General features: G+C 67.0%; 58 protein-coding genes (2 of these 58 only partly in view). 32 read left to right on the plus strand and 26 right to left on the minus strand.

The genetic code is table 11. The features are described from left to right. Positions 1–385 carry the 5' portion of an Rv1352/Rv1906c domain-containing protein gene (locus AC4ELH_RS26860; protein WP_064879764.1) on the minus strand. 188 nt of this gene lie to the left of the window's left edge, so only the first 385 of its 573 coding nucleotides appear in the window; the start codon lies at positions 383–385; its stop codon lies beyond the left edge, outside the window. A gap of 100 nt (positions 386–485) precedes the next feature. On the opposite strand from AC4ELH_RS26860, the gene AC4ELH_RS26865 reads away from it, so the two are divergent. From AC4ELH_RS26865 to AC4ELH_RS26885, 5 genes are all read left to right on the plus strand, one after another. Continuing rightward, on the plus strand, positions 486–1643 hold the full coding sequence (locus tag AC4ELH_RS26865) for an alkaline phosphatase family protein (RefSeq protein ID WP_498887819.1): 1158 nt from the start codon (positions 486–488) through the stop codon (positions 1641–1643). Positions 1644–1690: 47 nt separating this feature from the next. Next, positions 1691–2017 carry a DUF732 domain-containing protein gene (locus tag AC4ELH_RS26870; protein WP_055114354.1) on the plus strand — a complete coding sequence of 109 codons (327 nt, stop codon included), beginning with the start codon at positions 1691–1693 and terminating at the stop codon, positions 2015–2017. 29 nt (positions 2018–2046) lie between these two features. Next, positions 2047–2511, plus strand: coding sequence for a DUF5078 domain-containing protein (locus tag AC4ELH_RS26875; protein ID WP_448449203.1), 465 nt, complete (start codon positions 2047–2049; stop codon positions 2509–2511). 402 nt (positions 2512–2913) lie between these two features. Next, the gene (locus AC4ELH_RS26880) at positions 2914–3387 is read left to right on the plus strand and encodes an MmpS family transport accessory protein (protein WP_082963616.1); all 474 of its coding nucleotides are present in this window, start codon (positions 2914–2916) and stop codon (positions 3385–3387) included. Beyond that, the gene (locus AC4ELH_RS26885) at positions 3384–6281 is read left to right on the plus strand and encodes an MMPL/RND family transporter (protein WP_463806346.1); all 2898 of its coding nucleotides are present in this window, start codon (positions 3384–3386) and stop codon (positions 6279–6281) included. Before AC4ELH_RS26880 ends, AC4ELH_RS26885 begins: the two co-directional genes overlap by 4 nt. On the opposite strand, the gene AC4ELH_RS26890 is transcribed toward AC4ELH_RS26885, so the two are convergent. Beyond that, positions 6278–7051: an ArsR/SmtB family transcription factor gene (locus tag AC4ELH_RS26890; RefSeq protein ID WP_498887821.1), complete on the minus strand. Its 774-nt coding sequence runs from the start codon at positions 7049–7051 to the stop codon at positions 6278–6280. The genes AC4ELH_RS26885 and AC4ELH_RS26890 overlap by 4 nt on opposite strands. Positions 7052–7600: 549 nt before the next feature. On the opposite strand from AC4ELH_RS26890, the gene AC4ELH_RS26895 reads away from it, so the two are divergent. Both AC4ELH_RS26895 and yaaA read left to right on the plus strand, forming a co-directional pair. Next, positions 7601–8248 (plus strand): C40 family peptidase, encoded by a 648-nt coding sequence (locus AC4ELH_RS26895; RefSeq protein WP_498887749.1) that lies wholly within the window; start codon positions 7601–7603, stop codon positions 8246–8248. 53 nt (positions 8249–8301) lie between these two features. Continuing rightward, positions 8302–9048: a peroxide stress protein YaaA gene (gene yaaA, locus AC4ELH_RS26900; protein ID WP_498887750.1), complete on the plus strand. Its 747-nt coding sequence runs from the start codon at positions 8302–8304 to the stop codon at positions 9046–9048. 3 nt (positions 9049–9051) lie between these two features. Here yaaA and AC4ELH_RS26905 read toward each other — a convergent pair whose 3' ends face one another. The 5 genes from AC4ELH_RS26905 to AC4ELH_RS26925 are packed head-to-tail and all read right to left on the minus strand — an operon-like array spanning position 9052 to position 13599. Continuing rightward, positions 9052–9969: a TauD/TfdA dioxygenase family protein gene (locus AC4ELH_RS26905; RefSeq protein ID WP_418007462.1), complete on the minus strand. Its 918-nt coding sequence runs from the start codon at positions 9967–9969 to the stop codon at positions 9052–9054. A 30-nt stretch (positions 9970–9999) separates the two neighbouring features. Then, positions 10000–11070, minus strand: a complete 1071-nt coding sequence (locus AC4ELH_RS26910; RefSeq protein ID WP_082941549.1) for a PhnD/SsuA/transferrin family substrate-binding protein — start codon at positions 11068–11070, stop codon at positions 10000–10002. Then, positions 11060–11818: an ABC transporter ATP-binding protein gene (locus AC4ELH_RS26915; protein ID WP_498887752.1), complete on the minus strand. Its 759-nt coding sequence runs from the start codon at positions 11816–11818 to the stop codon at positions 11060–11062. The genes AC4ELH_RS26910 and AC4ELH_RS26915 overlap by 11 nt, the downstream gene beginning before the upstream one ends. Beyond that, positions 11805–12668: an ABC transporter permease gene (locus tag AC4ELH_RS26920; RefSeq protein ID WP_064879983.1), complete on the minus strand. Its 864-nt coding sequence runs from the start codon at positions 12666–12668 to the stop codon at positions 11805–11807. The genes AC4ELH_RS26915 and AC4ELH_RS26920 overlap by 14 nt, the downstream gene beginning before the upstream one ends. 1 nt (position 12669) lies before the next feature. Then, the gene (locus AC4ELH_RS26925; RefSeq protein WP_498887754.1) at positions 12670–13599 is read right to left on the minus strand and encodes a TauD/TfdA dioxygenase family protein; all 930 of its coding nucleotides are present in this window, start codon (positions 13597–13599) and stop codon (positions 12670–12672) included. A 399-nt stretch (positions 13600–13998) separates the two neighbouring features. Here AC4ELH_RS26925 and AC4ELH_RS26930 point away from each other — a divergent pair, with 399 nt between their 5' ends. The 7 genes from AC4ELH_RS26930 (at position 13999) to AC4ELH_RS26960 (ending at position 20580) form a co-directional block, all read left to right on the plus strand. After that, a complete protein-coding gene (locus AC4ELH_RS26930) occupies positions 13999–14631 on the plus strand; it encodes a hypothetical protein (protein WP_236734661.1) in 633 nt (210 codons plus the stop codon). Positions 14632–14674: 43 nt separating this feature from the next. Beyond that, on the plus strand, positions 14675–14896 hold the full coding sequence (locus AC4ELH_RS26935; RefSeq protein ID WP_055114366.1) for a hypothetical protein: 222 nt from the start codon (positions 14675–14677) through the stop codon (positions 14894–14896). Between the two features lie 6 nt (positions 14897–14902). Then, complete coding sequence (locus tag AC4ELH_RS26940) at positions 14903–16393, plus strand: amidase (protein WP_498887756.1); 1491 nt, start codon at positions 14903–14905, stop codon at positions 16391–16393. 81 nt (positions 16394–16474) lie between these two features. Further along, the gene (locus AC4ELH_RS26945; RefSeq protein ID WP_498887758.1) at positions 16475–17368 is read left to right on the plus strand and encodes a fructose bisphosphate aldolase; all 894 of its coding nucleotides are present in this window, start codon (positions 16475–16477) and stop codon (positions 17366–17368) included. Positions 17369–17392: 24 nt separating this feature from the next. Continuing rightward, positions 17393–18307: an alpha/beta fold hydrolase gene (locus tag AC4ELH_RS26950; RefSeq protein ID WP_498887760.1), complete on the plus strand. Its 915-nt coding sequence runs from the start codon at positions 17393–17395 to the stop codon at positions 18305–18307. A gap of 50 nt (positions 18308–18357) precedes the next feature. Then, positions 18358–19005: an MBL fold metallo-hydrolase gene (locus AC4ELH_RS26955; RefSeq protein WP_448447230.1), complete on the plus strand. Its 648-nt coding sequence runs from the start codon at positions 18358–18360 to the stop codon at positions 19003–19005. Positions 19006–19095: 90 nt separating this feature from the next. Further along, the gene (locus tag AC4ELH_RS26960; protein WP_498887762.1) at positions 19096–20580 is read left to right on the plus strand and encodes an FAD-dependent oxidoreductase; all 1485 of its coding nucleotides are present in this window, start codon (positions 19096–19098) and stop codon (positions 20578–20580) included. Here AC4ELH_RS26960 and AC4ELH_RS26965 read toward each other — a convergent pair. The 5 genes from AC4ELH_RS26965 to AC4ELH_RS26985 form a co-directional block, all read right to left on the minus strand. After that, on the minus strand, positions 20491–21759 hold the full coding sequence (locus AC4ELH_RS26965) for a competence/damage-inducible protein A (protein ID WP_498887765.1): 1269 nt from the start codon (positions 21757–21759) through the stop codon (positions 20491–20493). The genes AC4ELH_RS26960 and AC4ELH_RS26965 overlap by 90 nt on opposite strands. Before the next feature lie 35 nt (positions 21760–21794). Continuing rightward, on the minus strand, positions 21795–23045 hold the full coding sequence (locus tag AC4ELH_RS26970) for an enhanced intracellular survival protein Eis (protein WP_498887767.1): 1251 nt from the start codon (positions 23043–23045) through the stop codon (positions 21795–21797). A gap of 57 nt (positions 23046–23102) precedes the next feature. Then, complete coding sequence (locus AC4ELH_RS26975) at positions 23103–23327, minus strand: hypothetical protein (RefSeq protein ID WP_055114375.1); 225 nt, start codon at positions 23325–23327, stop codon at positions 23103–23105. Positions 23328–23336: 9 nt separating this feature from the next. Next, positions 23337–26078 (minus strand): glycoside hydrolase family 2 protein, encoded by a 2742-nt coding sequence (locus AC4ELH_RS26980; protein ID WP_498887769.1) that lies wholly within the window; start codon positions 26076–26078, stop codon positions 23337–23339. 164 nt (positions 26079–26242) lie between these two features. Beyond that, a complete protein-coding gene (locus tag AC4ELH_RS26985; RefSeq protein ID WP_055114376.1) occupies positions 26243–26980 on the minus strand; it encodes a glucose 1-dehydrogenase in 738 nt (245 codons plus the stop codon). 101 nt (positions 26981–27081) lie between these two features. On the opposite strand from AC4ELH_RS26985, the gene AC4ELH_RS26990 reads away from it, so the two are divergent. Then, entirely contained in the window at positions 27082–28158 is a 1077-nt protein-coding gene (locus AC4ELH_RS26990; protein ID WP_448447223.1) for an NAD(P)H-dependent amine dehydrogenase family protein, read from the plus strand. Here the strand turns inward: AC4ELH_RS26990 and AC4ELH_RS26995 are convergent. After that, positions 28155–28919: an HAD family hydrolase gene (locus AC4ELH_RS26995; protein ID WP_064879969.1), complete on the minus strand. Its 765-nt coding sequence runs from the start codon at positions 28917–28919 to the stop codon at positions 28155–28157. The two genes, AC4ELH_RS26990 and AC4ELH_RS26995, sit on opposite strands and share 4 nt — an antisense overlap. Positions 28920–28987: 68 nt before the next feature. Here AC4ELH_RS26995 and AC4ELH_RS27000 point away from each other — a divergent pair, with 68 nt between their 5' ends. From AC4ELH_RS27000 to AC4ELH_RS27020, 5 genes are all read left to right on the plus strand, one after another. Next, positions 28988–29353 (plus strand): VOC family protein, encoded by a 366-nt coding sequence (locus AC4ELH_RS27000; protein ID WP_064879967.1) that lies wholly within the window; start codon positions 28988–28990, stop codon positions 29351–29353. Between the two features lie 132 nt (positions 29354–29485). Beyond that, a complete protein-coding gene (locus AC4ELH_RS27005) occupies positions 29486–30616 on the plus strand; it encodes a nitronate monooxygenase (RefSeq protein WP_064879965.1) in 1131 nt (376 codons plus the stop codon). Further along, positions 30613–31062 (plus strand): hypothetical protein, encoded by a 450-nt coding sequence (locus tag AC4ELH_RS27010; RefSeq protein WP_463806353.1) that lies wholly within the window; start codon positions 30613–30615, stop codon positions 31060–31062. The genes AC4ELH_RS27005 and AC4ELH_RS27010 overlap by 4 nt, the downstream gene beginning before the upstream one ends. A 132-nt stretch (positions 31063–31194) precedes the next feature. Further along, positions 31195–31764 (plus strand): TetR/AcrR family transcriptional regulator, encoded by a 570-nt coding sequence (locus AC4ELH_RS27015; protein WP_498887773.1) that lies wholly within the window; start codon positions 31195–31197, stop codon positions 31762–31764. After that, on the plus strand, positions 31761–34007 hold the full coding sequence (locus AC4ELH_RS27020) for a molybdopterin-dependent oxidoreductase (RefSeq protein WP_498887775.1): 2247 nt from the start codon (positions 31761–31763) through the stop codon (positions 34005–34007). Before AC4ELH_RS27015 ends, AC4ELH_RS27020 begins: the two co-directional genes overlap by 4 nt. A 15-nt stretch (positions 34008–34022) precedes the next feature. On the opposite strand, the gene AC4ELH_RS27025 is transcribed toward AC4ELH_RS27020, so the two are convergent. Beyond that, a complete protein-coding gene (locus tag AC4ELH_RS27025; RefSeq protein ID WP_082941547.1) occupies positions 34023–34613 on the minus strand; it encodes a hypothetical protein in 591 nt (196 codons plus the stop codon). Between the two features lie 209 nt (positions 34614–34822). Between AC4ELH_RS27025 and AC4ELH_RS27030 the strand changes: the two genes are divergently transcribed. After that, positions 34823–36070: a cytochrome P450 gene (locus AC4ELH_RS27030; protein ID WP_064879959.1), complete on the plus strand. Its 1248-nt coding sequence runs from the start codon at positions 34823–34825 to the stop codon at positions 36068–36070. Here AC4ELH_RS27030 and AC4ELH_RS27035 read toward each other — a convergent pair. Further along, positions 36024–36293 carry a hypothetical protein gene (locus AC4ELH_RS27035; protein WP_064880009.1) on the minus strand — a complete coding sequence of 90 codons (270 nt, stop codon included), beginning with the start codon at positions 36291–36293 and terminating at the stop codon, positions 36024–36026. The two genes, AC4ELH_RS27030 and AC4ELH_RS27035, sit on opposite strands and share 47 nt — an antisense overlap. A gap of 160 nt (positions 36294–36453) precedes the next feature. Here AC4ELH_RS27035 and AC4ELH_RS27040 point away from each other — a divergent pair, with 160 nt between their 5' ends. From AC4ELH_RS27040 to AC4ELH_RS27050, 3 genes are read left to right on the plus strand one after another with little or no spacing between them, the layout of a single operon-like run. Continuing rightward, the gene (locus tag AC4ELH_RS27040) at positions 36454–37230 is read left to right on the plus strand and encodes a helix-turn-helix domain-containing protein (RefSeq protein ID WP_498887777.1); all 777 of its coding nucleotides are present in this window, start codon (positions 36454–36456) and stop codon (positions 37228–37230) included. Between the two features lie 56 nt (positions 37231–37286). Next, positions 37287–38009: a FadR/GntR family transcriptional regulator gene (locus AC4ELH_RS27045; protein ID WP_498887779.1), complete on the plus strand. Its 723-nt coding sequence runs from the start codon at positions 37287–37289 to the stop codon at positions 38007–38009. Next, positions 38006–38662, plus strand: a complete 657-nt coding sequence (locus AC4ELH_RS27050; protein WP_498887781.1) for a sterol desaturase family protein — start codon at positions 38006–38008, stop codon at positions 38660–38662. Before AC4ELH_RS27045 ends, AC4ELH_RS27050 begins: the two co-directional genes overlap by 4 nt. On the opposite strand, the gene AC4ELH_RS27055 is transcribed toward AC4ELH_RS27050, so the two are convergent. Next, positions 38643–39422, minus strand: coding sequence for a L,D-transpeptidase (locus AC4ELH_RS27055; RefSeq protein WP_064879952.1), 780 nt, complete (start codon positions 39420–39422; stop codon positions 38643–38645). The genes AC4ELH_RS27050 and AC4ELH_RS27055 overlap by 20 nt on opposite strands. 176 nt (positions 39423–39598) lie before the next feature. Further along, positions 39599–41035: a DUF7159 family protein gene (locus tag AC4ELH_RS27060; protein WP_498887783.1), complete on the minus strand. Its 1437-nt coding sequence runs from the start codon at positions 41033–41035 to the stop codon at positions 39599–39601. A 211-nt stretch (positions 41036–41246) separates the two neighbouring features. On the opposite strand from AC4ELH_RS27060, the gene AC4ELH_RS27065 reads away from it, so the two are divergent. After that, positions 41247–42704: a peptide MFS transporter gene (locus AC4ELH_RS27065; protein ID WP_498887785.1), complete on the plus strand. Its 1458-nt coding sequence runs from the start codon at positions 41247–41249 to the stop codon at positions 42702–42704. Here the strand turns inward: AC4ELH_RS27065 and AC4ELH_RS27070 are convergent. Further along, the gene (locus AC4ELH_RS27070) at positions 42698–43651 is read right to left on the minus strand and encodes a threonine ammonia-lyase (RefSeq protein ID WP_498887787.1); all 954 of its coding nucleotides are present in this window, start codon (positions 43649–43651) and stop codon (positions 42698–42700) included. The genes AC4ELH_RS27065 and AC4ELH_RS27070 overlap by 7 nt on opposite strands. A gap of 38 nt (positions 43652–43689) precedes the next feature. Between AC4ELH_RS27070 and AC4ELH_RS27075 the strand changes: the two genes are divergently transcribed. Genes AC4ELH_RS27075 through AC4ELH_RS27085 form a run of 3 tightly spaced genes read left to right on the plus strand, consistent with a single transcriptional unit; the run spans position 43690 to position 44725 of the window. Beyond that, positions 43690–44112 carry an acyl-CoA thioesterase gene (locus tag AC4ELH_RS27075; RefSeq protein WP_498887789.1) on the plus strand — a complete coding sequence of 141 codons (423 nt, stop codon included), beginning with the start codon at positions 43690–43692 and terminating at the stop codon, positions 44110–44112. Between the two features lie 49 nt (positions 44113–44161). Then, positions 44162–44374: an Rv3202a family protein gene (locus AC4ELH_RS27080; RefSeq protein ID WP_064879944.1), complete on the plus strand. Its 213-nt coding sequence runs from the start codon at positions 44162–44164 to the stop codon at positions 44372–44374. An 18-nt stretch (positions 44375–44392) separates the two neighbouring features. Beyond that, entirely contained in the window at positions 44393–44725 is a 333-nt protein-coding gene (locus tag AC4ELH_RS27085; protein ID WP_448447201.1) for a hypothetical protein, read from the plus strand. On the opposite strand, the gene AC4ELH_RS27090 is transcribed toward AC4ELH_RS27085, so the two are convergent. The 3 genes from AC4ELH_RS27090 to AC4ELH_RS27100 all read right to left on the minus strand — a co-directional run bounded on the left by AC4ELH_RS27090 (position 44667) and on the right by AC4ELH_RS27100 (position 47080). Further along, entirely contained in the window at positions 44667–45569 is a 903-nt protein-coding gene (locus AC4ELH_RS27090) for a cytochrome c biogenesis CcdA family protein (protein WP_498887792.1), read from the minus strand. The genes AC4ELH_RS27085 and AC4ELH_RS27090 overlap by 59 nt on opposite strands. Before the next feature lie 9 nt (positions 45570–45578). After that, positions 45579–46025, minus strand: a complete 447-nt coding sequence (locus tag AC4ELH_RS27095) for a protein disulfide oxidoreductase (protein ID WP_498887823.1) — start codon at positions 46023–46025, stop codon at positions 45579–45581. A gap of 173 nt (positions 46026–46198) precedes the next feature. After that, positions 46199–47080, minus strand: coding sequence for a TIGR03854 family LLM class F420-dependent oxidoreductase (locus tag AC4ELH_RS27100; protein ID WP_498887794.1), 882 nt, complete (start codon positions 47078–47080; stop codon positions 46199–46201). Between the two features lie 86 nt (positions 47081–47166). Here AC4ELH_RS27100 and AC4ELH_RS27105 point away from each other — a divergent pair, with 86 nt between their 5' ends. Beyond that, complete coding sequence (locus AC4ELH_RS27105; RefSeq protein ID WP_064879936.1) at positions 47167–47607, plus strand: DUF6188 family protein; 441 nt, start codon at positions 47167–47169, stop codon at positions 47605–47607. Positions 47608–47624: 17 nt separating this feature from the next. On the opposite strand, the gene AC4ELH_RS27110 is transcribed toward AC4ELH_RS27105, so the two are convergent. Further along, positions 47625–48098, minus strand: a complete 474-nt coding sequence (locus AC4ELH_RS27110; protein ID WP_064879934.1) for a hypothetical protein — start codon at positions 48096–48098, stop codon at positions 47625–47627. Positions 48099–48276: 178 nt separating this feature from the next. Between AC4ELH_RS27110 and AC4ELH_RS27115 the strand changes: the two genes are divergently transcribed. Continuing rightward, on the plus strand, positions 48277–49569 hold the full coding sequence (locus AC4ELH_RS27115; RefSeq protein ID WP_448447193.1) for a cytochrome P450: 1293 nt from the start codon (positions 48277–48279) through the stop codon (positions 49567–49569). On the opposite strand, the gene AC4ELH_RS27120 is transcribed toward AC4ELH_RS27115, so the two are convergent. The 4 genes from AC4ELH_RS27120 to AC4ELH_RS27135 all read right to left on the minus strand — a co-directional run bounded on the left by AC4ELH_RS27120 (position 49562) and on the right by AC4ELH_RS27135 (position 53636). Continuing rightward, positions 49562–49948, minus strand: coding sequence for a cupredoxin domain-containing protein (locus AC4ELH_RS27120; protein ID WP_498887797.1), 387 nt, complete (start codon positions 49946–49948; stop codon positions 49562–49564). The genes AC4ELH_RS27115 and AC4ELH_RS27120 overlap by 8 nt on opposite strands. A gap of 71 nt (positions 49949–50019) precedes the next feature. Further along, positions 50020–51438 (minus strand): APC family permease, encoded by a 1419-nt coding sequence (locus AC4ELH_RS27125; protein WP_448447189.1) that lies wholly within the window; start codon positions 51436–51438, stop codon positions 50020–50022. Positions 51439–51543: 105 nt separating this feature from the next. Beyond that, entirely contained in the window at positions 51544–52650 is a 1107-nt protein-coding gene (locus AC4ELH_RS27130; RefSeq protein ID WP_064879928.1) for a glycosyltransferase, read from the minus strand. 83 nt (positions 52651–52733) lie between these two features. Continuing rightward, positions 52734–53636 (minus strand): dienelactone hydrolase family protein, encoded by a 903-nt coding sequence (locus AC4ELH_RS27135; RefSeq protein WP_448447188.1) that lies wholly within the window; start codon positions 53634–53636, stop codon positions 52734–52736. A 67-nt stretch (positions 53637–53703) separates the two neighbouring features. Here AC4ELH_RS27135 and AC4ELH_RS27140 point away from each other — a divergent pair, with 67 nt between their 5' ends. After that, positions 53704–54630 carry an SDR family oxidoreductase gene (locus AC4ELH_RS27140; protein ID WP_064879924.1) on the plus strand — a complete coding sequence of 309 codons (927 nt, stop codon included), beginning with the start codon at positions 53704–53706 and terminating at the stop codon, positions 54628–54630. Between the two features lie 100 nt (positions 54631–54730). Then, on the plus strand, positions 54731–56335 hold the 5' portion of the coding sequence (locus AC4ELH_RS27145; protein WP_498887800.1) for an N-acyl-D-amino-acid deacylase family protein. It continues 186 nt past the right edge of the window; 1605 of the gene's 1791 nt are visible here — the first part of the coding sequence; its start codon is at positions 54731–54733; its stop codon lies beyond the right edge, outside the window.

Consider the following 56335-nt stretch of genomic DNA (forward strand, 5'->3'; position numbering starts at 1 on the left):
TCGTGATGACCTGTGGCTTCTTCGTGAACGCGTTGTCGATGATGTCGCCGCCGTGCAGATCCGCCATGCGCTTCCAATAGCAGGTGCCACCCTCGACCGGCCCGGCCGAGGCGTAGTTGCCCGGCTGAATATCGGTACCGACCATGAACAGGCCGTCGTGGTCGATCGCTTTTCCGCCCGCCGCGGCCGCGGGGGCCGCTGGGGGGGCCGCGGGATCTGCCGGCGCCGCGTCGACGGGACCGGGGGGCGGGCCCGGCGCGGGCACGGGCCCCGGCGCGGGACCTGGAGCCGGAACGACCGGATCGGCACTGGCGATGCCAGTGAACGCCCCGCCTGCAGATACCACCAGGGCGGCAGCGAGGATCACGGCTTTCATCGGCTTCATGAAAACCCAGGGTACCGGGTACGGCGCGGTGGTCTGGCGCCCTTGGGCCGAGGTCTGCGTCGACAAATCCCGCCGGCGTGATCTGTGGCACGCTCGCGGTGTGGAGCCTGCAAGTCCCGATCCCGATGCACCCCACCTGGCCGACGTGGTCCCGTCCGTGCTCGCTGCGATGGGCATACCCGGGTTCGATGCGCGGATCGCCTGGCCCGGTCCGATCCGCGGAGCATGCGTTCTGTTGATCGACGGACTCGGCGCCGAATTGCTCGCCGCCCACGCCGCCGACGCACCCGTACTCACCTCCATGTCGGATGCCGCCCACCGGACCCTGCACGTCGGGTTCCCGTCCACCACGGCAGCGGGGCTGGCGGCGATCGGCACCGGGTGCCGCTCGGGTGAGCACGGATTTGTCGGCTACTCCTTCCGGGTCCCAGAGGCCGGTCCGGAATTCGATGTGATGAACGCGCTGAGGTGGCGCCCCCATCCGTGGGGGCCCGACCTTCGCGACCGCGTGGTGCCCGAACAGATCCAACCGCTGCCCACCACGTTCGAACGGGCCGCGGCGGCCGGATTCGAGGTCTCGATCGTCTCGGGCGCCGAGCACGCCGGATCCGGTTTGACCCGGGCGCTGCTGCGCGGCGGACGCTATGTCGGCGTGCACGCTCTCGGCGATCTCGCCGCCGAGAGCATCGCGGCCGTCGCAGGCGGCGGCTTCTGTTACGGCTACCACGCCGACCTCGACCTGGTGGGCCACCTACACGGGCCCGGGTCGCCGGCCTGGCGGATGCAGTTGCGCCAGGTCGACCGCCTGGTGGAGTCGGTGCTGGAAGCTCTGCCGTCGGAATGCCTGCTGACAGTGGTGGCCGACCACGGAATGGTCGCCGTGGACCCAGCGGCGGCGATCGACGTCGACGAGTGCGAACCACTTCGCAACGGGGTGGTCGCGGTCGGTGGTGAAGCCCGCGCCCGGCACGTCTACACCGCCGCGGGCGCGGCCGACGACGTCCTCACCGCATGGCGGACCACCCTGGCGGATTCGGCGTGGGTGATGTCGCGGGACGAGGCCATCGGAGCGGGCTGGTTCGGCCCTCGGGTACGTGACGACGTCCGTTCCCGCATCGGCGATGTGGTCGCCGCCGCGCGCAGCTCAGCGGCGTTGCTGAGACGCCGAGTCGAACCCCTGGAGTCGGCATTGGTCGGCCATCACGGTTCGCTGACGAGCGCCGAGCAATATGTCCCGCTGCTGTCGGCGATCGGCTGAACCGACCGCGCACCCGAAACAGGCTTAGATGGGCTAAGATTCACCGCATGAAGCTTGCAGGGCTGGCAGTGATCGGTGCCGCGGCGGCAATCGCCTTCGCCGCTCCCGCACATGCCGAGATTGATACTGATTTCGCCAATGAGCTGCACACCTTCGGTATCTACGGGCAGCGGGACTACAACGCCTGGATCGCCAAGATCATGTGCAAGCGGCTGCACAACGGCGTCGACCACACCGCCCAGGACTCGGTCGGTTTCGTGAAGAAGCAACTGGCCAAGGACAGCACCGACGCCCAGTCCTGGCAGTTCACCGGCACCGCCATCAACTACTACTGCCCCGATCAGCGCGGAGTCTACGAGCAGGCCGCGCACTGATCCGCCTGATCAACACCTTTGGGAGCGACATGTTGAACCGCACGAGCGTCAAGAACCTGATCCGCACCGGCGTGGCCACCTGCGCCGTCGCAGGCAGCCTGGCCGGCGCCGGCATCGCAAATGCCGACGCCACCGACGACTACCCGATCCCCAACCGGATCCTGCGCACCCCCTGCACCGCCGAACAGATCATGGCCGCCGCCCGCGACGTCGAACCGGTCTACTACGAGCGCTACATGATCGACTACAACAACAAGCCGGTCGCCGACCAGCAAGGCGCCCAGGAGCGCATCCACTGGTTCTTCTCCATGGACTACGCCGGCCGCCGCCAGTACTCCGAGAACATGGCCACCAACGCCTTCTTCGAGAACATGTCCTGGCGCTGGCCGAACTGGGCCAAGCTGTTCTTCAACAACAAGGGCGTCGCGGCCAACACCACCGACGTCTGCCAGAACTACCCACCCAACGACATGTCGGTCTGGGACTGGCACTGATCCGAGGATTTCCAACGGGCTGGGTCCGGCCGCCGACACGGCAGCGGGCCCAGCCCGATTCCGTTAGCTCCATCACAATCAGCATTCCGATGCCTCGGCATCTTCCGGCCTGACGGCCCCGTAAATGCATCCTGACCTGCGGCTACGCGCCGGGTCGCGACGGTGGCCGGGCAGCACCCTGGGCGCACGATCACAGCTGTGTCACCGTTTTGCCACTCATTTAAATAGGCTAATATCTCGCTAAGTTTTTAGTTAGCCATTCGGCTAGACAGCGAGGCGTAACGAGGTGAACATGGTGCACGGGTGCTCCCCCATCGGCTGCCATGCCACAAGCATGGCGATGTCGCCTCGCCGCCCCAATGCCCACTTTGCCCACAACCGACGGACCGGTGCCATTTCACGATGACCAACGCGACGAAAAGCTCTCGCCGGAAACAGTTTTCGATTTCTGGCCTAGCCAAGAAGTTCTGGATCCCCCTGATCATCGTCGTGGTGGTGTTGGTAGGTGGGTTCACGGTGATGCGGGTGCGCACGTTCTTCGGCGCAGGCAATGGCTCGGGGATCTCCAGCGCGAAGGTCGATGACACCAAGCCGTTCGACCCCAAGGTCGTGGTCTACGAGATCTACGGCGTGCCCGGTGCGACGGCGGACGTGAACTACCTCGATCTCGACGCCCAGCCTCAGCGCATCGACGGGGTGACCCTGCCGTGGACGCTGCGTCTGGAGTCCACCGCTCCGTCGGTGTTTCCCAACATCGTCGCGCAGGGCAACGGCGACTCCATCAGCTGCCGCATCACCGTCGATGACGAGCTCAAGGACGAGAGAACCTCCAACGGCGTCAATGCCCAGACCTTCTGCTTGGTGAAATCTGCATGAGCACCCCTGACGCCCCGACCGACGCCTTCGGAGTCACCGAACCGAAAAAGGCCCACCACGGCGGGATCGCCAAGTGGATCCGGCGCCTGGCCGTGCCGATCATCATCGGCTGGGTCGTTCTCATCGGCATCCTGAACACCGTTGTGCCCCAGCTCGAAGAGGTGGGCAAGATGCGGTCGGTCTCGATGAGCCCCGACCAGGCTCCATCGATGATCGCCATGAAGCGTGTCGGCGAGGTGTTCCAGGAGTTCAAGTCCAACAGCTCGGTCATGGTGGTGCTCGAGGGCGACGAGCCGCTCGACATCAAAGCGCACGATTACTACGACGAGGTCGTCGCCAAGCTCGAGGCCGACAAGGAGCATGTCGAGCACGTCCAGGATTTCTGGGGCGACCCGCTGACCGCGTCAGGCGCGCAGAGCTCCGACGGCAAGGCCTCTTACGTGCAGGTCTACACCGCCGGTAACCAGGGCGAGGCGCTGGCCAACGAATCGGTCGAGGCGGTCCAGAAGATCGTCGAGAGCGTCACTCCGCCGCCGGGCGTCAAGGCATACGTGACCGGCCCGGCCGCGTTGGCCGCCGACCAGCACATTGCCGGTGACCGCAGTGTGAAGATCATCGAGGCGTTGACCTTCACGGTCATCATCATCATGCTGCTGCTGGTCTACCGCTCCATCATCACGGTGATCCTGACCCTGGTCATGGTGGTGCTCTCGCTGTCGGCAGCGCGCGGTGTCGTCGCTGCCCTGGGCTACTACGACATCATCGGGCTCTCGACGTTCGCCACCAACCTGTTGGTGACGCTGGCCATCGCCGCCTCCACCGATTACGCGATCTTCCTGATAGGCCGATATCAAGAGGCCCGAAGTGTCGGTGAGGATCGCGAACAGTCGTACTACACGATGTTCCACGGCACCGCGCACGTGGTGCTGGGTTCGGGCCTGACCATCGCCGGCGCCACGCTGTGTCTGCACTTCACCAACCTTCCCTACTTCCGATCGCTGGGCATCCCGTTGGCCATCGGCATGGTCACCGGCGTCGTCGCCGCCCTCACGCTGGGACCGGCGATCATCTCGGTGGCCAGTAGATTCGGTAAGACGCTGGAACCCAAGCGGGCCATGCGCACCCGCGGGTGGCGCAAGATCGGTGCCGCGGTCGTGCGTTGGCCGGGACCGATCCTGATCGCCACCATCGCGCTGTCGCTGATCGGTCTGCTGACCCTGCCCGGGTACAAGACCAACTACAACGACCGCAAGTACCTCCCGGCGGATCTACCCGCCAACACCGGCTACGCCGCATCCGACCGGCACTTCTCGCAGGCCCGGATGAACCCCGAGCTGCTGCTGATCGAGAGCGATCACGACCTGCGCAACTCCGCGGACTTCCTGGTCGTCGACCGCATCGCCAAGCGAATCTTCCAGGTGCCCGGCATTTCTCGGGTCCAGGCCATCACGCGCCCGCAGGGAACGCCGATCGAGCACACCTCGATCCCGTTCCAGATCAGCATGCAGGGCACGACGCAGATGATGAACATGAAGTACATGCAGGACCGCATGAAGGACATGCTGGTCCAGGCCGACGAGATGCAAAAAACGGTCGACACGATGGAGAAGATGCTCGGGTTGACCAAGGAAATGTCGGACACCACCCACAGCATGGTGGGCAAGATGCACGGCATGGTCGTCGATGTCGCCGAAATGCGGGACCACATCGCCGATTTCGACGACTTCTTCCGTCCGATCCGTAACTACCTGTACTGGGAACCGCACTGCTTCGACATCCCGATGTGCTGGTCGATGCGTTCGATCTTCGACACCCTTGACGGCATCGACACCATGACCGACGACATCCAGAAGTTGATGCCGGACATGGATCGTCTCGATGCGCTCATGCCGCAGCTGGTCACGATCATGCCGCCGATGATCCAGACCATGAAGAACATGAAGAACATGATGCTGACCATGCAGGCCACGATGGGCGGTCTGCAGGATCAGATGGAAGCGATGATGGAGAACCAGACGGCCATGGGCCAGGCGTTCGACGCTTCCAAGAACGACGACTCGTTCTATCTGCCACCGGAGACCTTCGACAATCCGGACTTCAAGCGCGGCATGAAGATGTTCCTGTCCCCGGACGGGCATGCGGTGCGGTTCATCATCAGCCACGAGGGCGACCCGATGAGCCCCGAGGGAATTTCCCACATCGATGCGATCAAGAACGCCGCCAAGGAGGCCATCAAGGGCACCCCGCTGGAGGGCTCGAAGATCTACCTCGGTGGCACCGCGGCCACCTTCAAGGACATGCAGGAGGGCGCCAACTACGACCTGATGATCGCCGGAATCGCCGCGCTGTGCCTGATCTTCATCATCATGTTGATCCTCACGCGCAGTGTGGTGGCCGCCGCGGTGATCGTCGGCACCGTGGTGCTGTCCCTGGGCGCCTCCTTCGGTCTGTCGGTGCTCATCTGGCAGCACCTGATCGGCCTGGAATTGCACTGGATGGTGCTCGCGATGGCGGTCATCGTGCTGTTGGCGGTGGGTGCGGACTACAACCTGCTACTGGTCTCCCGATTCAAAGAGGAGATCCACGCAGGTTTGAACACCGGCATCATCCGCGCCATGGGCGGCACCGGGTCGGTGGTCACCTCGGCAGGACTGGTGTTCGCGTTCACCATGATGTCGATGGCAGTCAGCGAGCTCGCCGTGATCGGCCAGGTGGGCACCACCATCGGTTTGGGTCTGTTGTTCGACACCCTGGTCATCCGTTCCTTCATGACCCCGTCGATCGCAGCCCTGATGGGCAAGTGGTTCTGGTGGCCGCAACGGGTGCGTCAGCGTCCTCTGCCGGCGCCGTGGCCCACTCCCGTCCAGCGCGACCCGCAGGACTCGCTGGTCTAATCGGCCTGCTCCAGTCCCGACTTCAAGCCGGACAGTTTGACCGGCCAGCCGTGCGAGATCATCTCTCGCACGGGGCCGGCCGGGTCGAAACCGTCGTGGACCACGGTGAGCTTCACCTGGTCCCCGACCGGTTCGATGTCGAACGACACCCGTGACCGGGGTTCGGCCGCCGCCTCGGCAAGAGTCTCCTCGCTGAGATCGGAGGCGACCTGTGTCAGTTCGGGCGTGAAGGTGTGGAATGTGAAGGCGAGCCGCTGATAGGGATCGGACTCGACGACGACCTGCTCTGGGTCGTCGATCCGCAGCCCGCCTTCGACCCAGGTGTAGGTCGAACCCTTCTGCCACTCGGATTCGATGGCGTGTCCCATGTAGCTGTCGGAGAATGCCGGGTTGGTGAGCGCCTGCCACAGCCTCTCCGGTGTGGTGCGGATATAGGTGGTGTACACGAACTCGCCCGGAACAGCGGGGTGCTCCAAGACCGTCTTGAGGTCTTGCAGTGCCTCTGCCCTCGTGGAGTCGTAGCGGTCGATCCAGCGGTCGGCGATGGCATTGATCGGTTCGGGGTTGAGGTAGTGCAGTTTCTCCCGTCCCTGACGCAGCGTGGTGACGAGGTTGGCCGCCTCCAGCACCGCCAGATGCTTGCTGACCGACTGCCGAGCCATCGACAAGCCGCTACAGAGCTGCCGCAGGCTCTGTCCGTCGCTGTCGTTGAGGCTGTCGAGCAGCAGCCGCCGACTCGGGTCGGCCAGCGCTTTGAAGACCTCGTCCACCCTCGCCATCCCGTCACAGCCCGGGCGCCCGGACTTTCTCGGTCAATCATGCAGCCATTAGGCTGCATGTCAAGCGTCACCGGCGCCGGGGATCGCCATCGCAACCGCGAATCGGAGCGCCCGATCAGGGCTCGCCAGCCACCATTCAACGGGGTGACGCCGTTGCCGGATTTACCGTGTCATGTCGATCCGCCCGTGTTCGCGTCCTCGGAGACGCTCGCCGCCACCCAGGACACCCTCCGGCCACGCAGGTAGTCGTCCTAGGCCCGAAAAATCCCTACCATCAATGTAATTCGGCCTATGCTTGCTCTGCGCAAGCCTTTGATCGACCCATCGCAGACCGGCACAAGCCCAGTGCCACAGCACTATTGGTGATTGTTTGACACGTCCACCGACCTCGGGCAAACGCATTCCGCTGGCAACCGAATTGCACGCGCAGGCAACCGCACTCAATCCGGAGATGCGTGAAACAGTCCATATCAGGCACCCCTTGTGAACGGAGTCACATATTTTGCCCGGCGGAAAACGGCTCTGCTAGCGTCCCGCCGCATGTTTGCTATCGCGACGCTTATGGCGCTTGTCCAGCAGGTTTCGGGCACGCCGTACATCTCGGGTGGAGACTCGCCGGCCGGCACCGACTGCTCAGGGCTGGCTTCTTGGGTCAGCAATATGGCAACCGGCCGTCCCGTCTACGGCGACCGGTTCAACACCGGAAACCAGGAGCGTGCGCTCCTGGCCCGTGGCTTCAAGTACGGGACCCAGCCCGGCGCCCTCGTGATCGGCTGGAACGGCGGCCACACCGCCGTGACCCTGCCGGACGGCACCCCGGTGTCCTCGGGCGAGGGCGGCCACGGAGTCCGGATCGGTGGCGGCGGTGCCTACCAGCGCCAGTTCAGCCACCACATGTACCTGCCGATGGCGGCAGAAGCGCCGCAGGAGGCGCCTGCGGACGCACCAATGGACCCGTTCGCGCCCCCGCCGATCGATCCCATGGCGGCTCCGGCGCCCATGGACCCCTTCGCGCCCCCGCCGCCGGTTGACCCGATGGCAGCCCCGGCCCCGATGGACCCGTTCGCCCCGCCGCCTCCCGCCGAAGCGATCCCGCCTGCGGCGCCGATGGACGCGCCGATCGTGCTGGACGTTCCGCCCCCTCCGGCTCCTCCTGCGCCCGACGAGCCGGCCCCGATGGCCGTCTGACATCACACCGGTCGGTGGCCGGCCAACCGCGAGCATTCGGATAGCGTCTGGATGTGCTCGTGCTCCTGCCACCATCGGAGACCAAACGCACCGGCGGGGACGGCCCGCCGGTGCGTTTGGACATTCTGAGCTCGCCAGAGCTCACCCCGCTCCGCAAGTCACTGATCGACGAACTGGTCACCCTCGCCGCCGACCCACCGGCCTGCCGGAAAGCGCTGGGCATCTCCGCCGGCCAGGACGCCGAGATCGAACGCAACGCCGCACTCCGCCAGGCGCCGACGATGCCGGCCATCGAGCGATACACCGGGGTGCTCTACGACGCCCTCGACGTCGGGTCGCTCCGCGGCGCGGCCGTCGCACGAGCCCGCCAGCGGCTGGCCGTCGGATCCGCCCTGTTCGGCCTCCTGCGCGCCGATGATCCGGTGCCCGCCTACCGGCTGTCCGCTTCGTCCAAACTGCCCGGACAACCGGGCCTCGCCAAACGTTGGCGCCCGCTGTTGGAACCCGTCCTGGCCGATGTCGCCGCAGGCGAGCTGGTCGTCGATCTGCGGTCTGGCTCCTACGCCGGTCTGGGCCGGATCCCCACTGCGGTCCGCGTGCAGGTCCTCGCCGAACATGCCGACGGCCATCGCACCGTGGTCAGCCACTTCAACAAAGCCCACAAGGGCCACCTGGCCCGCGCTTTGGTCAGCTCCCGCAGCGAGCCCGACAGCGCCGCCGGCGTCGCGGCGGTCGCCCGCCGCGCCGGCATGCACGTGGAACGCGACGGCGATGAGCTGACCGTCGTGGTCCCGGCCTGACGTTCAGGCTGCGTCGAACGGCTCGCCGTCGAGGGCCTGCGATGGCCGGCCGTCGGGACCCTGGGGCACATCCCCGACCAACGTCACGCGATAGAGCCGACGGTCGTGCTCGCCCGTGAGATCCGACGGTGCCAGGTGCACGGTCGCGCGGTTGTCCCAGAACGCGATGCTGCCCGGCTCCCACTTGAACCGCACGGTGTACTCGGGACGCACCAACTCGTCGTAGAACAGGCCGAGCAGGCGGCGACTCTCGTGCGGTGACACGTCAACGATATGGCTGGTGAAACCCGGGTTGACGTAGAGCGCACGCTCCCCCGTCTCCGGGTGGACCCGCACCACCGGATGCTCGGTCAGCAGCGGACGGCGATTCACCCGGCGCTGATAGTCCTCGGTTGCGGTCGTGCCGTCCGGTGGTGCGAACCGGTGCACCGCCCGCAGTCCGTCGGCGAGCCGCTGCAGCGGTGCGGACAGTCCGGCGTAGGCCGCGACGGTGTTCGCCCACTGGGTGTCCCCGCCGTAGGGCGGGATCACCTCTGCCCGGAGTATCGATGCGGCAGGCGGATTCACCGCGGCGGTGACATCGGCATGCCAGTTGGCCTTGTCGTAACCGCGACTGCTGCCGTACCGGGCCTTGAACCGGTCGGCGAAAATCGGATAGATCGTCGGGTAGTCCGGATCCGGGATGGAATCGAACAGTGGATGCGCCGGGGTCGGAGAGCCGAAGGCGCGGGCCAACCGAAGGTGATCGTCGTGGCCGATGAACTGGTCGCGGAAGAACACCACCTTCCATTTGAGAAGTGCGGCACGGATTTCGGCGATGTGCTCATCGAGTAGCGGTGCGGTGAGATCGATTCCGTGGATCTCGGCACCGATCCAGCCGGATTGTGGCCGGACGCTCAGTGCGGATGCCAGTTGTGTCATCGGTGTTGCCCTCGATTCAATATGGAGCCGTTAGGATTTCAGCGATTTCGGTGTGACACCGTCGAGTTCGTTCTGCGCGGTGACGATGTCGTTGTAGCGACCGTCCACAAAGGGCGACACATCGACGCGGCCCTTGATCGTTCCGGTCTCGTGCAGACCGTCGGCGACGGTCTGGAACAACGCCGTGGACTGCTCGTCGATCGGGTAGTACGAGGCGATCCCGTCCTCTTCGTACAGCTTCTTGCCCTGCTCGAAGGTGATGCCCTGAACCTTTACGTAGTACTGGTCGACCCATTGGTCGGCGTGCGTGTCCTTCCAGTTGTTGGCTGCGACGGCGCGCCCGAGGTAGTCCCCGATCGCCGCCACCTTGGCGGGATCATCGAGCACATCGCGGCGCACGATCAGGGTCTGAATGCCGGTGTTGATGCCCTTGCCGTCACCGAGGATCGGCGGCTCACCCAATTGGTAGTACTGGTTGCCCAGCACGATGGCGGCATCGACCGCGCCGGCGGCGAACGTCGGCACCACCTCTGCCCCAGCGAGTTCCACCGGCTGCACATCGGTTCGCAGGTCGAGGCCGTGGCGCTTGAGCAGCCCTGCGGTCACCATGTGGCGGCCCGACCCGGGCGGATAGGCGACCCGCTTGCCGCGCAGATCCTCGATGGTCCTGACCCCACTGTCGGGGCGAGCCACCAGGTAGTAGCCACCGCTGGTACCCGGATTCGCCTGCAACCCGATGGTCACCAGGTCTGTGACGCCACTGTCCACCGCGATCGGTACCGGTGCCTCACCGATGGATCCGACGTCGGCCGCGCCCGACCGCAGTGCCTCGATGACCGCGGCGCCGCCGCTGAAATCAGCGAAATCCACCTCATAAGGTGTTCCCTGGCCGGCATTGGCCAGGTTCCACGGCAGCGACTGTGTCCCGTTCTGCTCGGCGACGACGAGCTTGGTGCCGGCCGGTACCTCGGTCTTGGCGGCGATCTTCACCGTATCGATGGCGCCGCCGGACTCGTCGTCGGACAACCCGCACGCGCTGAGCAACAGCGGAACCAACAACAATGCGGCGGACCGCAACCGAATTCGACGGTCAAATGGCATCTGATGATTCCTTGTCTTCGGATACGCCGAGTTCGGACAGCAACCGCTTTCGCAGCGCAGTGAATTCGTGGGTGTCACGGGCCCGGGGTTTGGGCACCGTGACGTCGACATCGAGAGAGATGACGCCGTCGGTCAGCACGATCACGCGGTCGGCGAGCAGGATCGCCTCATCGACGTCGTGGGTGACCAACAGGACCGCCGGAGTGTGTCGGCGGTACAGATCCATCAGCAGTCCGTGCATCCTGATCCGCGTGAGCGCGTCGAGTGCGCCGAACGGTTCGTCGAGCAGCAGCAGCTGCGGTTCACGCACCAGGGCCCGGGCCAGCGCAACCCGCTGCGACTCTCCGCCGGACAATGTGCGCGGCCACGCCTTCGCCTTGTCCGCCAGATTGACCTCGCGCAGCGCCGCCAGCGCGCGCCGTTGTACCGCGGCACCGGCGGGCAACCCGATCGTCACGTTCGCCAGCACCCGCTGCCACGGCAGTAATCGGGAATCCTGGAAGACGATCGCCCGCCGCTCGGGTACCCGCAGGTAGCCGTCCACGTCACTGTCGAGTGCGCCCAGTGCCCGCAGGAACGTGCTCTTGCCGGAACCACTTCGGCCGAGCAGGGCGACGAACTCGCCGGCCCGGATCTCCAGATCGAGCCCGTCGATGATGACGTTGTCCCCGAAGCGCTTCCGGATGTCGCGGGCGATCACCACCGCCGCCGCGTCAACAGCGGCGGGCAGCGTGTCAGTCCCCGTCATAGGCCCGCCTCCAGGTGAGCAGCCGGCCTTCGAGGAAGCGGACCACCAGAATCGAGACAAGACCGAGAATTGCGTACACGGCGATCAACACGAAGACGATGTCGATCTGGAAGTACTCGCGGGCGTCGGTCATCATCCGCCCCAGACCCTTCTTGGCGTTGATCGTCTCGGCGAAGATCAACGACAACCAGGACGCCGTCAGCGCCAGCCGCAGGCCGACCAGGAATCCCGGAAGCGAGCCGGGAATGATGACTCGGTAGATCATTTCGGCCCGGCCGGCACCGAACGATCGCGCCGCCTCAACCAGCGTGGCATCGACGCTGCGGATCGCGCTGAACGTGTTGATGTAGATCGCCACGGCAACGGCAAGCGTGATCAGCAGGATCTTCGGCAGCTCGCTGATGCCGAACCACACGATGAGCAGCGGCACCAACGCGAAGTTCGGAACCGCGCGCAGCACTTCCATGTTGGCATCGACGAAGTTCTCCCCGATCCGGGACAGCCCCGAGATGAGGGCCAGCCCGAGGCCGAGCACGATACCGAACGCAAGGCCGTATCCGACGCGCAACAGACTGGCGGTCAGGTGCTCCTGAAAGGTCCCATCGGCGATCAGCGCCCACGCGGCACCGAGCACGCGCGTCGGCGGCGGCACGGTGCGCTCGTCGAAGATGCCGACCGTCGAGAGCAGTTGCCACAGTCCGACCAGCAGCGCCGGGCCCAGTAGCCGCTGCACCGAACGCGGCACCAGCGGTTTGCGCTGTGCCCGCCGGACCGCCGCCCGCGGGTCGACCAGTCCGCTGGGCGGGTCGGCATGCGCGACACCGGTCGGTCGCGACAGCAAGGTGGCCATGTCAGGCAGCGCCGAAGTAGTCGCCCGAAATCGACTCCGAGGCAACACCATCGGGGCCCACCGGAACGTCGCCCACCAGGGTGATGCGGTGCAGCACCCGATCACCCTCGACATGTTCGAAGTCCCGCGGTGCCAGGTGCAGGGCGGCGCGGTTGTCCCAGAACGCCACACTGCCCGGCTCCCACCTGAACCGCACCGAGTACTCGGGCCGAGCGATCTCCTCGAACAACAGATCGAGCAGGTGCCTGCCTTCCCGGGGCGAGACATTGACGATCTCCCGGGTGAAGGACGGATTGACGTAGAGGACCTTCTCCCCGGTCTCCGGGTGCACCCGGACCACCGGGTGGACCGTCGCCAGTGGATTGCTGCGCACCAGATCACCGATCTTCTCGGTGCTGCGTTCGGCCGATGCCGTCGAACCGAATCGGTGCTCGGCACGCAGTTCGTCGACGAGCGCCTGCACCGACGGAGACAGACCCGCATACACCGCAGCCACATTGGCGAACTGAGTGTCACCCCCGTAACCGGGCACCTGCTCTGCTCGCAGGATCGAATGCGACGGCGGGTTGATCAGCGGCGTGACATCGGCGTGCCAACCCGGACCGTTGGGACTCTGCCGCTTGCGGTACCTGGTGCCGTAGCGATGGTCGTAGGCGGCCGGGGACACCGTATGTATCTGCGGGAATCCGGCTGGGGCAGAATCACCCTCGTAGGGATGGCCCGGGGTGACTTCGCCGAACTGGGCACCGAACGCGATCTGTGACGCGTGGTCGAGGTCCTGCTCGCGGAAGAACACCACCTTCCACCGGTGCAGGGCCTCGCGGATCGCGGCCACCTGTTCGGGCGGCAGTGGCACGGACAAATCGGCCCCGTCGATAAACGCTCCGGTGAATCCCGACAGCGGACTGATAGTGAGTCCCGTGGAAGACATGGCCACACTCCCCTCGAAAGCGGCTGCATACATCGGCCATTCGAAGCTAACGAGGATGCCCGCAGGGCCAACCGGTTTGAATCGACGTGACGGGAAGTGCCGTCGTGGAGCGGGTGACCGATTTGTCGTTGCCGGCTGCCGGCCGAGTTGGTCATCCAAATCGCTTCTGCCTGCGGTGCACTGACTCTTTGCGAGGATATGACTGCGAATGTCACTGTTGCCGAGCTACTTTCAGCGCAGTGTCGACACAGGAGCACGACCGACCCACACCGCGAGCGGATTTCGGCCAATTCCCGGGTGTCACCCACAGCGCCCGGTCTCGTCGTGCACAATATGAGCTCGCGTCAGCGCCCGTCGCCTGTGCCACGCCCATCACACCGCCGTTACCCGGGAGCAAGCTTGGTCACCTTCCCAGTCTCCACACCGCATCCGCCGTATCAACAGGTTCGCCGTGGACGTCATCGGAAGGCGCCGCAACGACAGTGGCTGCCCGTCGGGATCGGGGTCGCGGCAGCAGCAGTGGTCAGCTCCATGCTCACCGCATTCGTCATCATCACCACGTTGGCTTCCAAATTCTCGGCCCGGGATTCGGTGTACGCCGTCGGCGCCAGAACATATGAGGTGAAACCGAACCGCCTACCGGAACCCGTCGCCACCGAACGGTCTGCCGCCGCTCCGGCCACCGCGGCGTTCGCCTCCGACGGATCCGGTTTCGTCGACTCCCAGGCGCGGTGCCGTGACACCCAGACCGCCAGGGCCATCGGGCGCACCGAAGGCTCACTCGTAGTGATCTGCCTGGACCGCACCGGACGCCTGGAATACCACGGTGTACGGCTTTCCGACCGGGCTGCCCTGGCGGCGTCGGCGGACCTCACACCGGGCCGCAAGTTCGTCGCACGCAACTTCCAGGCGAACTACGCAGTCTCACCGACCGAGTTGCTGGTCACCTCGGGAAGCGCGGTCCTCAAACGCGAACCGATGGTCGAGTACCGCGAGATCCTGTCCACGCCGGTGGTCGTCGCGCCGCGATAACCGCGCTAAGCTGGCCGCTCATCGGCCGTGCGGCGGGAGATCGATGTCCACTTTCTGGCGGTACGTCCGCATCCAGGTCATGGTGTTCGTCTTCGGTATCGTCGGGCCGATCTTCCTCATCGTTTACTTTGCCGCGCAACCCGATCCGACACTCAAGTGGATGTATTTCGTGGGCCTGATCCTGACCGGGGCCGAGGTGCTGATCGCGCTCGAGCTGACCCGTCGCAGTACGCCGTCGGACACCACCGTCGAACTCCTGGAGTGAGGTGACATGGATTCGTCGTCGGCATTCGAACTTGCGGCCACCGATGCCATCGGGCAGGCGGCACTCGCCGCCTCTGGTGAGGTCAGTGCCGTCGAGTTACTCGAGGCTGCGATCATCCGAGTCGAGGCGACGCGCACCCTGAACGCCGTGATCACCGACCTGTTCGACCGGGGGCGGGCCCAAGCCGCGGCACTCGACGAGTCCGGCGTACTGCGCAACGAGCAGGCCGGGCCGCTGGCCGGGGTGCCGTTCCTGCTCAAGGATCTGGGTGCCGCGCTGGCCGGCGCCCGCGAGGCGATGGGCTCGCGCGCCTTCCGCGACCATGTCGCAACCGAAAACGCGTGGACGGTGGACCGCTACCTGGACGCGGGCCTGGTCGTGTTCGGCAAGACCAACACCCCGGAGTGGGGCAACCACTGCACCACCGAACCGTTGTTGTTCGGTCCCACGGTCAACCCGTGGTCCCCCACGGTCACCCCCGGTGGGTCCAGCGGAGGTTCGGCCGCAGCCGTCGCCGCCGGCGTGGTGCCCGCTGCCTCGGGCGGGGACGGCACCGGTTCCATCCGGGTGCCCGCCTCCTGCTGCGGCGTCGTCGGCCTCAAGCCGCGGCGCGGGCGATCGTCCTTCGCCCCCGATGGTGGCCACGGCCTCGAAGGCCTCGTGAACGGCCACGCCCTCACCCGCACGGTGCGCGACAGCGCGGCTCTGCTCGACGTCATCGCCGGCGCCGCACCCGGTGATCCATACAGCGCCGCGGCTCCCGCCGTCCCCTTCCTTCAGGCGGCCGCGCAGACCCCGTCGGCACAGCGCATCCTGATCGCCACCTCGTCACCGTTTCCCACCGACCGGATCGACCCGGAGGTGGTGGCTGCGGTCGAAGCGACCGGCCGTCTGCTGGAAAGCCTCGGACACCACCTCACCCCCGGGGCCCCGACGATCGATCCGGATGCCGTCGCCGACGCCATCGCGGTGCTGCACACCGTCAGCAACGCAGAACTGCATGCCCTGGCCGCCGACCACCTGGGGCGAGCACCCCTCGAGGACGAATTCGAGCCGAGCACCTGGGTGATGATCCGGGAGGGCTTCACCACCACGGGACTGGCGTACGCGAACGCGATCTCGGCCATCCACGCCCAGACCCGCCGTTTCGCCCGGGAAATGGCCGGTCACGACGTGCTGCTGGTGCCGACGCTGCTGACCGGTCCGCCGCCGTACGGGCTGCTGAACCAGCCCCGGGGCACCACCCGGGCCTTCTTCGACGTCGAGTTCGCCACCACCGGTTGGACCGCCTTGGCCAACGTCACCGGTTGGGCCGCGATTTCGCTGCCGCTGGGCCAGACCGCCGAGGGCCTGCCGATCGGCGTGCAGCTGCTGGCACCCGACGAAACAGTGCTGCTCAGCCTGGCCGGCCAACTCGAGCAGGCGGCCCCGTGGGCCGGCCGTACCCCGCCCCGATGGGTGGGCGCTACCGCTGTGAGCTGGCCGCCTATCCTCTGAGTCGAACTGTGCGCCACTGTGGTGTGCGCCTCAGCAGCACAACTACATCAGGACACCGTCTTCAAAGGAGTAGACAACCTCATGGTGAACCAGCAGCAGGCCGACAAGATGACCACGGGCAAGGGCTTCATCGCCGCGCTCGACCAGAGCGGTGGATCCACCCCCAAGGCGCTGCGTCTCTACGGGGTCGAGGAAAGCGCCTACTCCTCCGAAGATGAGATGTTCGACCTGATCCACCAGATGCGGTCACGCATCATCACCTCCCCGGTGTTCAACGGTGACCGCGTGCTCGCCGCGATCCTGTTCGAGCAGACCATGGACCGCTCCATCGAGGGCAAGCCCACCGCTACCTACCTGTGGGAGGACAAGGGCGTGGTGCCGCTGCTCAAGATCGACAAGGGCCTGGCCGACGTCGAGAACGGCGTACAGGTGATGAAGCCGATGCCCGGCCTGGACGATCTGCTCGCCCGCGCGGCCAAGGGTGGCATCTTCGGCACCAAGGAGCGTTCGGTGATCGGCGCGGCCGACGCCGACGGCATCGCCGCCGTGGTCGCCCAGCAGTTCGAGGTGGCCAAGCAGGTGCTGTCGCACGGGCTGATCCCGATCATCGAACCCGAGGTCACCATCTCGATCTCCGACAAGGCCGAGGCCGAGGACCTGCTCCGCGACGAGATCACCAAGAACCTCGACGCGCTGCCCGCCGACCAGAAGGTCATGCTCAAGCTGACGCTGCCGACTCAGGCCAACCACTACCAGTCGCTGGTCGAACATCCCAAGGTGATGCGGGTCGTGGCGCTGTCCGGCGGCTACTCGCGCGATGACGCCAACAAGATGCTGGCCGAGAACACCGGCGTGATCGCGAGCTTCAGCCGCGCGCTCACCGAGGGGCTGTCGGCGCAGCAGAGCGACGACGAGTTCAACGCCACGTTGGACAAGTCCATCCAGTCCATCTACGACGCCTCGGTCGCGGGCTAGACGCGGACCCGGCGAGGCACACAGATGGTCATCCCGATCGATCGCCCCAAACTGGAGGGCAATATCGCCGTCGGCGACGGCCGTCAGCTCGGCTTCGCCGAATTCGGTGACCCGCAGGGCCGTGCGGTCTTCTGGCTGCACGGCACCCCGGGAGCGCGTAGGCAGATCCCGACCGAGGCCCGGATCTACGCCGAGCGCAACCACATCCGGTTGATCGGGGTGGACCGGCCCGGCATCGGATCGTCCACACCGCACCAGTACGACCGCGTGCTGGATTTCGGTGAGGACCTGCACATCATCGCCGACACCCTCGGCATCGACAAGATGGCCGTCATCGGGCTGTCCGGTGGTGGTCCCTACACGCTGGCCACCGCGGCCGCCATGCCTGACCGGGTGGTGGCGGCCGGGGTGCTCGGCGGCGTGGCGCCGATGATCGGCCCCGACGCGATCAGCAGTCCGCTGATGCAGCTCGGCGCTGTGGTCGCACCCATCCTGGAGGTGGCCGGTGCGCCGATCCGGTTGGCCGCCTCCGGACTGATCCGGCTGATCCGTCCGGTCGCCTCCCCCGCCCTGGAGATCTACGCCAGGATCTCCCCCGAGGGCGATCGGCGCATGCTGAGCCGGCCGGAATTCAAGGCCATGTTCCTCGACGACCTGCTCAACGGCAGCCGCAAGCAACTGGCCGCCCCGTTCTACGACATCGTGGTGTTCGAGCGGGACTGGGGTTTCCGGCTCGACGAGGTCAAGGTTCCGGTGCGCTGGTGGCACGGCGACCATGACCACATCGTGCCGTTCGCACACGGCCAACACGTGGTCTCCCGGTTGCCCGACGCGGTGATGACCGAGCTGCCCTATGAGAGCCACCTCGGTGGTCTGGGCTGCGCCGAGGAGATCATGGGCACCATGATCACGATGTGGGACAAGGCCAGCACCGACTGAGAGCCCTTGGGGGTTGACCTAAACCATTGTTTAGGGTCGAGGCTGTCGTCATGGCTACCCCGATGACCCGCGTCCGAACCGATCTGTGGGAAACGCGCACGGACACACCGTTTCCCGGATTGACCACCCACGCCTATCTGTGGACACCCGCCGGGCACAACGCACTGTTCTACTGCCCGGCCACTGACGCCGACTTCGCCGCGCTGGACACGCTCGGCGGGGTCGACGACCACTACCTCTCCCACCAGGACGAGGCGGGACCGATGCTGGCCCGCGTCGCCGCGCGGTTCGGTTCAAGGTTGCATGCGCCCGCCGCCGAACGCGAGACGATCGGGCGGCACCGCCCGATCGACGTGCCGCTGGGATCCCGTCACATCGACGACCGCGGTGTCGAGGTGATCCCCACCCCCGGGCACACTCCCGGCAGCACGAGCTATCTGGTCGAGGGCGCCCAGGGGCGGTACCTGTTCACCGGGGACACCATGTTCGTCGCCGGCGACGGTCGATGGTCGACGTTCGTGATCCCCGGTGTCGGTGACGCCGCAGCCATGGCGGACAGCCTGAACCTGTTGGCGAACCTGCAACCCGATGTCGTCATCTCCAGCGCGTTCGGGGTGCGGGCGGTCACTGTCCTCGACGAGGGAGCCTGGCCGGCATGCGTCGAGCAGGCGCGGCGCTCGATACCGGTGACCAGCTGACGTTCGAGTAGCGCACTACTCTAGGCCCGGCTCCGGCCCGCTTCGATACTTCGAACAACTGGTGATGTGCCAGCGGTCCGGAGGTCGGCAATGGCAACGATCGGCAAACACGCGGTGGTGCTGGGTGCGAGCATGGGCGGGCTGTTGGCAGCCCGGGTGCTGGCCGAGTTCTTCGAGACGGTCACCCTCGTGGAGCGCGACGTACTCCCCGCCGGTCCGGCCCAGCGGCGCGGGGTGCCGCAGGGCCGGCATGCCCACGGACTGCTCAGCGGTGGGCTCCGGACACTGGAGAAACTCTTTCCGGGCCTCCCCGAAGACCTGGCCGCCGACGGCGCGACGGTGCTGGGCGGGGAGAACCTGTCCCTCATCTCGCTGACATTCGGCGGCCACAAGCTCAATCTCAGCCGGCCACCGGAGCAACCGATCGATTCCTATCTGGCCAGCCGACCGTTCCTGGAAGCACATGTGCGAGACCGGGTACGCGCCATCGACAACGTCGACATCCTCGACGGGCATGACGCGGTCGAGCTGCTGATGACCGGCACCCGGCGCGTGACGGGCGTCCTGGTGGCCGGCCACGACGGTGGTACCGGCAAGGCGATCGCCGCCGATCTGATCGTCGACGCGATGGGACGCGCCGGCCGGACCCCGGCGTTCCTCGAAAGTGCGGGATTCGGGCGACCGGCCGAATCCCGGGTCGAGGTGAAGGTCGCTTACTCCAGCCAACTGTTGCGCTTGACCGGCAGCGCGCCCCGCGATCGGCTCATCCTGGTCGGCGCCGTACCTGAAAGACCTTACGGCGGTTCATTGTTCGCCTACGAAGACGACACCTGGATGCTCACCACGGCCGGGATGAACGGTCATGAACCACCGTCCGATCTGGCCGGGATGACCGACTTCGTCGAGGATCTGTTCCCAGCCGACGCGATCGCGGCCCTGCGCGGCGCCCAACCGCTGGAGCCGGTGGCCGCCTTCCGTTATCCCGCGAGCGTGCGTAGGCGGTACGAGCGCATGACCCGTTTCCCCGATGGTCTCCTGGTGTTCGGCGACGCCATCTGCAGCTTCAATCCGGTGTACGGACAAGGGATGTCGGTGGCCGCACTGGAGGCGCTGGCGCTGCGCGACTGCCTGTCCCGAGGTGCCGATGATCTGGGACCCCGGTTCCTGCGCGCGGCCGCCGGCTGCGTCGACACGGCATGGCAGATGGCGAGCGGCGCCGACCTGGCGCTGCCGCAGATACCCGGCCACCGCCCGGTCTCGGTACGGGTGTCCAACTGGTACACCCGGCACGTGCTCGCGGCGGCTGAGTCCGATCCAGTGGTGACCGAGGCGTTCTTCCGGGTGATGAACCTGATCGATCCACCCAGCAGACTGCTGCACCCGTCGATGTTGGCGCGGGTGGTGGCCCGCGGCGCCCCGCGTCGGCTCCGGGGGGTGCGGGCCGCCCCGCGGCAACCCCGGTGGCGGCCGGCGCCTGAGGACAGGTCAGTCGCCGACTCCCGTGAGCGCCCGGCGCAGCAGGTGCATCGCGACCGTGGTCGCCCGCTCCCGGATGTCGGAACGGTTGCCGGGTAGCCGCAGCGTGCGGGTGACCGAAACCGAGCCGGCCCGCACCGCGAAACACACGGTGCCGACCGGCTTTTCCGGGGTACCGCCGTCCGGGCCGGCGATCCCGCTGATGGCCACCGCGGTATCGGCACCGAAATGGTGCAGCGCGCCGGTGACCATGGATTCGACCACCGGTTCCGACACCGCGCCGTACTCGGCGATCAGCACCGGGTCCACGTTCAACAGTTCGGCCTTGGCCTCGTTCGAATAGCTGACCACCCCGCCTGCGAAGTAATCCGAACAGCCGGGGATGTCGGCCAACCGGGCGGCCAGTAATCCGGCGGTGCAGGATTCCGCGGTGGCGATCCGGTGACCGGCCAGCAGGGCGGCCACCTGCTGGTCCACCGTCGCGCCGTCCTCGGAGTACAGCGCGGCACCGTGCCGGTCCCGCAGCAGGGCCAGCAGCGCCTGGTAGGCGCCGGTGGCGTCGGGCTCGTAGCGGGTGACGATCTCGAGTTCGCCGCGGCGCAGGCACGTCGTGATCTCCAGCGCGTCGAAGCCCGAGACGGATCCCTCGGCGTCACGCAGAGTCTCGGCCAGGCCGGATTCGGCGAGGCCGAACATCCGAATCATTTCCTGCCGGTACTCGGTCCGCCCCGAAATCGCTTGTTGCACAGCCTCGGTCGCGACAGCGGTATGCCACATCGGTTGCAGCTCGCGCGGCGGGCCGGGCAGTACCACCACCGTCGGACTGCCCGGAACCACCACACCGGGGGCGGTGCCGACGGGCGCCAGGACCTCGGCGCCCAACGGCACCATGGCCTGCTTGCGGTTGGCGGCGCGCACCGAGTCGAAATCCACTCCGGGCCGGTCACCGATCAACTTGCGCAGGATGGCGGCGATCCGCTCCTCCATCGCCTCGTCGAGCACGAGTTCGCGACCGCAGAACTCGGCCACCGTCGCCACGGTGAGGTCGTCGGCGGTCGGTCCGAGTCCGCCGCTCGTCACGATCAGGTCCACGCCCTCGTCGGCGAGGAACCGCAATTGTGCCGCGATGTCGCGGGGCCGGTCACCGCAGATGGTGATGTGTGCGAGTTCCACCCCGAGCTCGAGAAGCTGATCGGCCAGCCAGGGACCGTTGCGGTCGGCAATCCTGCCGGTGAGAACTTCGGTTCCGGTTACGACGATGCCTGCGCGTGTGCTCACCCCGTGAACACTACGCAGCACGTGTCGGACACGGCCTAGAAGCTGTAGCCCAGCTCGGCCGGAACTTCACTCGCGAAAGCCGCACCGAGCCGCTGCACCAGGGCTGAGTCCTTGCTGCGCAATCGGTTTGCGGCAACGAACGCTTCCGGACGATGTGCGCCGAGATAGAGACTTCCGAGCACGTCGAGGTCGAGTTCGACGTCCGCCGGCGCGGCAGTGGGCGTACACCGTGCGCGGCCGTCGCGAACCTGCAGGGCGAAGCGTCCGCCGTCGCCGCGGAAACCGTCCGCGACCTCCAGGACGACGTCGAGGTCGGCTTGATACCGCCGCGCCTCGAGGGCCACCGGGATGTTCATGATCCTGATCCACAGGTCGTCACTGCTCGAGGTCACGCGGGCCAGCCGTGGATTGGTCAGCAGGTAGGGCAACGGATCGCCGGGGTGAGTCCAGGTGCTCACCTTCTCCATGAGGTCCATCCCGAGCAGGGCCCGCCACAGGGCGATGTAGGCGTCGGTGGTCACCGCGGTGACTTCGCGGACGCGCAGCGTCCGTGATTCCTCGCCGTGAACGCGATACAGCGCGTAGCCGTCGGGGTGCAGGAACGCGAACCATGCCGAACCGCCCTCGCGGGTGTCCTCCCGGTCGGCGAGCACGTCGTCCCATAGCGCCGTCGTACACGCCAGCCCGCCCGGGGTCTGCCGCCGCCAGCGGTCGTAGATCGCGGAGAAGTCGTCGCGGTGCTCGGCGGGTTTGACCATGCGGACGCCACCGGGGTCGGGGACGGAGGCATGGAACTCGGCGAACCTGCGGTCGACGGTCATCAGGTGCACGGTGGTGGCCGGACCGTAACCGAATCGGCCGTAGATTCCACCCTCACTGGCGGTGAGTGCGGCGATCGGATATTGCGCCTCCGCGATCCGCTGGTGCAGTTCGGTGTACATCGAGCGCAGGATGCCGCGGCGTCGATGGGTGGGAGCGACGGCCACATAGCTGATTCCCGCCGCGGGCAGCGTTGCGCCGCCCGGAACGGTCAGGGTGAGGTCGAGGAAGATCGACTGTCCGACGATGTCGCCATCGCCATCGCCATCGCCGTCCCGCGCCACGACGCCACCGTCGGCCGGCACCAGCTCGCGCCATGCCGCCATCGAATCGGGGTGGTTGACCTCACCGAACGCGGTGTTGCCGAGCAGCGCCATGCCCGCCCAGTCAGCGTCGGTGATGCTCTGTATCGCGAGCGGTGTTGTCGAGGGTGCCACGTTGTCGATCACAGAATCCGACAGTGCCACACCGTCACCGGCGGGGGCGACCGATTTTCCGGCCGCCCGGTCAGGACGGCCGGTGACTCAGCGCTTGAGCCAGTTGTTCAGCGTCGCGAGTTCGCGGGTGTAGGTGGTCATGATGTCGTCCTGGTACAGCGTCGCCCCGCTGATCGTGGTCGGCCCCTGCCACACCACCCTGATCCGGTTCGCACCGCGCTGGTAGACGTCCACCCGGTCGAGGTCACGGTGCAGCCAGCCGCCGCTGTCGGCCAGCCGGCCGACCTCATGGCGCTCATCGGTTGTGGTCATCAGCCGATCCTATCGTCGTGCCCGCTGGTCGATCGGTACCACCGTCGGTGCACTGTTGTACCCGCCGACCCGGACCCAGTTCGGTCCGTGCTCCGATCCGGTCACCGTGCCGCTGATCTCCGTCGTCTCCCCGGGGAACACGGTGACGTAGTTGTCGGAGTATTCGATCGGCAGGATCTCGTCACCGTCGCGGGTCGTCGTGATCTCGGCCCGCTCGAAGAAGGCGATCTGACGTCCCGGGTTGTGCAAGCGGATCACCACGCTCGCGCTGCCGTCGGTCGACTCGGTTCGGTGCGCGGTCACGTCCAACCGTGCGGGTCCCATGGTGTTGAGCGGTGTCAGGTCGGCCCAGCTGCTCTGCACCAGATCGAAGGCCTGGTCGTTGACCGGGGGCCCGACATCGTCGAGTTTCTGCGACTGCCAGTACGTGTTGTCGGCGACCACGGCGCCGGACTCGTCGAGCAGTTCACAGCGGATGAACACCACCGGTGAATCGAGGGCCAGTCGGGGCAGCGTCAGCCCGGAGGCCACCCCGTTCGACGGCACGGTCGGCACCTCGGAACTGCGGTCGTCGCGCATCCGGCCGGTCAGGTCGTAGGTGCGCACCCGCACCCGTAGACCCGTCCGCTCCTGCGGCGACTGGTTGACCACCTTGACGTTGGCGGTGTCGTGGTCGCCGGTCGCATACGAGTCGAAGACCACCGACAGCGGGCGCAGCCCCTTCTTGGCGCCGAAATATGCGCCACCGGGCCGCAGGTAGTAGTCGAAGAGATGACCGAAGAACGACGGCCAGTGGTTGTTGAGCATCCAGTAGATGGTCATCTTGTGGTTATCCCACCCGCCTGCGGCGAACGCCTCGAACTGGGCGCGGGTCGACTCGTAGTGGGCAAGCTGGGCTTTGCGGGCGAATTCCTCTGCGCCGCGCGATGATCCGTACCGCTGCATGACCGCAGTGCGGATGCTTTCCAGGGCGGCGTTGCTGGGGTTCGCCCCGGCGTGGAAGTACCAGGCCTCGTTGATCGGCCAGAGTTTGTCCGGTGGGATGAACTTCTGCAGGCTGGCGAACGGCGGGATGTGCTCGTTGTCGCCCTGTTCGGCATTGGAACCGCGGGTGGCCTGATAGCGACCGTCGAACCAGTAGCTCGGCGGGCGCCACGTATACGGGCCTGCCATGTGGATCCCATCCCAGTCCGGCTCGCCGTTGGCGTCGCGAGCCAGCGACGACACCGTGTCGACGACGGTGTTGGGCCAGTGCAGCTCACCCAGGATGCGGCGGTAACCGTCGAGCACCGGCGCCGGGGGCTTGCCGTCGCTGCCGTTGGCCCACAGGAACGCCGACGCGTGCCCGCGCAGCGACAGGATCTGCGAGCGCATGCTCTCGTCGGCCACCCGGCGATCCTCGTCGTCCCACTGCCACCACTTCTCCCACTGGTTGCAGCACATCCACCCGTACATCAGCGGGATGCCGAGTTCATCGGCCCGCTCGATGATGTTGTCGCCCGGGAACTTTCCCTCCAGGCGCACCATGTTCAGCCCGAGATCCCGGACGTATCCGAGGATGGCGTCCTCCCGCTGCGGGTCGTACTGGAACAGCAGATCGGGCGTGTATGCCGCACCCCGGACCAGGAAGTCGCGTCCGTTGACGGTCAGGTAGAAGCTGCCGCCGCGGCCCAGATCGGGAAACTGCTCGTCGTTGTCCCGGTGCTGCGCCACGGTACGGATACCGAATCGGGAATCCACGGTGTCGATCGGCCGGCCGTACCTCACGAACTCCAACCGCAGGTCATAGAGGTCCGGCCGGCCCATGGTGTAGGGCCACCACAGATCCGGGTTGCTCACCTGCAACGCCGCGAAAGTGTCCGGTTCGAACCGGATTTCCCGCTTCTCCCCCGGCGCCAGGCTGACCGCTTGATCCACCGAGATGGTCGGTTTTCCCGGCCGGCTGATCCGGGCCCGAACCACGCCACGCATCGGAATGTCGGCGGTGTTGCGGATGTCGGAGTAGACGGTGAGCCGCGCCTGCGTGGTGTCAGGCAGCGGCAACTCGGTGGTCACCAGCGGGTCGCTGAGCACGACCTGCCCCGAGTAGCTGAGGTAGACGGGTTTGAAGATGCCCGCGTTACGGTCGGGCACATAGGAATTGCCACGCAGCGGATTCTTGTCCGGGCCCTGGTAGCCGATGCGGTTCCAGTTGAGCCAGTCCCACCAGCTGTCGGCGAGCTCGACCCCGTCGATGTCCTGCAACGCCTGCTCGGGAGTGACCCGGACCGCCAGCGTGTTGGCGCCGCCGGGGTTGATCCACGGCGTGGCGTCGATCTCGTGGATCGTGTGCATCCCTACGAGCAGGGAATTACCGGCGATCATGGTGCCGTTGAGCCAGACCTCGGCGCGGTAGTTGATGCCGGGGAAATCGAGCCGGTAGCTGGAGCTGCCCTGCGGCGCGGTGAAGGTCGTCCGGTACCACCAATCCTGGCGGAACAGGTCGTCGGGCACATCGGCCAGGTTGTCCCCGACGTACAGGTCCGGGTAGGTGCCGTCGTCCTGCAACGCCGCCAGCACCGTCGACGGCATGTGCTTGACCTCGTGCCAGTCGGCCTCGACCGCGCCCGGGGTCGACAACGCGGCGCCGTCGGCCGTCACGGTGCGCGCCGAGGCCAGCTGCCAGCCCTGTGCCAGCTCCACCCGTCCCGACGGGGGCTCCGGCGTGGCGAACGGCGGGAAATCGGCGGCGCACAGCGAGAACACCAGCACCGCGGCAACGACCAGGCCGACGAAACCCGTGAGGCTCAGGCCTGCGCGGCGACTCCGGGCGGAAATGGGCAGCTCCTCACAGACCGGTACGGCACCGCGATGAGTCGATGCCCTGCCGGGTCATTCTGCCGTGGCCGGTACCGCCGCGCGCGGCCGGTGCGTCCTCAGAGCTTGTGCGGGACGTCGTTGACGAGGCCGCCGTCCATCACGAACTCCGCGCCGGTGGCGTAGCGGGATTCGTCGCTGGCCAGGAACACCACGAAGGTCGAGACCTCCTCGGGTTGTCCTGACCGGCCCAGCGGAATGGTCAGCATGTCCTCGGGGAAATGCTCGGTCATCGGGGTCCGGATGAATCCGGGGTGGATCGAGTTGACCCGGATCTGCTTGGGTCCCAGCTCCAGTGCCGCAGACTTGGTCAGGCCGCGCACCGCCCACTTGGAGGCCACGTACGGGTGCACCATGGCCGCACCGCGCAGGCCCTCGATCGACGAGACGTTGATGATCGAGCCACCTCCCGCGGCCTTCATCGCCTTGACGCACGCCTGCATCCCCAGGAAGGTGCCGGTCAGGTTGACGTCGATCACCTTCTGCCACTGGGCCATGTCGAACTTGCCGATCTGGCCGAGCGCGACGATCCCGGCATTGTTCACCAGCACGGTGAGCGAGCCGAACTCCGAGGTGGCCGTTTCCACGGCGGCGTTCCACTGGTCTTCCTCGGTGACATCGAGGTGCACATAGCGGGCCGAGTCACCGAGCTCCGCGGCCAATGCCTTGCCCTCGTCGTCGAGGATGTCGCCGATCACCACCTTGGCACCTTCGGCGATCAGCGCCCGGGCGTGCTCGGCGCCCATTCCCCGCGCCCCGCCACTGATGAGTGCCACTTTTCCGTCTACCCGTCCCATGACGGGTGAGGCTACCGCCTGCAGTGCCAAATTAGAACCTGTTCCAATTTTGACGCGGGATCGGCATACTGCGATCAGACCGAACACTTGAGGAGACCTGTATGGCCATTCGCGTGGCGCTCGTCGGCACCGGAAACTGCGGCCGGTTGGCCCTGATCCAGCTCATCGACGACCCTCGGTTCGAACTCGTCGCGGTGGGCACCTCGACCGAGACGAAGGTCGGTCTGGACGCCGCTGAACTGGCCGGGCTGGGCGGCGTCACCGGGGTCACCGCCACGCTGGGCATCGATGCCGCGATCGCCGCCGAACCGGACTGCCTGGTGTACTGCGCGATGGGTGACACCCGCCCCGTGGAAGCCACCCGCGATGTGATGGCCGCACTGGCCGCCGGGATCAATGTGGTCGGCTCGGCCCCGGGCGGCCTGCAGTTCCCCTGGGGCGCCATGCCGGAGAAGGCCATCGCGCGGGTGGAAGAAGCTGCCCAGGCGGGTAATTCAAGCGTGTTCATCACCGGTGTCGACCCCGGGTTCGCCACCGACCTTTTGCCGTTCGCGATCGCCGGTACCTGTCAGCGCATCGATCAGATCAAGACCATGGAGATCGCCGACTACGCCACCTATGACGGCACCGAGGTGATGTCGATCGTCATGGGATTCGGCAATCCGATCGACCAGCCCGGAATGTTGTTTCTCCCCGGAATCCTCAGCGCCGCCTGGGGGACCGCGATCCGGATGCTCGCCGCCGGACTCGGCGTCGAAGTCGAAGACATCACCGAGCACTTCGAGTTGGAGCCCGCACCCGAGGACATCGAGGTCGCAACCGGCGTCATCGCCAAGGGCACGGTGGCGGCGATGCGCTTCCAGATCAACGGCATGGTCGGCGGTGAGCCGGTGATCGTCGTCGAACACGTCACCCGGGTGCGTGCGGATTTGCGACCGGACTGGGCGCAACCGGCCCAGCCCGGCGGCTCCTACCGCGTCGAGATCGTCGGCGAACCTTCGTACGTGGTCGACATCTGCCCGACCAGCCGCAAGGGCGACCACAACCACGCGGCGATCGTCGCGGCGGCCGGGCGCATCGTGAACGCCATCCCCGACGTGGTGGCCGCCGCGCCCGGCATCCGCACCACCCTGGACATGCCGCTCGTCACGGGCAAGGGCCTGCACAGGCTGGGCTAGGCGCCGGGTCGGAGCCCGCGTTCGCCACGACGCCGGCCACCGGGACGCGGCAAGCTGAGCACCGGCCAGTCCTGTTCGGTGGCAGCCGAGGCCAGACCCGGCCGCGGATTCACGGGCCGCGGATTGCCCACCAAACGCATCAGTGCGCCGTCCTCGGGGCCGTCCGCGTAGAAATAGCTGTGGGCCAGATCGACCTGCTCGGTTCGGCAAAAGGCTTGCACCGCATCGGCTTTGCGGGCCCCCCAGATGATCGGTTCGACGATCCCGCCGGTGAGCCGGCCCTGGTCGTCGGTCAGAAAGTGATTGCACAGCACGTGGTCGATCCCCAGGTGCCGCGCGACCGGCTCGGCGTGGATGGTCAGGGCCGAGGAGCTCATCACGACGGTGTGGCCGCGGTCCTGGTGACGGCGCACCACGTCCCGCATGTGCGGGTAGACCCGCTGGTTGATGCGGCTCTCGAACAGGTACTCCCCCAGCTCGTCGAGCTCGAGCAGCGATTCGCCGCGAAGGTATCCGGCCGCCCGGACCAACAACCGCTCGAACGGCATCCGGCCGATCCGGTACCTGACCGAGGCTTCGACGATTCCGAGGATCTCGCCGACAGCGGCCTGGCGCCGGCGGATCCGATGACCGGCGTGCGCCGTGGCGGTGAACCCGTCCACCAGCGTGCCGTCCAGGTCGAAGAAGGCCCCCACCTGCGCACCGCCCGGACCGTCCCCGATCTCCTCAAGTGACTCGGGTGGCGAGAGCATGCGGCCCATGGGCCTAGTACACCAAGCCGCCACGACAATCGGCCAGTCGAGACCGGATCCGGGACTAGAACAGAGGGATGTCCGCACAAATGCAATCCATCGCGATCAAGGACGTCGCGGCCGTCATCGCCACGGGTCGATTCCAGGAGGCGAGGGCCTGGTACGCGCGACTGCTCGGCCGGGAACCTGATCTGGAACCTGTTCCAGGGGTCGCCGAATGGCAGCTGACCGCAACCGCCTGGCTACAGGTCGTCACCGATCCGGTCCGGGCCGGGAGATCTGCTGTGCGATTCGGCGTCGACGATCTGGAGCACACGGCCGCCGGCCTGCGCCAGGATGGTGTGACGATCGGAGAACCGCAGGTCATCGCCGACATGGTGGCTGTCATCGACGTTGCCGATCCCGACGGAAATGAAGTTTCGTTCGTCGCCGAACTCGCATGAAAATTCCGGGTCGTTCCCCAAACGAGCCCGAGGCCGTACTAAACTAGAACACGTTTCATTTCCATGCGGGCCGTATCGGCCGAGGACTCTCAAACCGCACCGCCACTACACCGCCACTACAAGGAGCTCCGAATGCACACCGCACTCTGCGACGAGCTCGGGATCGACGTCCCGATCTTCGCATTTACCCACTGTCGCGACGTTGTCGTCGCCGTCAGCAAGGCCGGTGGTTTCGGCGTGCTGGGCGCCGTCGGATTCACCCCCGAGCAGCTCGAGATCGAGTTGAACTGGATCGATGAGCACATCGGCGACCACCCGTACGGCGTCGACATCGTCATCCCGAACAAGTACGAGGGCATGGACGCCAACATGTCCGCCGACGACCTCAAGGGCATGCTGCAGTCCCTGGTGCCGCAGGAGCATCTGGATTTCGCCAAGAAGATCCTCGCCGACCATGGCGTGCCGGTCGACCACAGCGACGACGACGCCCTGCAGCTGCTGGGCTGGACCGAGGCCACCGCGACGCCTCAGGTCGAGATCGCGCTGAAGCACCCCAAGATGACGCTGATCGCCAACGCGCTGGGCACGCCGCCCAAAGACATGATCGACCGCATCCACGCCGAGGGGCGCAAGGTCGCGGCGCTGTGCGGTTCGCCGTCACAGGCCCGCAAGCACGCCGACGCGGGCGTCGACATCATCATCGCCCAGGGCGGCGAGGCCGGCGGCCACAGCGGCGAGATCGGCTCGATCGTGCTGTGGCCCCAGGTGGTCAAGGAAGTCGCCCCGGTTCCGGTTTTGGCCGCCGGCGGTATCGGCAGCGGTCAGCAGATCGCCGCCGCCCTGGCTCTCGGCGCACAGGGCGCCTGGACCGGCTCGCAGTGGGTCATGGTCGAGGAGTCCGAGCACACCGAACAGCAGCACGCTGCGTACGCCAGGGCCACCAGCAAGGACACCGTGCGCAGCCGCTCGTTCACCGGCAAGCCGGCCCGCATGCTCCGCAACGACTGGACCGACGCCTGGGAGAACCCGGACAACCCGAAGCCGCTCGGCATGCCGCTTCAGTACATGGTGTCCGGAATGGCCGTCGCGGCGACGCACAAGTACCCGAACGAGAGTGTCGACGTCGCATTCAACCCGGTGGGCCAGGTCGTCGGCCAGTTCAAGAAGGTCGAGAAGACCTCCGCCGTGATCGAACGCTGGGTGCAGGAGTACCTGGAGGCGACCGGCAACCTCAACGCGCTGAACGAGGCCGCCGGGGTGTGATCGAGGCCGCCGGCAGCGGGTTCCTCATCGCCGTTCTGTGGATGGACCTGATCTTCGACGTTCAGGTCCTACCCCACCGCAGGTCGGCCGAATTGCCGGAACCCGTGCTGGCGTCCATCGCCGGCTACTACCGCCGCGCGACCACCACATCGCGCCCGATGAGCCTGCTGATCGCCGCCGTCATGGTGGTGTTGTTGGCGGCATTGACTTTTCACGCAGTCGACGGTGCCGACCCGCGTTGGCTGACCGCGATGTTCGCGCTGCTCGCCGGCGGCCCCGTGCTGCTGGCCGTGCTGCGCACCGTCCCCAACGCCGTGGCCCTGGGCGCGCGCACCGCCAGCCCGGCCCAGCAGACGCGATTGGCCCGCGCCATCTGCAGCGACCATCTGCTCTGTCTGACGAGCATGTCCATTTTTCTCGTGCTGTGGCTGGTGACGGCCGCCTAGAGCATCAACGCGGCGAATTGCAGTCAGCACACCGAGCAGGAATCCGCCGCTCAAGTCGTGGGCGATTGGCGATAGACCTGCGCCTGCCTGTTATGTATGGTTGCATACATAGAAATGGCGAAAGGGCTTCGGATGACCAGTCCTCGCGAACGCATGGTTGCTTCGGCCGCACTGTTGATCCGGGAACGCGGCGCGCACCCCACCGCGATTGCCGATGTATTGGCCCACAGCGGCGCCCCACGCGGCTCGGCGTACCACTACTTCCCCGGCGGTCGTACCCAACTCCTATGCGAGGCAATCGATTACGCGAGCGATCACATCGCCGCGCAGATCGACCAGGCGGACAGCGCCGCGGCACTGCTCGACGCGATGATCGCCGGCTTTCGTAAACAACTGTCCGCCACCGAATTCCGGGCCGGTTGCCCGATTGTGGCGGTGACTGTCGAGGCCGGCGAACCCACGGCCGCCGAGCCCACTCCCCTCGACCGAGCTGGGGTGGCCTTCACCCGCTGGACCGGACAGATCACCCGCCGCCTGCAGAGCGACGGAGTGTCCACCGAACGCGCCGAGGAACTCGCCACGCTGATCCTGACCGCGATCGAAGGTGCCGTGGTGATGGCGCGGGCGACCCGTGACGTCAAACCACTCGATCTGATCCACCGTCAACTTCGCGCACTCCTGCCGGAAGGAATCCCGTCATGACCGTCGATCAATGGCAGCCCACCGCGTGCATCCTGTGTGAGTGCAACTGCGGCATCGTGGTGCAGACCGAAGGCCGGGCCATCACGAAAATCCGCGGCGACAAGGACCACCCGGCGTCGGCGGGCTACACGTGCAACAAGGCGCTGCGGCTGGACCACTACCAGAGCAGCACCAACCGCCTGACCTCGCCACTGCGCCGCACACCTGACGGCAGCTACGAGGAGATCGACTGGGACACCGCGATTTCCGAGATCGCCGCGAAGTTCCTGGCAGTCAGGGAAGTTCACGGCGGGGACAAGATCTTCTACTACGGTGGCGGCGGCCAGGGCAACCACCTGGGCGGCGCGTACAGCGGCGCATTCCTCAAGGCGATCGGTTCGCGGTACCGGTCAAACGCCCTGGCGCAGGAGAAGACCGGCGAGGCGTGGGTCGACGCCCACCTCTACGGCGGGCACACCCGCGGCGAGTTCGAGCACGCCGAGGTCTCGGTGTTCGTGGGCAAGAACCCGTGGATGTCGCAGAGTTTTCCACGGGCCCGCGTCGTGCTCAACGAGATCGCCAAGGATCCGGACCGCGCGATGATCGTGATCGACCCGGTGATCACCGACACCGCCAAGCTCGCCGACTTCCACCTGCGCGTGCGGCCGGGGACCGATGCGTGGTGCCTGGCCGCGATGGCCGCGGTGCTGGTTCAGGAAAACCTGTGCGACGAAGAGTTTCTGGCCACTCACGTCAACGGCGTCGAACCGGTCCGTGAGGTGCTTCGTGAGGTTCCGATCGGCGACTATGCCGCACGGTGCGGCGTCGACGAGACCCTGCTGCGCCAGGCGGTGCGCCGCATCGCGGGTGCCGGCAGCGTCGCGGTGTTCGAGGATCTCGGCATCCAGCAGGCCCCCAACAGCACGCTGTGTTCATACCTCAACAAGATGCTGTGGATCCTCACCGGCAACTTCGCCAAACGCGGTGGGCAACATCTGCATTCGTCGTTCGCCCCATTGTTCGGTTCAGGCGGGGTGGGCCGCAGCCCGGTCACCGGCGCCCCGGTGATCGCCGGCCTGGTGCCGTCCAATGCGGTGCCCCAGGAGATCCTCACCGACCATCCCGACCGCTTCCGGGCGATGATCGTCGAGAGCAGCAACCCCGCGCACTCGATCGCCGATTCGGCGGCCGTGCGGGCCGCCCTGGAATCGCTCGAACTCCTTGTCGTCATCGACGTCGCGATGACCGAAACCGCCCGGCTGGCAGATTATGTGCTGCCTGCGGCCAACCAGTTCGAGAAGCCCGAGGCGACGTTCTTCAATCTCGAGTTCCCACACAACAGCTTCCACCTGCGCCACCCGTTGTTCGAACCTTTGCCCGGCACGCTGCCCGAGCCCGAGATCTGGGCCCGCCTGGTGCGCGCCATCGGTGCGGTCGACGATGCCGAACTGGATCCGTTACGACGCGCGGCCCGCGACGGCCTGGACGCCTATGCCGCAGCGTTTCTCGGCGCTGTGGGTGCCAATCCGGGCCTGGGGCGGGTCCTGCCGTATGTGCTCTACGAGACGCTCGGACCGGTGCTTCCGGATGGCCTCGCCGGCGCCGCGGCGCTGTGGGGACTGGCGCAGAAGACCGCCATGACCTATCCCGATGCCGTGCGTCGCGCCGGTCACGCCGACGGCAACGCCCTCTTCGAGGCCATCTTGGCCGGCCGGTCCGGGCTGACCTTCACCGTGCACGAATATCCGGACGATTTCGCTCTGATCGGCCACCCGGATCACAAGATCGCACTCGCGATGCCCGAGATGCTCGACGCGGTCCGAGCATTGCCGACCACGCCGTCGGCGCTGACCTCCGAGGAGTTCCCGATGGTGCTCTCGGCCGGCGAACGTCGGGCCTACACCGCCAACGACATATTCCGCGACCCGGCCTGGCGCAAGCGCGACAGTGAAGGAGCCCTGCGGATCAGCGCCGACGACGCCGAGTCCATCGGCCTACGCGACGGAGACCGGGCCAGGCTGACCACCGCGACGGGAAGCGCGGAGGTGACCGTGGAGGTCAACGACGCGATGCTGCCGGGGCACATCTCGCTGCCCAACGGATTCGGCCTCGACTACACCGACGGCCAAGGGCGGTCGATCGTGCCCGGCGTCGCACCCAACGAGCTCACGTCGTCGCAGTGGCGCGATGAGTACGCGGGCACACCGTGGCACAAGCACGTGCCTGCCCGGGTTGACCTTCCGGTCGTAACCCTGCCGGCCTGATCAGATTCCCGGCACTCAGGGCGCCGGGGCCGGGGCGGGCGCTGCCGGGGCGGCTGGACCGGCGGGCACAGCGACAGCTGGGCCGGCAGGAGCAGCGGGCAACACGGCGGGCCCGGCAGGAGCGCCTGGGTCGGTTACGGCCGGCCCGCCGGGCAGAGGTGCTGTCGGTGCACCGGGGGCTGCAGGCGCGGTCGGAACGTTCGGCCCGGGTACCTGGCCCGGGACAGGCGTGTTCATGCCGCGCTGCGCGAGCCCGAGTACCAGGGCTTCCTTACCGCTGATCTCCTGGTTCTGCACCGCGTGCCACAGATCCTTGAGGTAGCTCAGGTTGGGCGTCTCGGTTCCCTGTCCCGTGGGATCCATCGTGGCCCCCGGCGGCAGGGCATCGGGGCTGGCCAGGTGAGGGGTACCCGGGGCCGCGGCAACCGGTGCCGTCGGATCTCCGACCGCTGCCTGAGCCGCCGGTCCGGGCGCGGGCGCCGGCGCGGGGGCAGGCGCCGGATTGGGTGGCTCCGCGGCCGCCGCGGCGGCCATGGCCAACGCGACGACAGGACCCGACACACAGCCCGTCAACACGATCCCGAACCTACGGACGTCGACTCGCATAACTGGTTGGCCTCCTGCTGTTGCTCCAGGGACGAATGGTAACGCTGAGTGCATCGTCGCGCTCGTTCAACCGTTACAACGCAAGAATCGGAACACGTTCCAATACCCACGATGTGGGAGTTTCCGAAACCCGCTCCGAGGGGCCCCACCTGTGGTGTAGCAATGGGTTTACGCCACTACACAACGTCGTCGCGAGGAGCGCCAACGCCATGCCGACTCTGAACCTCCCGCCCGGATTCGACTTCACCGATCCCGACATCTACGCCGAACGGCTGCCCGTCGAGGAACTCGCCGAGATGCGCAAGTTGGCTCCGATCTGGTGGAACGAACAGCCGCTTGGACAAGGGGGGTTCGACGACGGCGGGTTCTGGGTCGTCACGAAGCACAAGGACGTCAAAGAGGTCTCGCTGCGCAGTGACGTGTTCTCCAGCCAGGAGAAGACCGCCCTCCCGCGCTACCGCGACGGCACCGTCCAGCAGCAGATCGAGCAGGGCAAGTTCGTCATGCTCAACATGGACGCCCCACACCACACGCACCTGCGCAAGATCATCTCGCGGGCCTTCACACCACGGGCGATCGAGCGCCTGCGCGCCGACCTGGCCGACCGGGCCCGGGACATCGTCGCGGCCGCCGCTGCCGCGGGTTCCGGAGATTTCGTCGAGCAGGTCTCGTGCGAACTACCCCTGCAGGCAATCGCGGGGCTGATGGGCGTGCCGCAGGAAGACCGCATGAAGTTGTTCGACTGGTCCAATCAGATGGTCGGCGACCAGGACCCGGAGTTCGCCTCCAACGACGCGATCAGCGCCTCCGTCGAGTTGATCATGTACGGGATGCAGATGGCGGCCGAGCGGACCAAGAACCCCGGCGACGACCTGGTCACCAAACTCCTGCAGGCCGACGTGGAGGGGCACAAGCTCTCCGACGACGAGTTCGGCTTCTTCGTCATCCTGCTCGCCGTGGCCGGAAACGAGACGACCCGCAACTCGATCACCCAGGGCATGATGGCCTTCGCCGATCACCCCGACCAGTGGGAGCTGTTCAAACGCGAGCGCCCCGGCACCGCGGCCGACGAGATCGTCCGGTGGGCCACGCCCGTCACGTCATTCCAGCGCACCGCCCTGGAGGACACCGAGCTGGCCGGCGTGCCCATCAAGAAGGGTCAGCGGGTGGTGATGTTCTACCGCTCGGCGAACTTCGACGAGGATGTGTTCGACGACCCGTACAGCTTCAACATCCTGCGGGACCCCAACCCGCACGTGGGGTTCGGCGGTACGGGCGCGCACTACTGCATCGGCGCCAACCTCGCCAGGATGACCATCGACCTGATCTTCAACGCGATCGCCGACGGGATGCCCGACCTGACGCCGTTGGCGGCGCCCGAGCGTCTCCGGTCGGGTTGGCTCAACGGCATCAAACATTGGCAGGTGGACTACCGCGGCCAGTCGGGTAGTCGATGACGGATCGCCAATAGTCCTCCGGGATTTCGGTATTCGACCGCAGCACGATCGCCAGACCGGTTGCCATCGCGATGCCGAGAAGCCCGAGCCACAGGCCGGCGAGTGCGATCGCGATCCATAGCACGGTTGTCAGGGCGGGCCACGGCGATACCACCGCGAGCACCGGCGCGAAGAAGAATCCGGTGCCGACGTAGGCGGCCGACCCGGCCCGGTCGGCCGCCATGACGAAGTGCAGCCAGCGTGGAATCGGTTGGTCGGACTGAGGTTTGTCGCTCACTGCCGCCTCCTTCGTGGGGTCTGGAGACCACAGTGGCCCGGGCCGGGTAAGTACTGCAATTACCCCGCAGGTAGTGGTTATCTCCCGGCGTGTGAGTGAGACTCGGATGGTGACGACTGCGGCAACCCAGACACCTATCGGATCGCTGATGCGCGACTGGCGATTACGCCGCCGCATCAGTCAGCTGGACCTGGCCATCGAGGCCGACGTTTCGGCGCGTCACCTCAGCTTCATCGAAACCGGGCGGTCGGTACCGAGCCGGGCCATGGTGCTGCGGCTCGCCGAGGCACTGGAGGTGCCGCTGCGGGATCAGAACCAGCTGCTCCTCGCTGCGGGGCTGGCACCGGTCTACGCCGAGCGGACTCTGGAGGACCCTGAGATGACGGGTGTGCGCGACGGTGTGGCCCGAGTGTTGGACGCCTACAACCCGTTTCCCTGCGTGGTCGTCGATCGCACCTGGAATCTGTTGCAGGCCAACGCCGGTACCGCAGTCATGCTGGACGGTGTCGCACCGCATCTGCTGGCCCGGCCCAACGCGCTGCGGATCACCCTGCACCCCGAGGGCATGGCGCCGCGCATCCGGAACCTGGCCGAGTGGCGCCACCACCTGATCAGCCGGCTGCGCCGGGAGGTCACCGTGAGCGGATCAGCCGAGCTGGCCGCCCTTCTTGCCGAGATCGAGTCCTACCCGGGCGGGATGGAACCGGTACGAGATCTCGGCGGAGTGGTCGTCCCACTGGAACTGACCTCGCCCGACGGCGCCGTACTGACCTTCCTGAGCACGGTCACCACCTTCGGGACGGCCCTGGACCTGACCGCCGCGGAACTGAGCATCGAGGCGTTTCTGCCGGCCGACGCCGAGACCGCGGCCGCACTGCGGTGAAAATTAGTGGTCTGACCACTTGACCTCTGACCCCCAGGCCGGGCAAGGTGGGTCGTATGGCGCTACAACCGGTGAACCGTCGCTCCGTACCCGAGGACGTGTTCGAGCAGATCGTCGCGGAGGTACTCAACGGGCAGATGCAGCCCGGCGAGCCCCTGCCCAGTGAACGCCGCCTCGCCGAGGTGCTGGGCGTGTCCCGCCCGGCTGTGCGCGAGGCGATCAAGCGGCTCACCGAGGCGGGCCTGGTCGAGGTTCGGCAGGGCGACTCGACCACGGTGCGGGATTTCCGCAAGCATGCGGGCCTCGATCTGTTGCCCCGGCTCCTCTTGCGCGCAGGCGAACTCGACGTCGGCGTGGTTCGCAGCATCCTCGAAACCCGGCTGCACAACGGACCCAAGGTGGCCGAGTTGGCCGCCGAGCGGGCACCGTCCGAGGTGATCGCGCAACTCGGCCGCACGGTCGATGCCCTGGCGGCCGAACCGGACCCGGTCGAGCAACAACGTCAGGCACTCGGCTTCTGGGATCTGATCGTCGACGGTGCGGATTCGATCGCATTCCGCTTGATGTACAACACCCTTCGGCAGACCTACGAGCCCGCGCTGCCGGCGCTGGCCACAATGATGGCCGCCGAGGTCGGCCGTCCCGAGGCGTATCGCCGCATCGTCGAGGCCATCGAAGCGGGTGACCCCGCCGCAGCCCGGCTCGCGGCTCAGGACCTGCTGGAGCCTGCCACCAACGCGCTCATGGGCGCACTCGAGGCATTGGAGGAAACCCGATGACGCGCAATGCTTTCACGTTGGCCGACGCAGCACGGGAGTTCGTCAAGCACCCCTCCCCCTGGATGATCGGCACCGCGCTGATCGTCAGCGTCGCCGCGCGGTGTGCCGTCGGAGACTGGCAACCCACCGACGCGCTCGTACCCGCGGTGATGCTGGTGACGTTCCCGTTCTTCGAATGGATCGTCCACGTCTTCGTACTGCACTGGCGCCCAAGGCGATTGGGCCCGATCACACTGGATTCGCTGTTGGCTCGCGACCACCGGCTGCACCACGTCGATCCACGTGACATCCCATTGATCTTCATCCCGTGGCGCGCACTGCTGTGGATTCTGCCCGTCGCAGTCGCCGTAGCCCTCCTGGTGTTTCCACGACTCGGTCTGGGGCTGACGTTTCTGTCCCTGCTGACCGTTCTCGGCCTGGCCTACGAGTGGTGTCACTACCTGATCCACAGTGACTACAAGCCGAAAAGCCCCGCCTACCGTGCGGTTTGGCGCAACCATCGCCAGCACCACTACAAGAACGAGCACTACTGGTTCACGGTCACCACCGCCGGGACCGCGGACCGGGTCCTGGGGACCTACCCCGACCTGGCGACGGTATCCACCTCACCGACCTCGAAGAACCTGCACGCGGCTATGCCTGCACGACAATAGGGTCGCCCAGGTGCACCGTGTTGAAGTACCAGTCGGCGTTGTCGGGGCTCAAGTTGATGCAACCGTGGCTGACGTTGGCGTAGCCCTGAGATCCCACCGACCAGGGCGCCCCGTGCACGTAGACACCGCCCCAAGTCACGCGAACCGCGTCGTAGACGGTGAGCTTGTACCCCTCCGGGTCGCTCAGCGGAATACCGATCGTGCGCGAATCCATCACCACGACAGGCTCTTTGGCCAGCGCGGTGAAGGTCCCGATCGGGGTCGGGTGCTTGGGCTTGCCCATCGACGCAGGCATGGTGCGGGCCACCGTGCCATCGATGCTGACCGTGAAGGTGTGCGCATCGATGTCGGCGACACCGAGTACCTGGGCCCCCGTCTCGAAACTCGTCTTCGCGCCGCCGGCAGTGACCGAGATCTTCGAATGAGCCGGCCACAGCTGATCCGGTTTCCACTGCATGACATCGTCACTCAGCCAGGTGAAGGTGCCAGTGGGGGTCTCGGGAGAGCTGATCTTCAGGCTGCTCTGTGCCGCATCGCGATCGGTCACCGGATCGGCGAACGTCACCGTCAGCGGCATGGCGACGCCGACCACCGAGCCGGAGGCGGGCTCGATCTTCACACCGGGTGCAGGCGTGCTCACCGCAGCAGATGCCACATTCACCGTGCTCGCAGCAGCCAAGGTGGCGACACCGATCGCCGCAAACACTTTCAGTACCGACGCTCGAACGGTTCCGAATGACGACGATGGGGCGGTCAGCATTCCACCAGTGTAGGTGAGCGCCGATGGTGCACCTTTTAGGCGCAGCGTGGCGACGGCAATTCGAGGTCGGCGGTGGCGCAGTGGGTTGCCCATGGTGAACTCATCGGCCGGGCAACTCAGAATGTTTCACCGCGCCCATCGGCGCCCCGGCATGAGTCTCAGCAACGTCACAGCGCTCAGGGCGCGGGGGGAACCGGCACCGGAGGCTCGGCCGGGGCCGGCAGCTGCTCAGGTGCCGGTGGCGCCACTTCTGTCGCGGCCGGGGCCGGCTCGGCCGCGGGCGGTACCGGTTCGGTCACCGGAGGCGGTACCGGTTCGGTCACCGGAGCCTGCGCTGCCGTCTGTTGCACCGGTGCCGCCTCTGGCGGCGCCGGTGGCGCTGAGGGCGCTGAGGGCGCCACCTCGGGGGCCGGCGGTGGGGGCGGTGCCACCTCCGATGGCGAGGACGGTGGCGGCGGCACCTGGCTCTCGGGCACGGGCTGTTGGCCCGGCTCCGGCGGTGGCGCAGCCGGGACTTGTTCGGGCAACGGTGGCGCCTGCTCGGACGGCATCGCCTCCAGCTCGGGCGCAGGAGGCGCCATCAGCTCGCCGGTGTTCTGGGGTGGCTCCGTGGTGGATTGATCGACGACGTGCTCTGGCGGGGCGTCCTCTACCACCGGTTCGAGCACCGGCGGGGCTTCGAGGGGCGAGGCCGGGGGCACCGGAAACGTGACCGCCGAGGTCTGCTGCACGGAGGCCGAATCCCCCGATGTGCTCACCACCGGACGCGTGCTCTTGTGGGGTGTCGGCTCCGAACCGGGCAACAGCTGCTGGCCGATCGCCAGGGAGAGCGACACCGCGAAGGCCAGCACTCCACCGACCAATATCGCCAGTGGCGTCAATTGCTTTGGGGGCCAGCGCCATCCGGCCTTGGCCGCGCTGTCGTCGGATGCCCATCGGCTCCTGCGGACCGCAGCCAACGCGGCTCCCCTGGCCAACGGCAACCCCGGTTCGGCAGGTGTGAACACCGGCACCGCCACTGCCTGCTCCAGTTTCGGCAGAACCGAGTCCAGGTCGACGGCGGACCCCACGACGACCAGCGCATCAGGGCGCGGGTCCGCCGCATCGAACATCTCTGACAGCCAGGCCGTCAGACCGGCCACGGTCTCGATGCCACGGCTGACCGTGGTCTGCACCGGACTGTCGCCGCTGACGGTCATCGCCTGTACGACATCGGGTTCCAGCACACATACGCCGGTCGTGTCGAATCCGACGATGCCGGCAACGCGCCGAGCCAACGCGTCCGTCGCGTGCGGCAACCGGACCGGGATCACATCGGCGAATCCGGCGTCCGTGAACTTCTTCAGCAGCACCGCGGCCTCGGCGGCCGCCCCCGAACTCCACGTGACGCCGATGGCTGCCAGCCGCAAACCACGTTCTGCGGCAACCCTTTCGACACGCCGAACCGCCTTCACGACGTCGGCGCAGATGTCATCGGTACGCGCGGGTGCAAGGCCGCGAATGTCGAGCGCCTCGTGGTCGACGGTCGCTCCGTCGGCCTCGCAGCCCTCGACCAGGACCAGACCGACGGTGGACGGTGTCAACGACACACCGAGCACCGCGTCCACATGCACCCCCGAAAAGTGTGGCCGTCGTCCAAACGTTTCACGGTGACATTACCCGGTGGCAGCTTCATTCCCATCTCCTGCACCACCGGTGACCTTTCACCACGTGCGACGAAATGTGCTGTGCCGCAGAATCGCCAGTACACAACGCAGTCATAGTTTGCCGTCCGGCCCGTCAATTTCGGTCGACCGGTCCGTCGGCATGGCAAGGTGGTGACGCATGCAGGAAGTCCAGAATTCTCCGCGACACCGGACGTTCTTCGGCCATCCGCTGGGACTGGCCAACCTGTCCGGGGTGGAAATGTGGGAGCGTTTCTCCTTCTACGGGATGCTCACCATCCTCGGCTACTACCTGTACTACGTGGCCGCCGACGGCGGGCTCGGGTTGCCCAAGACCACCGCCACCGGGATCGTCGGCGCCTACGGCGGTCTGGTCTATCTGTCTACCGTGCTGGGTGGCTGGGTCGCCGATCGCGTCCTGGGCATGGAGCGCACGGTGTTCTACGGCGGAGTGGTCGTCATGGCCGGCCATATCGCTCTCGCGGTCATTCCGGATCTGGCCGGCGTCGGTGTCGGCCTGGTGCTCGTCGCGCTCGGGTCCGGCGCACTCAAGGCCAACGCATCCTCGCTGTTGGGCACGCTCTACGCCTTGAACGACCCGCGCGCCGACGGCGGCTTCACGCTGTTCTACCTCGGCGTCAATCTCGGCGCCTTCGTCGGACCGCTGGCCACGGGATTGTTACAGACACACGTCGGCTTCCACTACGGCTTCGGCGCCGCGGCGGTCGGTATGGCGCTGGGGCTGGCGCAGTACGTGATGTTCCGGCGCAACCTCGGAAGCCACGGACGTGTCGTGGCGAACCCGTTGCCGGCGCGGTCCATCCGAAAGGTGCTCGCCGTCGTGGCGGCGTCGGCTGTGGCCGTGGGCGTGCTGTTCTCGGCACACCTGGTCAAACTCGCGAACCTGTCGCAGATCACCACCGCGGTGATCGCCGTGGCCTCGGTGCTGTATTTCACGGTCATGCTGACCAGCGCCAAAGTGTCAGACACCGAACGGATCCGGGTCCGGGCCTTCATCCCGCTGTTCATCGCCAATGCGGTGTTCTGGTCGCTGTTCCAGCAGACGTTCACGGTGTTGGCCGTCTACTCAGACGAGCGGGTCAACTGGTCTCTCTTCGGCTGGACCGCGCCGTCGAACTGGATCGGGTCGATCGAGCCCGTCTGGATCATCCTGCTCTCGCCCCTGTTCGCGGTCCTGTGGACCCGGCTGGGCAACCGGGCGCCGACCACACCGCGCAAGTTCGGCTACGGGGTGATCGGGATGGGCGCCGCATTCCTGCTGTTTCTGCCGACAGCGCCGCACCAGGGCAAGGTGGTGCCCGCGCTACTGGTCGCAGGCATCATGGTGGTGTTCGCGGTGTCCGAGCTGCTGGTGTCACCGATCGGCCTGTCGGTCACGACTAAGCTTGCCCCAGAGGCGTTCCGGGCCCAGATGATGGCGCTGTTCTTCTTCTCGGTAGGGCTTGGCACGGCGATGTCGGGGGTGCTGGCCCAGCATTACGACCCGGCCCGCGAATTCGCCTACTTCGGCACGCTCGGGGTGGTGGCGATCCTCACGGGGGTCGTGGTGCTGCTGATGTCACCGCGGATCAGCAGGTTGATGGAAGGTGTTCACTGACTGTCCGAGAGGATCTCGGCCAGCAACGGTAGCGCGATGTTTCCACCGGAGACGATCGCGACCGTGGGCCCCGGCGGCGTGGCTTCCGTGCGATATCCGGCCAGTGCCACGGCACCGCTGGGTTCGGCCACCAGATGTGCTTCACGCGCCAGTTCCCGTACTGCCGAACGGATCTCGTCCTCGCTCACCGTGATCACACCGTCGAGTACCCGTTGCAGGTGAGCGAAGGTGAGCTCCGACGGCGTCGCACGCAAGCCGTCGGCGATGGTTCGGTTACGCTGCGCTACAGGCCATTCCACCAGGTGGCCGGCGGCCAGACTCTCCGCGGCGTCCGCGGCGAGTTCGGGCTCCACGCCGAATATCTTGGCCCGCGGGCACAACGCGCGGATCGCGGTGCCCACCCCGGAGGCCAGACCACCGCCACTGATCGGAATCAGGACTGTCGCGACCTCGGGCAGATCCTGCGCGATCTCCAGCCCGATGGTGCCCTGTCCCGCGATCACGTCGGGATGGTCGAACGGCGGCACCAGAACACCGCCGGTGCGCTCGACCAGTTCGGCAGCGACCGATTCACGCTCCCCCGCCCCGCACAACACGACCTGCGCCCCGTGGCCCCGGGTGGCCTCCACCTTCACGGCCGGGGTCTCCTCGGGCATGACGATGTGGGCGGTGACACCGAACGCCGCAGCCGCATACGCCACAGCTTGGGCGTGATTGCCGCTGGAGTAGGCCACCACTCCGGCTGCCCGGACCTCGGGAGCGAGCCGGCCCAGCGCGTTGAACGCGCCGCGGATCTTGAAGGCGCCGATCGGTTGCAGATTCTCCGGCTTCAGCCACAACGGACGGTCAGCATCTGACCACCCGGCCGCCAGCAGCGGGGTCCGCGCGATGTCGGGGGCTATCCGCCGGGCGGCGGCGTCGATGTCGTCGAGGGTCACCAGGTTCACCGGGCAAGTGTCTCCCGACGGTCGGTTACGGTGCTGACGTGACCCAGTACAGCTTCGGAATCGTTCCTCGTTACGCCGAGATCGACCAGCAGGGTGTGGTGTTCAACGGCCACTACCTCACCTGGTTCGACGAGGCATGCACCGGGCTGTTCGACCACCTCGGCGTGAACTTCACCGAGCTGATCGCCAACGGCATCGACATGCAGGTGGTGCACACCGAGATCGATTTCCGGGCTCCGGTTCGGTGGCGGGAGCCGGTGCGGATCGCCGTCGGGTGCGAGCGCATCGGCACCACCAGTTTCACCATCGGCTTCACCGTGCTGGGCACCGACGCCACGGGCGACGAGCACGCCCGGGTGTGCGGACGGAACGTCTATGTGGTGGTCTCGACCGACGACTGGGCCAAGCGGTCGGTCCCCGAAGACATTCGCGCCGCGCTCACTTCCGTTGCCGGTCAATGATTCTTCCGTCCGGGCTGTGCCGGGATACCCGCGGCGGTAATGTCAGGCCATGACACACGCTGAGCGTGGTGAGTTCGCCGACGACGTCCCGGAGGCCGACGTCGTGGAACAACTGATACCGATCGGGGTCGACGACGAGGACGACGCGCTGTCGGAACTGCCCCGGGTGCGGATCTCGACGGATGCCGATGCCACCGAGGCCGACCTGATCGATCAGGCGATCGCCGTACCACTGGACGACGAGTCCGACTTCGACCGCTGACAGGAAGGATCCCCCGGCATGCGCCTGCCCGATGCCCTCGACAGCATCTCCACCGATACCGCGACCACCTCGCGGGTGTTCGGTGACCCGTACCTGACGCCCGATGGAGCGACGGTGATACCGGTGAGCAAGGTCCGGCACCGGTCCGACAGCGGGCGAACCAGCTCAAGGCCGCTGGGGATTTTCGTCGTCAAGGACGGGAAACCCACCTGGGTGCCCGCCGTCGACAACACGCGAATCGCCTTGCTGGGTGAACTGATCGGGTTGGTGGCAGCGACTTTGGCCACGGCCGCTATGGTGCGTCGTCCGCCGTGGCCGGACGTGCGTGGCGAGTTCTCGCGGCGACTCTGACCCGCCGGGTACGCCACCCGAGTCCGAGCACGACCAGTGTCAGCAGGGCGAGCACCCAAGGCCATGCGCCGTGCCGATGTACCCATCCCGCCAGGGCGCCTTGGACGCGTCCGGCGGCTGCGATCACCGGGTCAGCGGGATTTCCTGCGGCGCCGAACAATTGGATTTCATACCAGCCGTAGTAGGCGACATAGGCGCCGACGGCGATCAGCAGGGCTCCGCTGATCCGGCTGATGTACGGGACGACGCTGCGCAACCGGTCGATCACGACGGTGCCGGCCAGCGCCGTGGCCACGGCCAGCACGCCGACGACGAGGGCGAAACCCCCTGCGTAGGCGCCGAAGACCGCCACCCGGTGCAGTGCGGTGTGTGATTCGAGGGTGGCACCGGTGACCGCCAGGAAGGGGCCCACCGTGCACGACAGCGATGCCAGCGCATAGCCGACGCCGTAACCGGCCATCGAGCCCAGCCGTGCGGTGGGCGCCCAGCCGGGGCGGCCCGCCACCGCATCGGGCAACAGCAACCCGAGCCTGCGACCGGCCAGCAACCAGACCCCCAGCCCGAGCAGGATGATCCCGATGACCAAGGTGACGTACGGAAGGTAGCGCTGCACCGTGTTTGCGGCGGCGACCGTCAGCAGCCCGAAGGTGCCGAACACGGCAACGAATCCGGCGGTCATCACGATACTGGCGACCAACGCCCGTCCCAGCGCGTTCACCGGCCCTCGCGGCGAGGCGCCCCGCACCACCAGCGCCAGGTACCCGGGCAGCAGTGCAAAACCGCACGGATTGAGTGCCGCGACGAGTCCGGCGCCGAACGCCAACCCCACAAGGTTGTCTGGCACGCCGGGCGGCTAGCTCTTCAGGGCCGCGACCCGATCGGCCAGTTCCTGCTGCGGCATCGCCGACGTGGGGTTGTTGACGAACGTGGACGACCCGTCGGCGCGGTAGAAGACGTAGGCCGGCTGCCACGGGACGTTGTAGCGGGCCCAGATCGACCCGTCGGCGTCATTGAGGTTGGGGAAGTTGAGGTGGTACTTGTCGACGAACCCCTGCATGGCCCCGACATCGGAATGTGCCGCCACACCGACGAAGCTGACCTGTGGATTGGCCGCCGCGACCTGGCTCAGCGACGGTGCCTCGGCATTGCAGAACGGGCACCACGGCGTCCAGAACCACAGCACTGCCGGCCGCCCGACCAGGCTCGACCCGTTGAACGGGGCACCCGACAAGGTGGTGCCGGTGAACTGCAGCCGGTCGTCGGCGGCTGCGGTCGGCGCGAGCACCAGCGCCGACACCATCGCGATCGTGGACAGCAGGCCGGCCAGCACGGATATGACCGATGGGCGCAACTGCGGAAATCGAAGTCGCATCCTCATGACAGTCTCCTTCGCTCAGGGCGCAGCGCACGCTCGGCCTGCACATACCCCCTGACACGACTGTTGACACTCTCCGGTTCAAAAGCAGACCGGCCTCAGTCCTGCCGCGGCAACAGTTCGGTGGTGAACCGGTCCAGGAACGCAGCGCGATCGGTGGGGCCCGCCGCCCTGATCACGAACTTGGTAAGGCCGGCGGCCAGATAACCGTCGATCTGGTGGTGCAGGTCGGGCCAGTCCGCCGCCACCAGTTCGGCCGGGTCGACGTCGGGCCTGCGGCGACGCACCGCGGCGAGCAGTTCGGCCGGCAGTTCGCCGTCGCCCACCGCGAGGCTGATGCCGTAGTGGTCGGGTTCGATGGTCCGGCCCGCGGCCTCCGCCGCGGCCTCGATGCCCCGGCGCGCCACCGCCGCCTCGTCCGGGGTGAGGAAGCTGCCCAGCCACCCGTCGCCGAGTCTGCCGATGCGGGTCAGCGCGGCCGGCGCCGATCCGCCCAGCCAGATGTCGATCGGTTTGGTGGGAAGCGGCTGCACCTGTGCGGAGCGGACGGTGAAGTACTCCCCCTCGAACGACACGTCGTGGCCGCTCAAAACGGATCTCAAGAGCTCGAGCGATTCGTCGAACACCGCGGCCCGGCGGCGGTCGGGAACCACGAAGATGTCCCGCTCGGCGGGCAGTGCCGAATGAAGCCCGAATACGGGCAGCACCCGCTTGGGCGCGAGTGCCGCCAACGAAGCCAGTTGTTTGGCCACCAGCACCGGATGACGGCCCGGCAGGATGGCCACCGAGGTGCCGACCTTCAACCGCCGGGTACGCGCCAGCGAGTAGGCCATGCCGATGAACGGATCCACCGCCGGGGTGTAGACCAGTTCGGAGAACCACAGTGAGTCGACCCCGGAGTTCTCCAGGTGATCGACGATGCCGCCCAATTCGTCCGGGGCCGTGTCGGCGCCCACTCCCACACCGAACCGGACCTTCATCGGACGTTTCCCATGTCATCCATGATTGACGCAACACCGAGCGAGCGCCTCTTGTGCCCGGTCGTCCGGCGGTACAGAGTAAGACAATGAGCGAACAATGGATTCAAGGGTGCTTGGTCCAGCGGATCGCATTTCGCGATGGCCTGGTGCTCAACCTCGATGACTACAACGAACTGGTCATCTCGGTCCCGCTGGAACTGACGCTGCCGGCCATCGGTGCCGACGCCTCGGAAGTGGTGTCGCTGGACCCGCGGTCACTGCGTAACGAGGTTCGGCCACTCTTCGATTTCGCGGGGCAGCGCTGCACACATGCGGACTGGGACGACAACGGCAGCCTCCACCTGAGCTTTTCCGACGGCCACCGCATCGATGTCCGGCCCGAGGAGAACCGGACATCGTGGGAGCTGTACGGGAAGTACCACGGCTACGCCGCGTGCCTGCCCCACGGGCGGGTCCGCGTCGTCCGTCACGATCAGGATGACTTCGATCAGGACGGTGACGAGGGACCCACCCGCGAAAGCGGCTGACCGCTACTGACAGGGCATCAGCCGACGCCGAGGATTGGGACCCAGACGCCGAACAGCCATACACCCCACTGCCGGAACCCGTTGTCCCACACTGGGTTCAAGTTGTATCCCCAGTAGTTGATGGTCGGTGGAAGCGGGCCGCCCCGCCATTGGAACGGCGGCGGTGGTCCCCACCCCCACGGCGGCGCGCCCCGGCGGTCGTCCCACCAGTCGTGCCGGTTGTTCGCCCACCACGGACCCTTGTCGTCCCAATGGTCGCGGCGGTCGAAGTCAGGGCCGCGATCGGGCCCACGCCCGCGACTGTCGAAGTCGCGATCATGCCCGGGCGGCCCACCGTTGCAGAACGGGAAACAGTCGTCGTTACCGTGCCCCGGCTTGAGCGGAGCGGGCACAGCGGGCGACGCCGACGCCACCGGGACCCCCAGTCCGGTGATGCCCATTGCGAACGCGCCGGCTGTCAGCGCTCCCGCCACGAACTTGGCCAGTTTCATACCTGAACCTCCTACAGTCTCGTGACCCCGGCGCCGGCCATCCCCCAATGGCCCGGCGCCGCAACGCCTTGCAACTCACCTGGCTGCGAGCGGCGAAGCGTGCACCCCAGAGGGGTATCGCCACGGCTGATCCGAGCGTTACCCGTTTTCCGGGTCCGCGCGGCCCTACCCTGGCGGGGTGGGTATCGCACCGCGGATCAATGGGGCGCGTCCCGGCGACGTGCCGCGCTCGGAGATCGACCTCGGATCGTGGCAGTTCTGGCGGGAGGATGACGATGTCCGGGACGGCGCATTCGGTGTGCTGCGCCGGGAGGACCCGATCTCCTTCCACCGGGCCTGCGTCCTCGACGGTTCCCCGGAGAGCGCCGGGCACTGGGCGGTGACCAGGTACGACGACGTCTTCCACGCCAGTCGCCATCCCGACATCTTCAGCTCCGCCTCCGGAATCACCATCGGCGATCAAACCCCGGAACTGGCAGAGTATTTCGGCTCGATGATCGCGTTGGACGATCCCCGTCACACCCGGCTGCGCAACATCGTGCGCAGCGCGTTCACGCCGCGGGTGGTGGCGCTGATCGAGGATTCTGTGCGTGACCGGGCCCGGCGTCTGGTCAGTGACATGGTGGCCAGGAATCCCGACGGGACCGCCGAGCTGGTCACCGAGCTCGCCGGCCCCCTACCGCTGCAGATCATCTGCGACATGATGGGTATCCCCGAACACGACCACCAACGGATCTTCCACTGGACCAACGTGATCCTGGGATTCGGCGACCCGGACCTGACCACCGATTTCGACGAGTTCGTGACGGTCGCGACGGACATCGGCGCCTATGCGACCGCGCTGGCCGACGAACGACGCGCGGCGCCCACCGAGGATCTGACGACCAGCCTGGTCCAGGCCGAGGTCGACGGGGAACGGCTGACCTCGGCCGAGGTGGCCTCGTTCTTCATCCTGCTGGTGGTCGCGGGCAACGAAACCACCCGCAATGCCATCAGCCATGGCGTGCTCGCGCTCACCCGCTACCCGGAGCAGCGGCAGAAGTGGTGGTCGCGGTACGACGAGCTGGCCCCCACAGCGGTGGAGGAGATCGTGCGCTGGGCGTCGCCGGTGAGCTACATGCGCCGGACAGTCACCCGGGACACCGTGCTGGGCGGGACACCGCTGCCCGCCGGCGCAAAGGTGACGCTTTGGTACGGATCGGCGAATCGCGACGAGTCGAAGTTTGCCGATCCGTGGATGTTCGACGTCACCCGCCACCCCAACCCTCACCTCGGATTCGGTGGCGGTGGGGCGCATTTCTGTCTCGGAGCAAATCTGGCGCGCCGTGAGATCACCGTGGCGTTCGAAGAGCTGCACCGCCAGTTGCCCGACATCGTCGTGACCGAGGAACCCGACCGACTCCTGTCGCCGTTCATCCACGGCATCAAGCGCATGCCGGTGGCCTGGCCCAGCCGCGCAGCGTCTACTTGACGGTCAGAGTGCCCAGCATCGCGGGGTGATAGAGGCAGTAGAACGGGTACTCCCCCGGCTCCTGCGGAGCCGTCAGCGTCGCCCGTCCCTTGCCGTCGACGTGGACGTCGAACGCGCCCTTGGTCCTGGACGTCACCGAATGCTCGACCTCGTCCTTGTTGAGGATCGTGATTTCGGTTTCCGGCGCCACCGGCCCCAGTGCACTGAATCCCATACCTTCGATCGCGATGACGGGGCCGGTCGGCATGGCCGTCCCCGGACTGGTGGTGACCGCCTCGGAATGCCGGCCGTGATCGGATGGCGAATTGGCTTGCCCACAGGCAACAGTCGTGCCGGCGAGCAGGAACAGCGACACGACCAACACTGCGAGTCGATACATCCGGCACCCCCTGGGAATCGTCTGAGACCGCAGACAATTATCGGCCCCACCGAGGGTGCGATGTGCCGGATTCAGCCGACCCGGCGACCCACGGCCACACCGGCCGTGAACGCGGCGACGAGGACACCGATGATCACCCAGGCCAGCACGCTGGAACCGCCGACCAGGTCGTTCAGGTTGGTCAGGATCAGCACCAGTGCGCCCAGCAGCCCGGCCAGACCCAGCGCGGGGGCGACACGCACCCGCCACACTGAATGGCCGTGCCGGTCGCGTGCGAAGAAGACCAGGACCGCCACGCTGGTGGCGATCATCAGCAGCACCACACCGACCGTTGTCGCCCCGGCGAACCAGGTGTAGAACTGGGCGGCCGGGTCCAGCCCGAACACCACCGCCACGAGGACGCTGATCGCCACGACCCCGGAGATCCACAGCGAGGCCTGATGCGGTGAGCCGTGCCGATCGTGCGGTCGGCTCAGCCGCGCGGGCAGCACGTCACGCTGCGACAGCGCGAACACGTAGCGCGAGGCCACGTTGTGGAAGGCGAGGATGCAGGCGAACAGACTGGTGAAGTACAGGACCGTGATGATGTCGGCGCCCGCCGTGCCGATGTAGCGGTGCGCGGTGTCGCCCAGGAAGGTGGAGCCTGAGTCGGTGGCGCGGGCGACGGCCTGCTCGTCGCCCCAGCCCGAGATCAATGCCCAGCTGGTGACCGCGTAGAACACCCCGATGAGGATCAGCGCCAGGTAGGTGGCCCGGGGAATCGTGCGCTCGGGAGTGCGGGCCTCGTCACGGAAGATCGCGGTCGCCTCGAATCCGACATAGCTGATGATCGCGAACAACAACCCGATGCCCAGCGACCCGGAGAAGATCGCACTCGGGTTGACGATGCCCGAGGACAAGCCGTGCTCGCCGCCGTTGGCCACGATCACCAGGTCCAGCACCAGCACGATCGCGATCTCGGCGGTCAACAGCACGCCGAGTACGCGGCTGGACAGCTCGATGTTGCGGTATCCGAGGTAGGTGGTGACGGCGAAACCCACCGCGGCGAACGCCCACCAGGGCAGCGTCGGCCCACCCGCCAGCTCGACGACGCTCGCCCCCGCCGGGCCGAGCAGCCCATACACACCCGCCTCCAACGCCACGTAGCTGACCAGCGCCACGAATGCGATACCGATGCCGGCCGGCAGCCCGAGCGACTGACGAACGTAGGAGAAGAAGGCGCCCGCCTCGTCGACATACGGAGTCATCGCGGTGAAACCCACCGCGAACAGCAACAACACCAGCGTGGCTGCGATGAACGTGGCGGGGAATCCGGCTCCGTTGCCCGAGGCGATACCCAAGGGCACCACCCCGCCGATCACACCGAGTGGTGCGGCTGCGGCCACCACCATGAAAACGATCGAGGCCACTCCCAGGTTGCCGCGCAGTTGGCGCCCGGCCGCAGGCGGCGGATAGTCCAACGATTCTGGGGCTGTGGTGGTTTCGGACATGCTCGACCGTCCTTCAGGCAGCGTGCGCAAATATGACCCGCGGAACATAGGCCGGCACGGTGCCGCAGACCAGGTCTGGCGTCAGCGTGCGCAAAACCCGGCTTGTTACCCGGCCCCGAGCACGTCGAGCATTCCCGCCGCCGACCGCGGCCAGGTGAACTGCTCGGCACGCTGACGCGCTCTGCTGCGCCGCAGCGGTTCGGGCCGGCCGATCACGGAGGTGACGGCCTGTGCGATGGCACGTGGGTCGTTGTCGGCGGTCGCTCCGCTGTCGCAGGTGAGGATCTCGGCCAGCGCCGACGTCCGTGACACCACCGCGGGAGTTCCGCAGGCCAGCGCTTCCAGTGCGGCAAGACCGAACGTTTCGTGCGGGCCCGGTGCCAGCGCGACGTCGGCCGAGGCCAGGATGGTCGCGACGGTGTCGCGGCAACCGACATATCCGGTGAAGGCCACCGGCAACCCGCTGGCCTGTCTCTCCAGTCGGGCCCGCAACGGACCCTCCCCGACGACCACCAATTGCGCGTCTACGCCCGAATCACGGAGCGCGGCAACGGTATCGATGCTTCGATGAGCGTGCTTCTCCACCGACAACCTGCCGCAGTGCACCAGAAGGGTCTGCTGTGGCGCAGCCCAGCGCCTGCGCATCTCGGCGCACCGGCGCCGTGGGTGGAACTGCTCGAGGTCCACCCCGAGTGGCACGGTCGCCACATTGTCCGCACCGATGCGGTCGAACTCCTCCCGCGCAAAACCCGTCGTGCACACGACCGCGTCGTAGTTCGCCGCGGTGCGGCGGTTGGCGAAGTCCGCCACCATGACCGCCGCCGATCGCGGCAGTACCTGACCGACCAGCCGGTCCAGGCGTTCGTGCGAAATCATCACGGTGGCCACCCCATGCCTGCGGCCCCACGGTCCCAGCGACCGCAGGGTCAACCGGTCCGAAACCTCGATCGCATCCGGACCGAGCTGTTGAAGCAACGCGGTCACCGGGCCCGGCAGCACCGCGCGGTAGCCCGCGGTAAACGGGATGAGCCTGGCGGGCAGGGAAATTCGCACGACACCGCTGCCGAGGACGTGCCGCTGCGGATGTGAACCCGGAACGATGAGGTAAACCTCGTGGCCCAGCGCGCAGTACTCCGCGCCGAGGCGGTCGACCGCGGTGCGCAGACCACCCGATCGCGGGCCATAGAAGTTGGCAACCTGGACAACCCGCATGTCACGATGAGAACCGGGCCGCGTGTGCGGTCAACAACGACGCCGCAACCGGGGCCTGAACAGCCGCTGAACAAGCCCGGGGATCAGGCCAGATGCGCCCCGAACCAGTCCTGGATCCGGCGCCAGGCATCGGTCGCGGCCGCGGGGTTGTACCGCTCGCCGGTGTCGTTGAAGAACGCATGGTTGGCGTCGGGTTCGGTGATCAGCTCGTGCACCATGCCGGCGCGTTCCAACGCCGCGCGTACCGTCGGTTCACTCGCGTTCACCCGCTGGTCCAGGGCACCGTAGAACGCGAGGACCGCGGCATCACGGGAACCACTGAAATCCGGATCGTCGGGAGCCGGGCCGTAGAACGGCACTGCGGCGGCCAGCGCCGGCGTACCGGCCGCCAGGAGTCGCCAGACCAGCCCGCCGCCCATGCAGAAACCGACAGCGGCGACCTTGTGGCCCGGCACGCGGCGTTGTACCTCTTCGATGCCGGACAACAGATCGGCAATCAACTGCGGCGGCTCGATCCGACTCAACGCAGCGGTGGCACCCGCCGGGTCGGCGAACGCCGCCGTGCCGCCCTGGCCCGAGAGCAGATCGATCGCCAGTGCCGAGTACCCGCTACCGGCGAACCTTCCGGCCACCGAACGGATGTGGTCGGTGAGCCCCTTGTTCTCGTGGATCACCAACACCGCGCCTCTGGGTTCCGGCGCGGCGGCCCAGGCTCCCTGCAACTCCCCCGCCGGGCCCGACCAACTGACGGGCGTGGTGGGCAGCGCATTTTGCAGTCCCGGCGGCTGTGCCGGTCCCGGTGGCGCGCTGGGGGCGGTGGCGGGCGCCGGCTCCTTCGCCTCGCCGCAGGAGGCGATCAGCGAGGCTGCCGCGGCCGCACCGATTCCCAGCAGCGCCAGCCGGCGCAGCGCCTCACGACGCGACAAAAGTCCGTCGAGGTGATCGGTCGCGATTTCCTCGGCAATGTAGCGCTGAAGTGGAGTCACCTCAGCCAGTATGGGCTGAAATGCCGAACTGCAGCTATAGAACTGCGCGCGGCGGGATACTCATCGGATGGCCTGGACACCCGACCCGGAGGCGCTGCGCGGACGCATCGCCGTCGTCGCCGGGGCCACCCGTGGCGCGGGTCGGGGCATCGCCGCGGCTCTGGGCGAGGTCGGCGCGACCGTGGTGTGCACCGGCCGCAGCAGTAGATGCGGTAGCCGCGACTCCGACTATGACCGGCCCGAAACCATCGAGGAAACCGCCGAATTGGTCACGGAACTGGGCGGTTCGGGCGTCCCAGTACAGGTCGATCACCTCAGCGTGGCGCAAGTACGCAAGCTGGCCGGGCGGCTCAAGGCCGACTACGGCCACATCGACATCCTGGTCAACGACATCTGGGGCGCCGAGGTGCTCAAGGGACCGCCGGACACCTGGGGCCGGCCGATGTGGCAGCACGACCTCGACGACGGGTTGCGGATGCTCCGTCTCGGACTGGACACGCACCTGATCACGTCGCACTGCCTACTACCGCTGCTCGCCGACCGTCCTGGTGGGCTGTTGGTGGAAATCACTGATGGTACAACCGAATTCAATGCCGAGAACCCACGACTGTCGGTGTTCTACGACCTGGTCAAGAACGCGGTGAACCGACTGGCGTTCAGCCACGGGCACGAACTCGCCGCGTTCGGCGCCACGGCGGTCGCGGTCACGCCGGGATGGTTGCGCTCGGAGATGATGCTCGACAACTACGGCGTCAACGAGGCCAACTGGCGGTGCGCACTCGACCTCGCCCGCACCGACGGTTACCCGGCCGCACCGCCGGGATTCGCCGAATCCGAGTCCCCCCGTTTCGTCGGCCGCGGCGTCGCCGCCGTGGCGGCCGACCCGCACCGGGCGCAGTGGAATCAACGTTCCGTCAGCTCGGCCGCACTGGCGCGCCAATACGGCTTCACCGACCTCGACGGACGGGTACCGGATGCCTGGGCACCGCTATAACCCCTGGTCAGACCGCGCCGTCGGCGTTCAGTAGACATTTTTTCAAATCTGTTCACCATTTTCATTGACACTGCCACCAACGGGACTGTTCTATGACTGGGTGAGCTTCGACACAATCATTCGCAACGGCCGATGGTTCGACGGCACCGGAGCCCCGTCAGCGGTGCGCAACATCGGAATTCGTGACGGGCACGTGGTCACCATCTCCCCGGACCTTCTCGACGACACGGACTGCCCTCAGGTCATCGACGCCACCGGCAAGTGGGTCATGCCCGGCATGTTGGACATCCATACGCACTACGACGTCGAGGTCCTGGGCGGCCCGTCGTTGTCGGAGTCGCTGCGCCATGGCGTGACCACCGCGATGCTCGGGTCCTGCTCGCTGTCGACCGTGCACGTCGGCGGCGTCGACGCGGGCGACCTGTTCGGCCGGGTCGAGGCGATCCCGCGCGACCAGGTGATCGCCGCCGTCGACGACAAGAAGACGTGGACCACCTGCGACGAGTACGTGTCGGCACTCGAATCACTACCGCTGGGCCCCAACCTGGCCGCCTTCATCGGGCACTCCGACATGCGGACCGCGGTGATGGGACTCGACCGGGCGACCCGCAAGGATCAGCGACCGACGGCCACCGAACAGGCCCGCATGGAGCAGATGCTCAAGGAGGCCCTCGACGCGGGCTTCGTCGGGATGTCCTCACAGCAACTGCTTTTCGACAAGATCGACGGCGACACCTGCCGATCCCGCACGCTGCCGTCCACCTACGCCAAGTCCCGCGAGCTCCGCCGGCTCAAGTCGATGCTGCGGCGCGCCGGCCGGGTGCTGCAGTCGGGTCCCGATATCCAGAATCCGCTCAACCTGGCCTCGCAGGTGGCCCAGTCACTCGGCCTGTTCCGCAAGCAACTGAAGACCAGCCTGCTCTCGGCTGCCGACATCAAGGCCAACCCTTATGCGATCTGGATGATGGGCCCACTGGCCAAGGCGGCCAATGCACTCGGCGGCAACTTCCGCTGGCAGCATCTGCCGGTGCCGTTCGAGGTGTATGCCGACGGTATCGATCTGGTGGTGTTCGAGGAATTCGGTTCCGGCGCAGCGGCTCTGCATCTGCGTGACGAGGTCGAGCGCAACGAACTGCTGCGCGACGAGTCCTACCGGCGCAAGTTCCGCAAGGACTACGACAGCAAGTTCGGCGTGCGGGTCTGGCACCGGGACTTCTTCGACGCCGAGATCGTCGCCTGCCCTGACGAATCCGTGGTCGGCAAGACGTTCGGCCAGGTCGGGCAGGAGCGCGGCGAACTGCATCCGGTCGACGCCTTCCTGGATCTGGTGCTCGAGCACGGCACCGCGCTCCGCTGGCGGACCACCATCTCCAACCACCGTCCCGAGGTGCTCAAGAAGCTCGCCCGGGATCCGGGTATCCAGCTCGGCTTCTCCGATGCCGGCGCCCACCTGCGGAACATGGCCTTCTACAACATGGGACTGCGCCTGCTGCGGCACGTCCGCGACGCTGAGCAGGCCGGTACGCCGTTCATGTCGATCGAGCAGGCCGTGCACCGGCTGACCGGTGAACTCGCCGACTGGTACCGGATCGACGCCGGCCATCTACGCATCGGGGACCGCGCCGATGTGGTGATCGTCGATCCCGAGCACCTCGACGACTCGCTCGATGCGTACGCCGAGGAGACCGTCGACCAATACGGCGGG

The sequence above is a fragment of the Mycobacterium shunyiense genome (assembly GCF_058270075.1).

Coding starts and splice junctions, on each gene's coding strand:
- AC4ELH_RS26870 (WP_055114354.1), top strand. CDS start 1,691: ATGAAGCTTGCAGGGCTGGCAGTGATCGGTGCCGCGGCGGCAATCGCC.
- AC4ELH_RS26875 (WP_448449203.1), top strand. CDS start 2,047: ATGTTGAACCGCACGAGCGTCAAGAACCTGATCCGCACCGGCGTGGCC.
- AC4ELH_RS26880 (WP_082963616.1), top strand. CDS start 2,914: ATGACCAACGCGACGAAAAGCTCTCGCCGGAAACAGTTTTCGATTTCT.
- AC4ELH_RS26885 (WP_463806346.1), top strand. CDS start 3,384: ATGAGCACCCCTGACGCCCCGACCGACGCCTTCGGAGTCACCGAACCG.
- AC4ELH_RS26895 (WP_498887749.1), top strand. CDS start 7,601: ATGTTTGCTATCGCGACGCTTATGGCGCTTGTCCAGCAGGTTTCGGGC.
- AC4ELH_RS26905 (WP_418007462.1), bottom strand. CDS start 9,969: ATGACACAACTGGCATCCGCACTGAGCGTCCGGCCACAATCCGGCTGG.
- AC4ELH_RS26910 (WP_082941549.1), bottom strand. CDS start 11,070: ATGCCATTTGACCGTCGAATTCGGTTGCGGTCCGCCGCATTGTTGTTG.
- AC4ELH_RS26915 (WP_498887752.1), bottom strand. CDS start 11,818: ATGACGGGGACTGACACGCTGCCCGCCGCTGTTGACGCGGCGGCGGTG.
- AC4ELH_RS26920 (WP_064879983.1), bottom strand. CDS start 12,668: ATGGCCACCTTGCTGTCGCGACCGACCGGTGTCGCGCATGCCGACCCG.
- AC4ELH_RS26925 (WP_498887754.1), bottom strand. CDS start 13,599: ATGTCTTCCACGGGACTCACTATCAGTCCGCTGTCGGGATTCACCGGA.
- AC4ELH_RS26935 (WP_055114366.1), top strand. CDS start 14,675: ATGTCCACTTTCTGGCGGTACGTCCGCATCCAGGTCATGGTGTTCGTC.
- AC4ELH_RS26940 (WP_498887756.1), top strand. CDS start 14,903: ATGGATTCGTCGTCGGCATTCGAACTTGCGGCCACCGATGCCATCGGG.
- AC4ELH_RS26945 (WP_498887758.1), top strand. CDS start 16,475: ATGGTGAACCAGCAGCAGGCCGACAAGATGACCACGGGCAAGGGCTTC.
- AC4ELH_RS26950 (WP_498887760.1), top strand. CDS start 17,393: ATGGTCATCCCGATCGATCGCCCCAAACTGGAGGGCAATATCGCCGTC.
- AC4ELH_RS26955 (WP_448447230.1), top strand. CDS start 18,358: ATGGCTACCCCGATGACCCGCGTCCGAACCGATCTGTGGGAAACGCGC.
- AC4ELH_RS26960 (WP_498887762.1), top strand. CDS start 19,096: ATGGCAACGATCGGCAAACACGCGGTGGTGCTGGGTGCGAGCATGGGC.
- AC4ELH_RS26975 (WP_055114375.1), bottom strand. CDS start 23,327: ATGACCACAACCGATGAGCGCCATGAGGTCGGCCGGCTGGCCGACAGC.
- AC4ELH_RS26985 (WP_055114376.1), bottom strand. CDS start 26,980: ATGGGACGGGTAGACGGAAAAGTGGCACTCATCAGTGGCGGGGCGCGG.
- AC4ELH_RS26990 (WP_448447223.1), top strand. CDS start 27,082: ATGGCCATTCGCGTGGCGCTCGTCGGCACCGGAAACTGCGGCCGGTTG.
- AC4ELH_RS26995 (WP_064879969.1), bottom strand. CDS start 28,919: ATGGGCCGCATGCTCTCGCCACCCGAGTCACTTGAGGAGATCGGGGAC.
- AC4ELH_RS27000 (WP_064879967.1), top strand. CDS start 28,988: ATGTCCGCACAAATGCAATCCATCGCGATCAAGGACGTCGCGGCCGTC.
- AC4ELH_RS27005 (WP_064879965.1), top strand. CDS start 29,486: ATGCACACCGCACTCTGCGACGAGCTCGGGATCGACGTCCCGATCTTC.
- AC4ELH_RS27015 (WP_498887773.1), top strand. CDS start 31,195: ATGACCAGTCCTCGCGAACGCATGGTTGCTTCGGCCGCACTGTTGATC.
- AC4ELH_RS27020 (WP_498887775.1), top strand. CDS start 31,761: ATGACCGTCGATCAATGGCAGCCCACCGCGTGCATCCTGTGTGAGTGC.
- AC4ELH_RS27025 (WP_082941547.1), bottom strand. CDS start 34,613: ATGCGAGTCGACGTCCGTAGGTTCGGGATCGTGTTGACGGGCTGTGTG.
- AC4ELH_RS27030 (WP_064879959.1), top strand. CDS start 34,823: ATGCCGACTCTGAACCTCCCGCCCGGATTCGACTTCACCGATCCCGAC.
- AC4ELH_RS27035 (WP_064880009.1), bottom strand. CDS start 36,293: ATGGCGGCCGACCGGGCCGGGTCGGCCGCCTACGTCGGCACCGGATTC.
- AC4ELH_RS27040 (WP_498887777.1), top strand. CDS start 36,454: ATGGTGACGACTGCGGCAACCCAGACACCTATCGGATCGCTGATGCGC.
- AC4ELH_RS27045 (WP_498887779.1), top strand. CDS start 37,287: ATGGCGCTACAACCGGTGAACCGTCGCTCCGTACCCGAGGACGTGTTC.
- AC4ELH_RS27050 (WP_498887781.1), top strand. CDS start 38,006: ATGACGCGCAATGCTTTCACGTTGGCCGACGCAGCACGGGAGTTCGTC.
- AC4ELH_RS27055 (WP_064879952.1), bottom strand. CDS start 39,422: ATGCTGACCGCCCCATCGTCGTCATTCGGAACCGTTCGAGCGTCGGTA.
- AC4ELH_RS27065 (WP_498887785.1), top strand. CDS start 41,247: ATGCAGGAAGTCCAGAATTCTCCGCGACACCGGACGTTCTTCGGCCAT.
- AC4ELH_RS27080 (WP_064879944.1), top strand. CDS start 44,162: ATGACACACGCTGAGCGTGGTGAGTTCGCCGACGACGTCCCGGAGGCC.
- AC4ELH_RS27085 (WP_448447201.1), top strand. CDS start 44,393: ATGCGCCTGCCCGATGCCCTCGACAGCATCTCCACCGATACCGCGACC.
- AC4ELH_RS27095 (WP_498887823.1), bottom strand. CDS start 46,025: ATGGTGTCGGCGCTGGTGCTCGCGCCGACCGCAGCCGCCGACGACCGG.
- AC4ELH_RS27100 (WP_498887794.1), bottom strand. CDS start 47,080: ATGAAGGTCCGGTTCGGTGTGGGAGTGGGCGCCGACACGGCCCCGGAC.
- AC4ELH_RS27105 (WP_064879936.1), top strand. CDS start 47,167: ATGAGCGAACAATGGATTCAAGGGTGCTTGGTCCAGCGGATCGCATTT.
- AC4ELH_RS27110 (WP_064879934.1), bottom strand. CDS start 48,098: ATGAAACTGGCCAAGTTCGTGGCGGGAGCGCTGACAGCCGGCGCGTTC.
- AC4ELH_RS27120 (WP_498887797.1), bottom strand. CDS start 49,948: ATGTATCGACTCGCAGTGTTGGTCGTGTCGCTGTTCCTGCTCGCCGGC.
- AC4ELH_RS27125 (WP_448447189.1), bottom strand. CDS start 51,438: ATGTCCGAAACCACCACAGCCCCAGAATCGTTGGACTATCCGCCGCCT.
- AC4ELH_RS27130 (WP_064879928.1), bottom strand. CDS start 52,650: ATGCGGGTTGTCCAGGTTGCCAACTTCTATGGCCCGCGATCGGGTGGT.
- AC4ELH_RS27140 (WP_064879924.1), top strand. CDS start 53,704: ATGGCCTGGACACCCGACCCGGAGGCGCTGCGCGGACGCATCGCCGTC.